The 57,037-nt window shown below is 63.0% G+C and carries 52 protein-coding genes and 1 tRNA gene (2 of these 53 only partly in view); 18 read left to right on the plus strand and 35 right to left on the minus strand.

Features of this window, described 5'->3' with window-relative positions:
- Window positions 1-638, plus strand: partial view of a LysR family transcriptional regulator gene (locus GYH29_RS17560; protein ID WP_043590942.1) — the 3' portion only. 292 nt of this gene lie to the left of the window's left edge; the window shows 638 of its 930 coding nt (coding positions 293-930); the start codon falls outside the window, past its left edge; the stop codon is at window positions 636-638.
- 95 nt (window positions 639-733) lie between these two features.
- On the opposite strand, the gene ilvD is transcribed toward GYH29_RS17560, so the two are convergent.
- Window positions 734-2,587, minus strand: a complete 1,854-nt coding sequence (gene ilvD, locus GYH29_RS17565) for a dihydroxy-acid dehydratase (protein ID WP_019099970.1) — start codon at window positions 2,585-2,587, stop codon at window positions 734-736.
- A 197-nt stretch (window positions 2,588-2,784) separates the two neighbouring features.
- On the opposite strand from ilvD, the gene lgt reads away from it, so the two are divergent.
- The 4 genes from lgt to phnE all read left to right on the plus strand — a co-directional run bounded on the left by lgt (window position 2,785) and on the right by phnE (window position 6,963).
- Window positions 2,785-3,636 (plus strand): prolipoprotein diacylglyceryl transferase, encoded by an 852-nt coding sequence (lgt, locus tag GYH29_RS17570; RefSeq protein ID WP_161524190.1) that lies wholly within the window; start codon window positions 2,785-2,787, stop codon window positions 3,634-3,636.
- 131 nt (window positions 3,637-3,767) lie between these two features.
- Window positions 3,768-4,610 carry a putative selenate ABC transporter substrate-binding protein gene (locus GYH29_RS17575; protein ID WP_161524191.1) on the plus strand — a complete coding sequence of 281 codons (843 nt, stop codon included), beginning with the start codon at window positions 3,768-3,770 and terminating at the stop codon, window positions 4,608-4,610.
- On the plus strand, window positions 4,607-5,404 hold the full coding sequence (locus GYH29_RS17580; RefSeq protein ID WP_161524192.1) for a phosphonate ABC transporter ATP-binding protein: 798 nt from the start codon (window positions 4,607-4,609) through the stop codon (window positions 5,402-5,404). Before GYH29_RS17575 ends, GYH29_RS17580 begins: the two co-directional genes overlap by 4 nt.
- Window positions 5,398-6,963: a phosphonate ABC transporter, permease protein PhnE gene (phnE, locus tag GYH29_RS17585; protein WP_043590937.1), complete on the plus strand. Its 1,566-nt coding sequence runs from the start codon at window positions 5,398-5,400 to the stop codon at window positions 6,961-6,963. Before GYH29_RS17580 ends, phnE begins: the two co-directional genes overlap by 7 nt.
- Before the next feature lie 205 nt (window positions 6,964-7,168).
- Here phnE and GYH29_RS17590 read toward each other — a convergent pair whose 3' ends face one another.
- Genes GYH29_RS17590 through GYH29_RS17620 form a run of 7 tightly spaced genes read right to left on the minus strand, consistent with a single transcriptional unit; the run spans window position 7,169 to window position 13,138 of the window.
- Entirely contained in the window at window positions 7,169-7,378 is a 210-nt protein-coding gene (locus tag GYH29_RS17590) for a hypothetical protein (protein ID WP_043590936.1), read from the minus strand.
- Between the two features lie 41 nt (window positions 7,379-7,419).
- A complete protein-coding gene (locus GYH29_RS17595) occupies window positions 7,420-7,809 on the minus strand; it encodes a hypothetical protein (protein WP_019103062.1) in 390 nt (129 codons plus the stop codon).
- Window positions 7,806-9,131 (minus strand): phosphatase PAP2/dual specificity phosphatase family protein, encoded by a 1,326-nt coding sequence (locus GYH29_RS17600; RefSeq protein ID WP_198001594.1) that lies wholly within the window; start codon window positions 9,129-9,131, stop codon window positions 7,806-7,808. The genes GYH29_RS17595 and GYH29_RS17600 overlap by 4 nt, the downstream gene beginning before the upstream one ends.
- Entirely contained in the window at window positions 9,128-10,915 is a 1,788-nt protein-coding gene (locus GYH29_RS17605; protein WP_161524194.1) for a bifunctional alpha/beta hydrolase/class I SAM-dependent methyltransferase, read from the minus strand. The genes GYH29_RS17600 and GYH29_RS17605 overlap by 4 nt, the downstream gene beginning before the upstream one ends.
- A gap of 13 nt (window positions 10,916-10,928) precedes the next feature.
- Window positions 10,929-11,582: a lysophospholipid acyltransferase family protein gene (locus GYH29_RS17610; protein WP_019102762.1), complete on the minus strand. Its 654-nt coding sequence runs from the start codon at window positions 11,580-11,582 to the stop codon at window positions 10,929-10,931.
- Window positions 11,583-11,589: 7 nt separating this feature from the next.
- Complete coding sequence (locus GYH29_RS17615) at window positions 11,590-12,537, minus strand: phosphatidate cytidylyltransferase (protein WP_174243647.1); 948 nt, start codon at window positions 12,535-12,537, stop codon at window positions 11,590-11,592.
- Window positions 12,530-13,138: a CDP-alcohol phosphatidyltransferase family protein gene (locus GYH29_RS17620; protein WP_043590935.1), complete on the minus strand. Its 609-nt coding sequence runs from the start codon at window positions 13,136-13,138 to the stop codon at window positions 12,530-12,532. The genes GYH29_RS17615 and GYH29_RS17620 overlap by 8 nt, the downstream gene beginning before the upstream one ends.
- A 450-nt stretch (window positions 13,139-13,588) precedes the next feature.
- On the opposite strand from GYH29_RS17620, the gene GYH29_RS17625 reads away from it, so the two are divergent.
- From GYH29_RS17625 to GYH29_RS17635, 3 genes are all read left to right on the plus strand, one after another.
- Window positions 13,589-14,392, plus strand: a complete 804-nt coding sequence (locus tag GYH29_RS17625; RefSeq protein ID WP_019102759.1) for an ABC transporter substrate-binding protein — start codon at window positions 13,589-13,591, stop codon at window positions 14,390-14,392.
- A 372-nt stretch (window positions 14,393-14,764) separates the two neighbouring features.
- The gene (locus GYH29_RS17630; RefSeq protein WP_161524195.1) at window positions 14,765-15,505 is read left to right on the plus strand and encodes an amino acid ABC transporter permease; all 741 of its coding nucleotides are present in this window, start codon (window positions 14,765-14,767) and stop codon (window positions 15,503-15,505) included.
- Window positions 15,487-16,191, plus strand: a complete 705-nt coding sequence (locus GYH29_RS17635; protein WP_019102757.1) for an amino acid ABC transporter permease — start codon at window positions 15,487-15,489, stop codon at window positions 16,189-16,191. Before GYH29_RS17630 ends, GYH29_RS17635 begins: the two co-directional genes overlap by 19 nt.
- 149 nt (window positions 16,192-16,340) lie before the next feature.
- Here the strand turns inward: GYH29_RS17635 and GYH29_RS17640 are convergent, their stop codons facing one another.
- On the minus strand, window positions 16,341-18,206 hold the full coding sequence (locus GYH29_RS17640; RefSeq protein ID WP_043590932.1) for a S9 family peptidase: 1,866 nt from the start codon (window positions 18,204-18,206) through the stop codon (window positions 16,341-16,343).
- Between the two features lie 203 nt (window positions 18,207-18,409).
- Here GYH29_RS17640 and GYH29_RS17645 point away from each other — a divergent pair, with 203 nt between their 5' ends.
- The 3 genes from GYH29_RS17645 to GYH29_RS17655 all read left to right on the plus strand — a co-directional run bounded on the left by GYH29_RS17645 (window position 18,410) and on the right by GYH29_RS17655 (window position 21,592).
- The gene (locus tag GYH29_RS17645; protein ID WP_161524196.1) at window positions 18,410-20,302 is read left to right on the plus strand and encodes a M14 family metallopeptidase; all 1,893 of its coding nucleotides are present in this window, start codon (window positions 18,410-18,412) and stop codon (window positions 20,300-20,302) included.
- Between the two features lie 180 nt (window positions 20,303-20,482).
- On the plus strand, window positions 20,483-21,250 hold the full coding sequence (locus GYH29_RS17650) for a 3',5'-cyclic-nucleotide phosphodiesterase (protein ID WP_043590928.1): 768 nt from the start codon (window positions 20,483-20,485) through the stop codon (window positions 21,248-21,250).
- Window positions 21,251-21,268: 18 nt separating this feature from the next.
- A complete protein-coding gene (locus tag GYH29_RS17655) occupies window positions 21,269-21,592 on the plus strand; it encodes a DUF190 domain-containing protein (RefSeq protein ID WP_019102753.1) in 324 nt (107 codons plus the stop codon).
- A 67-nt stretch (window positions 21,593-21,659) separates the two neighbouring features.
- Here the strand turns inward: GYH29_RS17655 and GYH29_RS17660 are convergent, their stop codons facing one another.
- The 4 genes from GYH29_RS17660 to GYH29_RS17675 all read right to left on the minus strand — a co-directional run bounded on the left by GYH29_RS17660 (window position 21,660) and on the right by GYH29_RS17675 (window position 25,134).
- A complete protein-coding gene (locus GYH29_RS17660) occupies window positions 21,660-21,863 on the minus strand; it encodes a hypothetical protein (protein WP_019102752.1) in 204 nt (67 codons plus the stop codon).
- A 20-nt stretch (window positions 21,864-21,883) separates the two neighbouring features.
- Window positions 21,884-22,066, minus strand: coding sequence for a type II toxin-antitoxin system HicA family toxin (locus GYH29_RS17665; protein ID WP_198001596.1), 183 nt, complete (start codon window positions 22,064-22,066; stop codon window positions 21,884-21,886).
- Window positions 22,067-22,323: 257 nt separating this feature from the next.
- Window positions 22,324-22,533 (minus strand): heavy-metal-associated domain-containing protein, encoded by a 210-nt coding sequence (locus GYH29_RS17670; RefSeq protein WP_019102750.1) that lies wholly within the window; start codon window positions 22,531-22,533, stop codon window positions 22,324-22,326.
- 243 nt (window positions 22,534-22,776) lie between these two features.
- On the minus strand, window positions 22,777-25,134 hold the full coding sequence (locus tag GYH29_RS17675; RefSeq protein ID WP_161524197.1) for a heavy metal translocating P-type ATPase: 2,358 nt from the start codon (window positions 25,132-25,134) through the stop codon (window positions 22,777-22,779).
- Between the two features lie 142 nt (window positions 25,135-25,276).
- Here GYH29_RS17675 and pncA point away from each other — a divergent pair, with 142 nt between their 5' ends.
- Window positions 25,277-25,909: a bifunctional nicotinamidase/pyrazinamidase gene (gene pncA / locus GYH29_RS17680; protein ID WP_019102748.1), complete on the plus strand. Its 633-nt coding sequence runs from the start codon at window positions 25,277-25,279 to the stop codon at window positions 25,907-25,909.
- Window positions 25,910-26,130: 221 nt separating this feature from the next.
- On the plus strand, window positions 26,131-27,036 hold the full coding sequence (locus GYH29_RS17685; protein WP_019102747.1) for an SAM hydrolase/SAM-dependent halogenase family protein: 906 nt from the start codon (window positions 26,131-26,133) through the stop codon (window positions 27,034-27,036).
- A gap of 9 nt (window positions 27,037-27,045) precedes the next feature.
- Here GYH29_RS17685 and GYH29_RS17690 read toward each other — a convergent pair whose 3' ends face one another.
- From GYH29_RS17690 to GYH29_RS17755, 14 genes are all read right to left on the minus strand, one after another.
- Complete coding sequence (locus tag GYH29_RS17690) at window positions 27,046-28,107, minus strand: fimbrial protein (protein ID WP_081950303.1); 1,062 nt, start codon at window positions 28,105-28,107, stop codon at window positions 27,046-27,048.
- Window positions 28,108-28,397: 290 nt separating this feature from the next.
- Window positions 28,398-29,195, minus strand: a complete 798-nt coding sequence (locus tag GYH29_RS17695; protein ID WP_161524198.1) for a fimbrial protein — start codon at window positions 29,193-29,195, stop codon at window positions 28,398-28,400.
- 550 nt (window positions 29,196-29,745) lie between these two features.
- Window positions 29,746-32,214: a fimbria/pilus outer membrane usher protein gene (locus tag GYH29_RS17700; protein ID WP_198001597.1), complete on the minus strand. Its 2,469-nt coding sequence runs from the start codon at window positions 32,212-32,214 to the stop codon at window positions 29,746-29,748.
- 136 nt (window positions 32,215-32,350) lie between these two features.
- On the minus strand, window positions 32,351-33,085 hold the full coding sequence (locus GYH29_RS17705) for a fimbrial biogenesis chaperone (protein WP_161524200.1): 735 nt from the start codon (window positions 33,083-33,085) through the stop codon (window positions 32,351-32,353).
- A 194-nt stretch (window positions 33,086-33,279) separates the two neighbouring features.
- Window positions 33,280-33,870 (minus strand): fimbrial protein, encoded by a 591-nt coding sequence (locus GYH29_RS17710; RefSeq protein WP_161524201.1) that lies wholly within the window; start codon window positions 33,868-33,870, stop codon window positions 33,280-33,282.
- 533 nt (window positions 33,871-34,403) lie between these two features.
- Window positions 34,404-35,483, minus strand: coding sequence for a magnesium/cobalt transporter CorA (gene corA, locus GYH29_RS17715; protein WP_019103285.1), 1,080 nt, complete (start codon window positions 35,481-35,483; stop codon window positions 34,404-34,406).
- A gap of 7 nt (window positions 35,484-35,490) precedes the next feature.
- Window positions 35,491-36,978: an exopolyphosphatase gene (ppx, locus tag GYH29_RS17720; RefSeq protein WP_408610196.1), complete on the minus strand. Its 1,488-nt coding sequence runs from the start codon at window positions 36,976-36,978 to the stop codon at window positions 35,491-35,493.
- 198 nt (window positions 36,979-37,176) lie between these two features.
- Window positions 37,177-37,878: a phosphate signaling complex protein PhoU gene (phoU, locus tag GYH29_RS17725; RefSeq protein ID WP_019103598.1), complete on the minus strand. Its 702-nt coding sequence runs from the start codon at window positions 37,876-37,878 to the stop codon at window positions 37,177-37,179.
- 142 nt (window positions 37,879-38,020) lie between these two features.
- Complete coding sequence (gene rpiA, locus GYH29_RS17730) at window positions 38,021-38,680, minus strand: ribose-5-phosphate isomerase RpiA (RefSeq protein WP_043590916.1); 660 nt, start codon at window positions 38,678-38,680, stop codon at window positions 38,021-38,023.
- 113 nt (window positions 38,681-38,793) lie between these two features.
- Window positions 38,794-39,270 (minus strand): 2-C-methyl-D-erythritol 2,4-cyclodiphosphate synthase, encoded by a 477-nt coding sequence (gene ispF, locus GYH29_RS17735; protein WP_043590913.1) that lies wholly within the window; start codon window positions 39,268-39,270, stop codon window positions 38,794-38,796.
- A gap of 1 nt (window position 39,271) precedes the next feature.
- On the minus strand, window positions 39,272-39,955 hold the full coding sequence (ispD, locus tag GYH29_RS17740; RefSeq protein WP_019103601.1) for a 2-C-methyl-D-erythritol 4-phosphate cytidylyltransferase: 684 nt from the start codon (window positions 39,953-39,955) through the stop codon (window positions 39,272-39,274).
- A complete protein-coding gene (gene dnaQ / locus GYH29_RS17745) occupies window positions 39,952-40,671 on the minus strand; it encodes a DNA polymerase III subunit epsilon (RefSeq protein ID WP_019103602.1) in 720 nt (239 codons plus the stop codon). Before dnaQ ends, ispD begins: the two co-directional genes overlap by 4 nt.
- Before the next feature lie 70 nt (window positions 40,672-40,741).
- Window positions 40,742-41,185: a ribonuclease HI gene (rnhA, locus tag GYH29_RS17750; protein WP_039756195.1), complete on the minus strand. Its 444-nt coding sequence runs from the start codon at window positions 41,183-41,185 to the stop codon at window positions 40,742-40,744.
- 46 nt (window positions 41,186-41,231) lie between these two features.
- The gene (locus tag GYH29_RS17755) at window positions 41,232-41,957 is read right to left on the minus strand and encodes a class I SAM-dependent methyltransferase (RefSeq protein WP_019103604.1); all 726 of its coding nucleotides are present in this window, start codon (window positions 41,955-41,957) and stop codon (window positions 41,232-41,234) included.
- Window positions 41,958-41,970: 13 nt separating this feature from the next.
- Between GYH29_RS17755 and gloB the strand changes: the two genes are divergently transcribed.
- Together gloB and GYH29_RS17765 are read left to right on the plus strand one after the other, a co-directional pair.
- Complete coding sequence (gloB, locus tag GYH29_RS17760; RefSeq protein WP_161524202.1) at window positions 41,971-42,735, plus strand: hydroxyacylglutathione hydrolase; 765 nt, start codon at window positions 41,971-41,973, stop codon at window positions 42,733-42,735.
- Window positions 42,736-43,049: 314 nt separating this feature from the next.
- Window positions 43,050-44,870, plus strand: coding sequence for a LysM peptidoglycan-binding domain-containing protein (locus tag GYH29_RS17765; protein WP_161524203.1), 1,821 nt, complete (start codon window positions 43,050-43,052; stop codon window positions 44,868-44,870).
- Between the two features lie 55 nt (window positions 44,871-44,925).
- On the opposite strand, the gene GYH29_RS17770 is transcribed toward GYH29_RS17765, so the two are convergent.
- A complete protein-coding gene (locus GYH29_RS17770; RefSeq protein ID WP_019103607.1) occupies window positions 44,926-46,005 on the minus strand; it encodes an FUSC family protein in 1,080 nt (359 codons plus the stop codon).
- Window positions 46,006-46,008: 3 nt separating this feature from the next.
- Window positions 46,009-46,461 carry a D-aminoacyl-tRNA deacylase gene (dtd, locus tag GYH29_RS17775; RefSeq protein WP_019103608.1) on the minus strand — a complete coding sequence of 151 codons (453 nt, stop codon included), beginning with the start codon at window positions 46,459-46,461 and terminating at the stop codon, window positions 46,009-46,011.
- Between the two features lie 135 nt (window positions 46,462-46,596).
- Here dtd and yaaA point away from each other — a divergent pair, with 135 nt between their 5' ends.
- Window positions 46,597-47,370, plus strand: coding sequence for a peroxide stress protein YaaA (yaaA, locus tag GYH29_RS17780; RefSeq protein WP_161524204.1), 774 nt, complete (start codon window positions 46,597-46,599; stop codon window positions 47,368-47,370).
- Here yaaA and GYH29_RS17785 read toward each other — a convergent pair whose 3' ends face one another.
- The 6 genes from GYH29_RS17785 to GYH29_RS17810 all read right to left on the minus strand — a co-directional run bounded on the left by GYH29_RS17785 (window position 47,371) and on the right by GYH29_RS17810 (window position 53,731).
- Window positions 47,371-48,366: a 2-hydroxyacid dehydrogenase gene (locus GYH29_RS17785; RefSeq protein ID WP_161524205.1), complete on the minus strand. Its 996-nt coding sequence runs from the start codon at window positions 48,364-48,366 to the stop codon at window positions 47,371-47,373. It abuts the gene before it with no gap.
- A 150-nt stretch (window positions 48,367-48,516) separates the two neighbouring features.
- Window positions 48,517-48,593, minus strand: a tRNA-Met gene (locus tag GYH29_RS17790).
- A 421-nt stretch (window positions 48,594-49,014) separates the two neighbouring features.
- Entirely contained in the window at window positions 49,015-49,641 is a 627-nt protein-coding gene (locus GYH29_RS17795; RefSeq protein WP_043591039.1) for a VC0807 family protein, read from the minus strand.
- Window positions 49,642-49,814: 173 nt separating this feature from the next.
- Window positions 49,815-50,000: a hypothetical protein gene (locus tag GYH29_RS17800; RefSeq protein WP_019103612.1), complete on the minus strand. Its 186-nt coding sequence runs from the start codon at window positions 49,998-50,000 to the stop codon at window positions 49,815-49,817.
- A gap of 255 nt (window positions 50,001-50,255) precedes the next feature.
- Window positions 50,256-52,316 carry a methionine--tRNA ligase gene (gene metG, locus GYH29_RS17805; RefSeq protein WP_043590898.1) on the minus strand — a complete coding sequence of 687 codons (2,061 nt, stop codon included), beginning with the start codon at window positions 52,314-52,316 and terminating at the stop codon, window positions 50,256-50,258.
- Window positions 52,317-52,468: 152 nt separating this feature from the next.
- Complete coding sequence (locus tag GYH29_RS17810; RefSeq protein ID WP_161524206.1) at window positions 52,469-53,731, minus strand: MFS transporter; 1,263 nt, start codon at window positions 53,729-53,731, stop codon at window positions 52,469-52,471.
- 563 nt (window positions 53,732-54,294) lie between these two features.
- On the opposite strand from GYH29_RS17810, the gene GYH29_RS17815 reads away from it, so the two are divergent.
- Window positions 54,295-55,689: an L-cystine transporter gene (locus tag GYH29_RS17815; RefSeq protein ID WP_161524207.1), complete on the plus strand. Its 1,395-nt coding sequence runs from the start codon at window positions 54,295-54,297 to the stop codon at window positions 55,687-55,689.
- 192 nt (window positions 55,690-55,881) lie between these two features.
- On the plus strand, window positions 55,882-57,037 hold the 5' portion of the coding sequence (locus GYH29_RS17820) for a CoA-disulfide reductase (RefSeq protein ID WP_043590893.1). 182 nt of this gene lie beyond the right edge of the window; the window shows 1,156 of its 1,338 coding nt (coding positions 1-1,156); its start codon is at window positions 55,882-55,884; its stop codon lies beyond the right edge, outside the window.

The following is a 57,037-nucleotide window of genomic DNA, read 5'->3' on the forward strand; positions in this document are numbered from 1 at the left end:
AAGCGCTTCATCTCGGCGCGGTGGACGGCCTGCTCAGCCTACCGCGCGCGCCCTTGCCAGCCGTCATCGGCCGATTCCGCCGGCAATGGCCGCAAACGCAGCTGCATCTGCACACCATGAGACCGGACGAACTGGAACAGGCTGTGCTGGAAGACCGGCTGCAACTCGGCTTGGGCGCCTTTCATCACCAGTTGTCCGGCCTGCGTTATCAGCCGCTGTTTTCCGAGGAGCAGAATCTGTATTGCTCCAGCCACCATCCACTGTTTGCCATCACCGCCCCCAGCCAGCAGCAAATTTGCGCCGCGGAATACGCCGGACGCGGTTATATGACGGAGCACCAGCGACCGCAGAACTGGCGTCTGCACCAAGTGGTCAGCGCCTATTCAATGGAGGCCATCGCCACGCTAGTGCTGTCCGGCACCTATCTTGGCTATCTGCCCACCCACTACGCCCGGCACTGGGTAAACGCTGGCCGCCTGCGCGCCTTGCTGCCGGAGCAGTTGGCCTATCACTCATGTTTTCACACCATCACCCGTCAGGGCGCACCGCTCAAACCGGGGCTGGTCCGGCTGCTCGACATGCTGATCCAGGCAGCTGAAAGCATGGAGGAAACCATGCGCTCAACAACAGCCCCTTGATCTCCGGATAAAAAAACGGCGGCCTTGGCCGCCGTTTTTCATGCTGGGCAGAACAGCCCTGCGTTTACTGCTCCGCCGTTCACTTTTGCCGCCGTTTACTTTTCTACTTGCGTCACATCGCGCACCGCGCCGGTATCTGCGCTGGTGGTCATCGCGGCGTAGGCGCGCAGCGCCGGACTGACCACGCGGTCGCGGCCCTGCGGCTTCCAGGCGTCGCGGCCCTTGGCTTCCATCGCCGCGCGCCGCGCCGCCAGCGTTTCATCGCTGACCGCCAAGCGGATGGAACGGCCCGGGATATCGATCTCGATGCGGTCGCCCTCTTCCACCAGACCGATGGCGCCGCCCTCCGCGGCCTCCGGCGACACATGGCCGATGGACAGGCCGGAGGTGCCTCCGGAGAAGCGGCCATCGGTCAGCAAAGCGCAGTCCTTGCCCAAGCCCTTGGATTTCAGATAGCTGGTGGGATATAGCATTTCCTGCATGCCAGGACCGCCCTTGGGGCCTTCGTAGCGAATCACCACCACGTCGCCGGCCACGATGCGGTCGGCCAGGATGGCCTCCACTGCCGCGTCCTGGCTTTCAAAGATGCGGGCGCGCCCGTTGAATTTGAGAATGGAGTCGTCCACGCCGGCGGTTTTAACAATGCAACCGCGTTCGGCGATATTGCCGGCCAGCACCGCCAGGCCGCCATCCTGGGAGTAAGCGTGCTCACGGTCGCGAATGCAGCCTTCGGCGCGGTCGTCGTCCACGGTCGGGTAGCGCATGGATTGCGAGAAGGCGATGGTGGTGGGCACGCCGCCCGGCGCCGCGCGGTAGAAACGCCGCGCCTCGCTGTCTTCGCCGTGGCGGCGGATATCCCAGGCTTCCAGCGCTTCGCCCAGCGTGGCGCTGTGCACGGTGGGCACCTCGCGGCGGATCAGGCCGGCGCGGTCCAGCTCAGCCAGGATGGCCACCACGCCGCCGGCGCGGTGCACGTCTTCCATATGGTATTTCTGGGTGGCCGGCGCCACCTTGGCCAGACACGGCACCGAGCGCGAGATGCGGTCGATGTCCGCCATTTTGAAGTCCACGCCGGCTTCCTGCGCCGCCGCCAGCAGGTGCAGCACGGTATTGGTGGAACCACCCATGGCCACATCCAGGCTCATCGCGTTCTCGAACGCGGCCTTGGTGGCGATGGCGCGCGGCAGCAGGCTGGCGTCGTCCTGCTCGTAATGGCGCTTGGTGATGTCCACGATCAGCCGGCCGGCGCGCAGGAACAATTCCTTGCGGTCCGCGTGCGTGGCCACCAGGCTGCCGTTGCCGGGCAGGGAGAGACCCAGCGCCTCGGTCAGGCAGTTCATGGAGTTGGCGGTGAACATGCCGGAGCAGGAGCCGCAGGTGGGACAGGCGGAGCGCTCCACGCGCTCTACATCCTCGTTGGACACCGCACTGTTGGCGGCCTCCACCATCGCGTCCACCAGATCCAGCTTGCGGATGTCGTTGCCCCACTGCACCTTGCCCGCTTCCATCGGGCCGCCGGAGACGAACACCACCGGGATGTTCAGGCGCATGGCCGCCATCAGCATGCCGGGGGTGATCTTGTCGCAGTTGGAGATGCACACCAGCGCGTCGGCGCAGTGGGCATTGACCATGTATTCCACGCTGTCGGCGATCAGGTCGCGGCTGGGCAAGCTGTAGAGCATGCCGCCGTGGCCCATGGCGATGCCGTCGTCGATGGCGATGGTGTTGAACTCCTTGGCCACGCCGCCGGCGCGTTCGATTTCCCGCGCTACCAGTTGGCCCATATTGTGCAGATGCACGTGACCGGGCACGAACTGGGTGAAGCTGTTGGCGATGGCGATGATGGGTTTGCCGAAGTCGTCGTCCTTCATGCCGGTGGCGCGCCATAGGGCGCGGGCACCCGCCATATTGCGGCCGGCGGTGGAAGTGCGGGAGCGGTATTGGGGCATTGCTGATTCCTTAATCTCTACATGGGCGGAAAGGCGCTCCAGGCCCGGTTTGGCTTAAAACCAGGCCGCCTGGCTCCGGGTGCCGGGGAGCTCAAGGCAAAAATGCGCCGGGCGGCGGGTGGGCCGCGCGACGCGTGGGAACGCTTTCCCATATAATCCGTCCACATTCTTTTACCGCAAACGCACACGGCTGACAAATGATCATTCATCCGCAGTTCGACCCCGTGGCCATCCAATTGGGCCCGCTGGCCATTCACTGGTACGGCCTGATGTATTTGCTGGGCTTCGCCAGCTTCCTGATTCTGGGCAACTACCGCATCAAGCGCGGCCACGCCTTCTTGACCTCCCAACTGCTGGACGATCTGCTGATGTACGGCGCCGTCGGCGTGGTGCTGGGCGGCCGCCTGGGCGAAGTGCTGTTCTACCAGCCCGGCTATTATCTTAGCCACCCGCTGGAGATTCTGATGGTGTGGAAGGGCGGCATGTCCTTCCACGGCGGCTTCATCGGCGTGCTGATCGGCGTGGCGCTGTTCGCGCGCAAACACGGCCGCAGCTTCTGGGAAGTCACCGACTTCATCGCGCCGCTGGTGCCGCTGGGCCTGGCCGCCGGCCGCATCGGCAACTTCATCAACGGCGAACTATGGGGCCGGGTGGCCGATCCCAAGCTGCCGTGGGCGATGCTGTTCCCGCAGGCCAAGATGGACGATCTGATCCAGGCGCAACAGTCCTCCGACCTGATGGTGACCCTGCTCCAGTACGGCGGCCTGCCGCGCCACCCGTCGCAGCTCTACGAGTTCGCGCTGGAAGGCCTGGCGCTGTTTGCCTTGCTGTGGTGCTTTAGCGCCAAGACACGCGTCCGGGGCCAGGTGTCGGCGCTGTTCCTGATCGGCTACGGCCTGGCGCGCTTCGGCAGCGAATTCTTCCGCACCCCGGACGCCGGCATCTTCGGCCAGTCCGACGTGATCAGCATGGGCCAATGGCTGAGCCTGCCTATGATCGTGATCGGCCTGGCGCTGTTCTACCTGTTCGGCAAGCGCAAGGCGGCCTGAGCCGGGCTAGGCTAGAATGCTTGCTATACGCGGCGGTTTTTAGTCCGCCGCTTCAAGGCCAGTCTTCTGACTGGCCTTTTTGAATCCCTAGCCTTTGCGGCTTTTCGTCCGCAATAGAGGAAAACACTGCCATGACCGCCATCAAACTGACGCTGGCCGGCGCGCTGCTGGCCGCCGCCACCCTGGCCAACGCCGCCCAGACCGTGCTCAAAGTCTCCGCCATTCCAGACGAATCTCCCACCGAGTTGCAGCGCAAGTTCGCGCCGCTGGGCCAATACCTGGAAAAAGAGCTGGGCATGAAGGTGCAGTTCGTGCCGGTGTCGGACTACGCCGGCGTGGTCACCGCGCTGACCTCGGACAAGCTGGACCTGGCCTGGCTGGGCGGCTTCACCTATGTGCAGGCCAGCCAACGCGGCAAGGTGGTTCCGCTGGTGCAGCGCGAGGAGGACAGCAAGTTCACCTCAACCTTCATCACCAGCGGCCCAGCCAAGAGCCTGAAGGAGCTGAAGGGCGACAGCTTCGCCTTCGGCTCGGCCTCCTCCACCTCCGGCCATCTGATGCCGCGCTATTTCATGCAGAAGGACGGCATCAAGCCGGAAAGCTTCTTCAAGAACGTCGCCTATTCCGGCGCCCACGACGCCACCGTGGCCTGGGTGGCCGCCGGCAAGGTGGAGGCCGGCGTATTGAACAGCTCCGTGTGGCAAAAGCTGGTGGAAAGCAAGAAGGTGGATAGCGCCAAAGTGCGCGTAATCGCCACCACCCCACCCTACTACGACTACAACTGGACGGTGCGCGGCAGCATGGACAAGGGTTTGCAGGACAAAATCCGCCAGGCCTTCCTCAAGCTGGACGCCAAGAATCCTGAACAGAAAGCCGTGCTGGATTTACAGCGCGCCAGCCGCTTCATTCCCACCAAGCCGGACAATTATCAGGGCATAGAAGCCGCCGCCACGGCCGCCGGGCTGCTGAAGTGAGCCTGGAGTTCCACGACGCAGGCCTGAAGCTGGACGGCGCCGTCATCCTGCGCGGTATAACGCTGCGCCTGGCCGCCGGCGAGCAAGCGGCCTTGATCGGGCCGTCCGGCGCCGGCAAGAGTTCGCTGCTGCTGCTGGCCAACACCGGCCTGCGCCCGGACGCCGGCGAGGTCCGGCTGCTGGGCGCCAACCCCTGGCGCCTGCCGCGCCGCGCCCTGCGCGCCTTGCGCGCGCGCATCGGCAGTATCTATCAGACGCCGCCGCTGCCTCCGCGCCAGCGGGTGATCCATGCGGTGGCGGCCGGCAGGCTGGGCCATAGCGGCGAACTGGCGGCCCTGCTCCGGCTGCTGTGGCCGGACGACGCCGCCGGCGTCGCCGCCGAACTGGAACGGCTGGGCCTGTCCGACAAACTGTGGCAGCGCTGCGACCAGCTGTCCGGCGGCCAGCGCCAGCGCGTCGGCATCGCCCGCGCGCTGTACCAGCGCCCGGAACTTTTGCTGGCCGACGAACCCGTGTCGGCGTTGGACCCCAGGCTGGCCGACGACACCATTCGCCTGCTGTGCGAGGACGCCCGCGCGCGCCGCGCCGCGCTTCTGGTCAGCCTGCACTCGGTGCAACTGGCCTTGGAGCACTTCCCGCGCATCATCGGCCTGCGCGACGGCGCGATCGCCTTCGACTTGCCGCGCGAACAGGTCGACTCCGCGCTGCTGACCGAACTCTACTCCGGCGACTCGCCTGACGCGGCGATGGAAGCGGCCGCGCCCGCCACCGCGCTCAGAGGCCTGCAATGCTGAAACCGCGCGACCCGGCCGCGCGCGCGCGGCTAGGCTGGCTGCTGCTGACTCTGGCGCTGCTTCTACCCACGCTGCCGCTGACTCAGTTCACGCTGGCCACCTTGCTCAACGGCGACACCTGGCTCAGCCTGGCGCGCTTCGCCACCGGCTTTCTGCCACCGGCCCACGACGGCGACTTCCTGAAAGAAGTCGTGAGGGAAACCGTCGTCACGCTGGCGGTAGCCAGCGCCGGCCTGGTCCTGGCCATGCTGCTGGGCGCGCCGTTGGCCTTCGCCACCAGCCGCGCGCTGGACGATCATCAACTCACCGCCTCCCCGCCGCGCCGCGCGGTCTTGGCCGCGCAAAGCCTGCTGCGCGGGCTGATGGTGTGGCTGCGCGGCGTGCCGGACATCGTCTGGGCGCTGCTCTTCGTCCGCGCCGCCGGCCTGGGCAGCCTGCCGGCGGTATTGGCGCTGGGCCTGGCTTACGGCGGCATGCTGGGCAAGGTCTACGCGGAAATTCTGGAATCCCAGCCGCGCGCGCCGGCGCAGGCTCTGGCGGCCGCCGGCGCCAGCCGCTGGCAACGCTTGTGCTGGGCGCTGTGGCCGCAAGCGCTGCCGGAATTGATCAGCTATAGCGTCTACCGCTGGGAATGCGCGATTCGCGCGTCGGCCGTGATGGGTTTCGTCGGCGCCGGCGGCATCGGCCAGTTGCTGGACAGCAGCCTGAAAATGCTCAACGGCGGCGAGGTAGGCACGCTGCTCTTGGTGTTCCTGCTCCTAGTGGGTTTGAGCGAAGGCGTCAGCCGCTGGTCGCGGCGCGCTTTGGAACGCGACGGCGGCGGCCGCCTGTTGCTGGCCGGCGGCGCGCTGGCCGCCTTCAGTCTTTGCTGGCTATGGCCGGACTGGCGAGCCAACGGTTTCGACTGGCGCGGCCTGCCGCGCTTCGCCATGGAATTCCTGCCGCCGGACTTCTCCCCCGCCGCTTTGAGGCAACTGGGTCAGGGCGTGGTGGAGACCTTGGCGATGTCGGCGCTGGGCACGGTGCTGGCGGCCCTTCTAGCCATGCCGCTGGCCTTGCCGGCGGCCGGCCGGCTGGGCGTCGCAGCCAAGAGCGCGACGCGTCTGTTGTTGAACATGCTGCGCGGCATACCGGACCTGCTGTGGGCGGCGCTGGCGGTGTTGGCGCTGGGCCTGGGGCCGGCCGCCGGCGTGCTGGCGCTGGCGATGCATACCGCCGGCGTGTTGGGCCGCTTGTTTGCGGAAACCCTGGAAAACGCGCCGCCGCAGGCGGAACAGGCGCTGCTCCACGCCGGAGCCGGCCGCGCGGTCGCCTTCTGCTACGGGCCCTTGCCCATGGTCGCCAGCCAATGGCTGGCGTACACCTTGTACCGCTGGGAAAACAATATCCGCATCGCCACCGTGCTCGGCATCGTCGGCGCCGGCGGCCTGGGCCAGCAGCTGTATCTGGCGCTGTCGCTGTTCCAGCAGCAGGCCGCCGCCGCCGTCATCCTGGCGATGGTGGCGCTGTCCTGGGGCGTGGAACAGCTGAGCCGCGCGCTGCGCCGGCGCCTGGGCTGAGAGCCTGTTCAAAGTCTCGCGAGCAAAGACGAGACAAGGCGAAAACAAGGGAAAATGCGGAATGTACTCGTTCTACACGAGCATTTTGAAAACTTGTACTCACCGTGCAACGCACCACGAAGCGCGGCAGACCTTGAACAGGTTCTGAGACGACGAACGGGGCGGCAGGCCTTAGCCTGCCGCCCCGTCCATTTTCATCCCATGCTTAATTGGCTTCCTTGCAGGCGACCAATCCACACACAAACATCGCGAAACCCGCGAACCCCAGCGCCTTGGCCACCAAGAACGGCCACTCCGGCGTGCCGCCATTGCTGCCGGACGCGCCAAAGCCCGCCAGCATCAAACCCAACCAGGCCAAGCCCCCGGAGGCCAGCAAAGCGCAGACCGCCCCGCCATACCATGCTCTCTTGCTCATCACGGTTCTCCTCTTCCCACGCTTTTGAATCTTCTTATTGTTCACATCCGCCCCGCCAACAGCCCTGCCAGGCACAGCAGCCAGCACAGGCCGGTCGCCAGTAAAAATCCGCGCAGCAAGCGGGCCATGCCGCGCTGCCTTGCCTCCAGCGAGCGGCCGGCCAAGTCGCGCCCAAACAGCCGTGACAAGGCCAGGTCCAGCTCCTCAAGAGTGCCAGCCGAATCCACGGCCTGCAACAAGGCCGCGTCCAATTGCAGACGCCAGCCCAGCCAGGCTTGCCATAAAGCGACAGCAGCGCACAACGGCAGCCATAAGGCCGGCGCCGGCGTCAGCGCCGACAAGGCCAGCAAGCCCCAACTAGGCCAGCACAGCCAGCGGCAGGAAGCCAGAACCGCGGCGCTCAGCCGCGCTTGCGCAAGATCAGACGTCACAAGGGCTCCAATCGCGCGCACAGGCGCGCCAGTTCCTCACATTGCGCATCGCTCAGCTCCACGCGCTGGCGGCGTTGCCTCAGCAGCGCGCGCGCCTGCTCCACCGAGCCCGCGCGTCCGCTGAGCACCATCCAAGCCAGCAACACTGCCGCGCTGCGTGTCAGGCCCAAAGCGCAATGCACCAGCAACGGCCCGCGCTGGCCGGCCCGCAATCGATCCAGGGCCTGTACCGCCAGCCGCAATTGAGCCGGCGTCGGCAGCAGCAGATCCAGCAAGGGCTGGCTATGGTATACCACGGCTCCGGCCGCCTGGCGGTCGTATTCCGCGGCCAAGTCCAGCACCGCGACGAAGCGGGCGTCGCGCGCCGCGCTGACCGGCCCCAGCCAAACGTCCTCTATCACCTCCTCCGCGCCCGGCAAGCGGCGCAGAAAATAAGCATGCGCCAGCCGCGCGGCCAGGCTGTAAGGCCACAGCAGCACACGCGCGGCGAAGCGGCGTCGGCCGGCGTGTTTTTGCAGCGCGACCGGACCCAGCCGCCAATAAGCCCACGCCAGCACGCTCAAGGCCAGCGCCGGCCAGGCCAGCAGCCAGCCCCAGCCGCCCAGCGCCGCCGCCAAAACCAGCAGCAACACGGCCCCTACCGCGTAACGCGCGCCCAAAACGCGGCTGCGGCCCGGCTCGGGCGAACGCCAGGACGGGGCCGTCGGCGCCGGCATCGGCCACAGATAGCAGACCAGCACCGCCAGCGCGAAACCGCTGGGCACATCCCAAAAATGATGCTGCCAGGTGGTCAGCACCGACACGCCGATCAAGGCGAACCAGCCATGCAGCAGCCAGAGCCAGCGCCGGGGCGTGTGCTGCCAGTAGCGCAGCCATAGCACCATCAACAGGCCGATATGCAGCGAAGGCGCCTGGTTGAACGGTTTGTCGAAACCCATCAGCAGGTCGAACAGTTGCCCGAAAACGCCGTCCAGCGGCGGGCGCTCAAAGCCGAAGCGCAGCGGGAACAGCAGAAAGCACAGGCAGGACAGCAGGGTGACCGCCAGCAGGCGCTTGGCGTGGGCGTTGAGTTCGGCGCGGCTGACGCACAGAAAGAGCGACAGGCCGTAGAGCAGGTCTATGCTCCAATACGGCACGATGGTCCACGGCCACAGCGGGATGGCCCGCTCCCAGGCCATCGCCACATTGCCCACCCGCTCCGGCGGCAGGCCGGCCGCGTATTGATTGGCCGCGCCGTAGAGCAGGAAGAAGCTGGGCCCCAACAGCAACAGCCATAGACAGGCCAGCCGCCAAGGACGGCCGGCGGCGGCCGGCGCGCTCACGCCTCGGCCTCGGCCAGCGGCTGTGGCCGCTCCGTTGCGGCGTCGGCGCGGCGTCGCGCCAGGCTGACGCTGAAGATGCCCCATTCGTCGATGCGCTGCTCCAGCTTCTCGAAGCCGGCGTCGGCCACCAGTTGGTCCATTTCCTGCTGAGTGCGCCGGCGCATGATCCAGTCCGCGCCGCCGCGATGGCTGCTCAGCGTGCGCGCGATCAGTTCCAGCTGCGGGTGCCAGGGCTGGTTGGTGTAGACCAGATAGCCGCCGGGCGGCACCGCATCGGCCAGGCCGGCCAGCGATTGGCGGATGGGTTCGTTTTCGGGAAACAGCTCATAGAGGCCGGACACCACCGCCAGCGTCGGCACCGGCTGCAGCGCGGCCAGGCTGGCGCGGTCAAAGGCGTTGCCCTGGTCGAAACGCGCCACCGCTTCCAGGCCGCGTTCAGCGATCAAGCGTCGGCCGGCGCCGACGTTGATGTCGCTGTAATCGCGCAGCTGTACATGTTCCACCGGCTGGCCGGCCACGGCGTCCAGAATGTAACGGCCATGACCGGCGGCGATGTCCAACAGGCGCAGCGGCCGGCCATCGACGCGCAGGCGGCTCATCGCCGCGGCGATCAGCTCCTCCAGGTTCAGCTTGCGCTGGCGTATCCCCTTCCAGCCCACGCTGTCCAGGTAGGCGCGGTCGCCCAAGCGGCCCAGCGGGCTGAAGCCGGACGCCTGGTTGCGGTAAACGTAATCCAGGGTGCTACCGGAATCGAAACCGGTGCGCCAGCCCAGGCGTATGCCGGCGGACAGGAGGCCCAGCGTGGCCAGGGTCAGCCGGGTCAGCGCAAACTGCCAGCGCAACGGCGACAGCCAGGAGCGCGGCTGCTGCAGTTGCTGGTATTCCAGCGCGGTATAGCCGGCGGCGTCGGCGCGGCTCAGGTCCACCGCCGGCGCGCCGGCCTCCACTCGTTGGATGAAGGCGCGAATCTTGTCCAGCGCCGACGCGCGGTCGCGCTCGCCCAAGGTGTCGTGGTAGAAGCCCGGCAGCAGGTGCATTTCCTTCAGGGGGCTGCCCAGTTTCTGGAAGAACTCGCGCTGCGGCCCCTGGTGCACGACGAAGTCAGCGCCCGACATCAACAACTGGGTCGGCAGCGTGATGGCGCCGGCGTCGGCGACGATGCGTTCGGCGGTGTCGTACAAGTCCAGCAGGATGTTGGAGGAAATCGGCCGGGTGATCAGCGGGTCGCTGTTGTAGGACGCGATGCGCTCCGGATCATGAGTCAGGAAGCGCGCCTTGACATAGGAGTTGACGAAGAAATTGCCCCTCAGCCGCTGCATCAGCCGAAGGCCGGCCCGGGCTAAGGGCACGTAGAGTTTGACCTTGAAGGCCGGCGAGGCCAGCACCAGCGCGCGCACGCGCGGCGCGTAGTCGTGCGCCCAGGCGGCCGCCAGCACCGCGCCCACGCTCTGAGCGATCACCACGATCTCCTCCGTCGCCAGGCCGTGGCGCTGGCACAGATGGCGGATGAAGCAGTCCAGGTCGCGCACCGTGGCGCCCAGGCTGGGGCTGTAGCCGCGCGGCCCCTCGTTGCGGCCGTGACCGCGCGCGTCCCAGGCGAACATCGGCGTATCCGTCAGCTGCAACTCGTCCACCAGGTGCTGCAGGCGGCCGGAATGTTCGTGGCCGCGGTGCAGCAGCACGATGGCGCGCGGCCGCGCGCCGGGAGTCAGCGCCGGCCAATGCCGATAAAACAGGGTTTGACCGTCAAAACTGACAAACTGCGATTCTTCGGCTTGGCGCATGCTCTGGCTCCTTTCAAGCCTCCTGCTCCGCCGGCGCGGCGGGCAGGGTTTTTTGCTTCAAGTACAACAGCGATTCGCGGATACGGTCGCGGAAAGCAGTTTTCTCTTCCAGCCACTGCAGCGGCCGGCCAATGGCGATGTCGACGAAGAAGGGCACCGGCAGCCATTGGCCGCGCCCCATCGCCCGGCCCAGGCCGTGCAGATAGACCGGCACCACCGGCACGTCGGGGAAATCGCGGCTCAGATACCAGATGCCGGACTTGATCTCGGACAGCACCTCGGGTTCGCCGCGAGAGCCTTCCGGAAACAGGATCAGAATCCGTCCCTGGCGCAGCGCCTCGCGGCAACCCTCCAACGGGTCCAGGCCCTTGGCCACGCCACCGCGCACCACCGGGATAATGCCCACCACCTGGGTGGCGAACCAGGCGAACAGACGGTTTTTCAGGAAGTAGTCCGCCGCCGCCGCCGGCTGCACCTCGGGGATGCGCCCCAGCGGAAACAGGCTGTACAGCGCCAGGATGTCCAGGTGGCTATTGTGGTTGGCCACCACGATGGCCGGGCCGTTCAGCGGCAGCCGCTCCTGATGACGCACCGTCACCCCCAACCACAATCGCACCACCGGCCGGGCCAGCAGCAACACAAACAGAATGCGCAGCAATCGGCTCATCATCGGCTCAGAAGTACAAGTAGTGGACATAGTGGAAGAACAGCGGCGCGGTATAGGTCAGCGAATCCAGCCGGTCCAGCACCCCGCCGTGGCCGGGCAGCAGGCGGCCGGAGTCCTTGACTCCGATGTCGCGCTTCACCGCGGAAATCACGATGTCGCCGATGAAGCCCATCACCCCGATCAACAAACCGGCCAAGGCCGCGTGCAGCGGCGAGAACGGCGTCAGCAGCGGCCCCAGCAGCCAGCCCAGCAGGCAGGTGGTCAGCGCCCCGCCCAGGAAGCCCTCCAGCGTCTTGTTGGGCGATACCTTGGGCGCCACCTTGCGCCGGCCGAAGGCCTTGCCCCACAAGTATTGCGCCACGTCGTTGAGCTGAGTCAGCGCCACCAGGTAGAACAGCAACATCGCGCCCTGGGCCGGTTCGCCGATATGGGTCAGCTGCGGCAGGGTCAACACGGCGGCCATATGGCTCAGGCAGAACACGCAAATCATCAGCCCCCATTGCAGCGAGGCGGCCGCCTTGAGGAAGCCCTGGGTCTCGCCGATCAGCACCATGCGCATCGGCAGGAACAGAAAGATGTAAACCGGGATGAAGATGATGAACATGCCGTACCAGTGAATGCCCAGCCAGTAATACTGCAGCGGGATGCTCAGATAAGCCCAGAACAGCACCACGTGATCGGCGGTGCGGGTGGCGCACAGCGTCAGGTATTCCTTCAGCGCCAGGAAGCTGATCAGCGCGAACACCACCAGCGCCAGCGGCACATTGCCCAGCAAGGTCAGCGAGAAGCAGGCGACGATCCACCACCAGGTGCGGATGCGCAGCTTCAACTCCAGCCAGTTCTTTTGCGGCGATCGGCTTTCCAGCACGCGGACGGCGACGCTGGCGATCACCAACAACGCGAATACGGCGCCCAGCGCCCAGATCAATGCTTGCGGCAACAGCGGTTTAAACATGCTCGCCCTCTTTCAAAATGGCCCGCGCCCGGTTGACGCAGGTCAGCGCCATCAAGGCGGCGCTCAATCCAAACACCCAGCCGCCCCAGGCCGCCGCCTGCGGCCACAGGCCCAGCAGCAGCGCGTAGGCGCCGTACACAAAGGCGCGGTCGCTCTTGCCCATCGGGCCGTCGTAGCGCCGCGTGCCGCCCAGGCTGGGGCCCAGCACGCCGACGAACTCGGTCAGCAAGGCCAGCACCACCGCCAGCGCCACCCAGGCCGGCTCCGCCAACAAGAAGGCGAACGGCAGGTAGAGCGCGGCGTCGGACACCACGTCGCCCACTTCGTTGAGAATGCCGCCCAGCCGGGACTTCTGACCGTGCTCGCGCGCCAGCATGCCATCGATGGCGTTCAAGGCCATGCGCAGGAACAGGAATACGGGTAACAGCAGCCACGGCAAGGCCCGCTCCGGCAGGGTGGCCAGCCAGCCGCCGTAGGCTATGGAAGCCAGCATGGCGCCGAGCGTGACGTGGTTGGCGGTGACGCCAAGGGAAACCAGGCCGCGCAGCAAGGGGCGCAGCAGGTCCTGAAAACGGGATTTGAGTTGATAGATGCTGGGCATTTCGGCTTCGGCTCGTCTGCTTCGTCCCGACGCGCTTTCGCGCCAGTCATCACAGTCGTCAAGAAAAGTTGCAAATCCGTCGACGCGTCCGCCAATGGGCAACGCACGGAAACCGCGATTATGCCGATTGCAGAAAAGCGCGGCAAAGGAAATTGTTTGGCAACCCTACCTCGAACAAAAATATCGGCCCGCCGTCGCCACGGCCTCGATTTGGACAAGGCATTGTTCCGATGAGGAAAATCACACAATCAAAACAAATTAATATATAAGACTAATTTTTAATAATTTCCAAGAATTTGCCGAATGCCTTAGCATCAGCCCATCGCATGTCATGGGCTTATCCATGGCAGGAAATTTCTCGGAATCACGATGCGCCGGCATCTTCTGAAAGCGCGCCGCCAGCCGGCGCGAACGAAACCCCCGGCGCGTCTTCAGACAAGGGGCATCATCATGAAACACGCCATCGCATTGGCCATCGCCTTGAGTACCGCCGCCACCGCCGCTTGGGCCGACCGTCTGGATGACATCAAGAAAGCCGGCGTGTTGCGCGTCGCCGCCTTCGACAGCAATCCGCCATTCGGCTTTCTCGACGCCAAGACTCGCCAGATTTCCGGCCTGGACGTGGACGTGGCCCAGCACATCGCCAAGAAGCTGGGCGTCAAACTCAGCCTGATCCCCACCAATCCGGCCAACCGCGTGCCGCTCTTGGTGTCCGGCAAGGCGGATCTGGTCGCCGCCAACTTCACCGTCACCGACGAGCGCAAGAAGCAAGTGGCGTTCAGCCTGCCCTACTTCGCCTCCGGTCAGCAGTTCATCGCCCGCAAGGGTTCGCTGCAAAAGCCGGAGCAACTGGCCGGACTGCGCGTGGGCGTGGACAAGGGCACCACTCAGGAGGTGAACCTGCGCGACAAATACCCGAAGACCACCGTGGTGGCCTATGACGACACCCCGCTGGCCTTCACCGCGCTGCGCAACGGCAACGTCCAGGCCATCAGCCAGGACGGCTCCAAGCTGGCCGCCTTGCTGGCCAACGCGCCGGACAAGGCCAAGTTCGAACTGGCGCCGTTCACCCTGACCCGCGAATACCAGGCCATCGGCCTGCCCAAGGGCGAAGCGCGTCTGCTGAAAGCGGTGAACGACAGCCTGCTGGAATTGGAAAAATCCGGCCAGGCCGCCAAGATCTACAACCAGTGGTTCGGGCCGGCCACCAAGGCGCCGCTGCCCAGGGACTTCAAGATCGGCGAAGCCAGCTAAGACCCGCTAACAAAACCCCTGATCCTGCGTTGCGCCTCCTTGTCGTACTACGGGTACTGCCTGTGTCGGCGCGCCTTGGCTCAGGTTCTCCGCGAGGTTTTCTTAGCGGCTCTAAGAACCGGTTTACGATCTGCTGCGTGTCGGCGATACGGCGTTGAAAACGGCTTCATCATGCTCACGTACCACTCGTACATTCCGCTTTTTCGCTCGTTTTCGCCTTGTCTCGCCTTAGCTCGCGAGATCGTAAACAGACTCTAAGACGGCGCGTTTTCCCATCCGTATCCCAAGCCGCCGGGCGCGCCCGGCGGTTTCGCCATTTGAAGCGCCGCCGGCGCCGAATGGCGGCCTTATCGAAATACAGGACAGCAAGCAATGAATCCCCCCTCCTGGCTTGGCCACCACTGGCTGGAACCCCACTACCTGGGCTGGCTGCTCAAGGGCGCGCTGCTCACCGGCTGGCTGGCTCTGCTGGTCTGCGTCGCCGCCACCGCGCTAGGCATGCTGCTGACCGCGGCGCTGGAATCGCGCTGGCGCGCCTTGAGCCACGCCGCCGGCCTCTGGGTCAGTCTGCATCGCAACACGCCGCTGATGGTGCAGCTGCTGCTGTGGTATTTCGGCGTGGCCGGCCTGCTGCCGGAAACCGCCATGCTGTGGCTGAATACGCCGCGCAGCCTGCCCTTGCCGGGCGGCTTGACGCTGCCATGGCCGTCCTTCGAATTCCTGGCCGCGCTGGTGGGGCTAACCCTTTATAGCGCCAGCTTCATCTGCGGCGAACTACAAGCCGGGCTGCGCGGCGTCGCCGCCGGCCAGCGCCAGGCGGCGCGCGCGCTGGGCATGAACGGCTGGCAGGAATTCCGCTGGGTGGTCCTGCCGCAAGCCTGGGCGCTGGCGCGCAGTCCCTTGGTCGGCCAATACACCGCGGTGGTGAAGAACACTTCCTTGGCGATGGCCATAGGCGTGGCGGAGTTGTCCTATACCTCGCGCCAGGTGGAAACCGAAACCCTGCTCGCCTTCCAGGCCTTCGCCGTGGCCACCGCCGCCTATCTGCTGCTGGTGCTGTTGACTCAGGCGCTGAGCCAGCGCGGCGAGCCGGCATGGAGGGCGCCGCAATGATGCCGCCGGTGATTCAGGACAATCTCGATTATCTGCTGTGGGGTAACCTGACCAACGGCGAGCCCGGCGGCCTGCTGCTGACCCTGGCCATCAGCGCCGCCGCGGGCGTGCTGGCCAGCCTGCTGGGCCTGGCCGGCGGCATCGCCCTGGTCATGTGCGGGCCCGGCCCGCGCCGCACGCTGGCCACGCTGGTGGCGCTGCTGCGCGCCATCCCGGTGCTGATGCTGATCTTCTGGTGCTATTTCCTGCTACCCATCCTGTTTGGGGTGGACATCCCCGGCGTACTCACCGTGGTGTTGGCGCTGGCGCTGATCAACGCGGCCTATCTGAGCCAGTCGGTGCAGGCCGGCATCGCCGCCATCGGCCCCGGGCAATGGGCGGCAGGGCTGTCGCTGGGACTGGACCGCTGGCAGACGCTGCGGCTGATCGTGCTGCCGCAAGCGCTGCGCATGATGCTGCCCTCCTTCGTCAATCAGTGGATCACCCTGATCAAGGACAGCTCGCTCGCCTATGTGGTGGGCGTGGCCGAATTCACCTTCGTCGCCACTCAGGTCAACAACCGCGAGCAGGTCTACCCTTTGGAGATCTTCGCCTTCATCGCGCTGGCTTACTTTGTGGTCTGCGGCGGCCTGCAACTGCTGGGCCGCTGGAGCGACAGGCGCTGGAGTCTGCCGGCCAGGGCCTGAGAACCTGTTTACGATCTGCTGCGCGTCGGCGATACGGCGTTGAAACCGAGCTCAAAATGCTCATGTACCACGGTACATTCCGCTTTTTCGCTCGTTTTCGCCTTGTCTCGCCTTGGCTCGCGAGATCGTAAACACGTTCTTAGCGGGTCTTAATTCAAATGCTGACGGAAGAAACGCTCCATCGCGCCATAGGCGTCAAAGCGGTTTTCCTCGTTGCGGAAACCATGGCCCTCATTGTCCTTGACCATGTATTCCACTTCCACGCCGCGCTTCTGCAGCGCCTTGACGATCTGATTGGATTCGTCGATGTTGACGCGCGGGTCCTTGGCCCCCTGCAACACCAGCAGCGGAGTCTTGATGCGGTCCACCTGGAACACCGGCGAGCGTTCGCGCATCATCGCCTTGTCCTTGACCGGATCGCCCACCATCTCGTGCATCATGTCCAGCATCGGCTTCCAGTACGGCGGTATGGTGTTCATGAAGGTGAATAGATTGGACACCCCCACGTAATCCACCGCGCAGCGATACAAATCCGGCGTCTTAGTGATGCCCGCCAGCGTGGCGTAACCGCCGTAGCTGCCGCCGTAGATGCAGACGCGCTTCGGATCCGCCACGCCCTGCTTGACCAGCCAGTCCACGCCGTCGCTGACGTCGTCCTGCATGGTGCCGCCCCATTGTTTGAACGAGGCCTGCCAGAAATCACGGCCATAGCCGGTGGAGCCGCGGAAGTTCATCTGTAGCACCGCCCAGCCGCGATTGGCGAAGAACTGCACCTCGGGGTTGAAGCGCCAGCTGTCGCGCGCCCATGGCCCGCCGTGCGGATTAATGATTACCGGCAGCCCCTTGGCGTCCTCCTTGCCCTTGGGCAGGGTCAGGTAGCCGTTGATAGTCAAACCGTCGCGGCTGCGGTACTGCACCGGCCGCATCGTAGCCATCTCGCTTTCCTTCAGCCAGGGCGTGATCTCGGCCAGCAGCTCCAGTTTGTCTCCGGCCTCGTCGTACAGATAGCGCTTGCCCTGGGTACGGTCGTTCCAGGCCGCCACGATGAAACGGTTCTCCGCGCGGTTGGCGGACTGGATATCCACCTGGTAGCCGGGCAGCCGCGCCTCCAGCCTAGCAAGCAGGGCCTCGCTCTTCTCATCTAGGCATTGCCGGCCCGGCTTGTCGGTTTCGAAGCGGGCGCAGGTGATCACTTTGCGCTTGCGGGAAAAGCCCAGGCCGTCGACGTCCACGTCGTCGCGGTGATAGATCTGCTTCACTTCCTTGCCGGTCTTGGGATCGAATTCGACGATGGCACTCTTATCGCGGCCCAGATTGCTGGCGGCGTAGAAACGCTGGTTGTCGAAAGTGAAGAACAAGGGATTGAAGCTGTCACGGAAGGAAGTGGTCATCAGCTTGCGGAAGGCGCCGCCCGGCTGGTCGCGATACAGCAGGGTGCTGTTGACGCCGTCCGTGGTGGTGGCGATGCGGATGCGGCCATTGTGATCAGTGCTCCAACTGGTGACATTGCCGGGGTTCTTCGCCTCCAGCGTCAACTTGCCGGTTTTCAGGTTCACCCGGTAAACGTCGAACACTTCCGGCTTGCGCTTGTTCAGGCCCACCAGCAATTCGTCATCCCGCTCAGTCAGTTCGTCGACGATCTCCGCGCGCACGCCGGGAAACGGCGTCAGATCGCGGCTCTTGCCGCTGACCAGGTCCACCGCGTATAGGTGGAAATTCTCATCCCCGCCATTATCCTTGCTGTAAACCAGCCGCTGATTGCCCTTCCAGAAATAACCCGACAGGTCGCGGTCCTTCACTTCGGTGACGCGCCGGTCCGGCTGCCCCGGCATGCGCACCACAATATTGCGCCGCGCCTCCCAAGGCGCCAGGAAAGCCACGCTCTTGCCATCCGGCGACAAGGTGAAATTGCTCTGCTCCGGATTACGGAAAAAGTCACGCAGCGGAATGTCCGCGGCGTAGGCCGCGCTGGACAACGCGGCGGCCAAGGCCAGGCTCGATACCCAAGTTTTCACGAGAACCCCTTGTCTGAAATGATCCCGATCCGGCGCGGCCGCGCTGGACCCCTGCGACAATATGCCACAAAAAATATCGATTCTCGAACCACTCCCCCCGTTGGCACCGCTTGATCCCGGTCAAGCCGCCGTGCAACAGCCCGTGCGTCCGCCGGGCCGGCGGGCGTAGCCTGTTTCGGTCTTGGACAATCAGGATAATCATCATGCACTTGCCGCTGCGCCTCGCCATCGTTTCCGCCTTCGCCGCCCTGCACCTCGGTCCGCACGCACACGCCATGCCGGCCGCGCCGGACTACGTCGACGACAGCCAATACCTATCCGCCGCGCGCCAACGCGTGCTGCCCCCGGACATCCCCTGGCAGGGGGACAGCCAGCGCTTCGCCGCCAAGGCGGACGACCCGTGGGCCACGCCGCTGGAGGCCAGCGGCTTCAAGCACACGCCCGCCTATCCGGAAACCATCGCCTACCTGAACAAGCTGGCCGCGGCCAAACCGGCGCTGCTCAAGCTGGGCCCGATGGCGGAAAAAACAGATCAAGGCCACGAGATGATGATGGCGGTGGTGTCCGCCGCCGCCGACAAATCGCCGCAAGGCCTGCGCGCCAGCGGCAAGCCGCTGATCTACGTGCAAGCCGGCATCCACCCAGGCGAAGCCAACGGCAAGGACGCCGGGCTGATGCTGATCCGTGATCTACTCATCCGCAACGACGCACTGCTGTCAAAGGTCAACCTGCTGTTCATCCCCACCGTCAACGTGGACGGCGACATGCGCTACGGCAAATACGGCCGCATCAACCAGAACGGGCCGGAACAGACCGGCTGGCGGGTCAACGGCCGCAACCTCAACCTGAACCGGGATTTCACCAAGCTGGACAGCCCGGAAATCCGCAACGTGGCGCGCGCGCTCAACGATTACCAGCCGGACTTCTTCATCGACACCCACAGCACGGACGGCGTCAACTACCAATACGACGTCACCTACTGCAACAACGGCCAAGGCTGGTCGCCCGAGTCCAGCCGCTGGATGGACCAGGTGATGACGCCCGAGGTCTATCGCGAACTGCGCCGCTACGGCCATGAGCCCAATGTCTGCATCTCGATGAACGACAACGAGAACCCCGACAAGGGCTATTACCCGTATTACAGCGATCTGGCGCGCTTCTCCAATCAGTACGCCGACGCCCGCGGCATCCCCGCCATCCTGGTGGAACTGCACGCGCTCAAGCCCTACAAGCAGCAAGTGCTGGGCAACTACGTGCTCTATCGCGCCATCTTCGACAGCGTGTCCCGCCATTACGACAGCCTGCGCGCCGCCATCGCCAAGGACCGCGCCGCGCGGCCGGACCCGGTGACGCTGACCTGGAAGGAAGCCGAGGGCAAACCCAAGCTGGTGGACTTCAAGGGCGTCAAGTTCGACAAGGTGCAATCTCCGATCACCGGCGACAAGATCGTGCGCTGGAGCAATCAGCCGCGCGACTACCGCCTGCCCATCACCCCGCTGACCGTGCCGGACCTCACCGCCGCGCGGCCCAAGGCCTATGTGGTGCCGACACAGTGGCACGAGGTGATCGCCCGGCTACGCGCTCACGGCATCCAGCTGCGCGAACTGAGCCGGCCGGAAACGCTGGACGTTACCGTCTACCGGCTGGACGATATCAAGCTGGGCACGCCGTTTGAGCCGGACCGCGAATCCGCCGACAAGATTCCCGGCTACGAAGGCCGCCTGCTGATAGACGGCAAGCCCAACCCCTTGCAGCGCAAAGTCACCTATCCGGCCGGCTCCGTGGTGGTGGACCCGCAACAACCCTTGGGCACGCTGGCGATGCTGCTGCTGGAACCGGCCAGCCCGGACTCCTTCCTGCACTGGGGCTTCTTCAACGCCAACCTCACCTCGGCGGAAGCGCCGGAAGCCTATGTGATGGAACCGATGGCGCGGCGCATGCTGGCGGAAAGCCCGGCCTTGCGTCAGGCCTTCCAGGCCAGGCTCAAGGACCCCAAGTTCGCCAAGGACCGCAACGCCCGGCTCAACTGGTTCTATGAGCAGACGCCGTTCGCCGACAGCAACCGCTTCCTCTATCCGGTGGGCATCGTGCGCTAAGCCCAGACCGCGCAAGCGGCCGCCGGCTTGTCTACACTAGAAAGATTCAAGCCGGCGGTCTCTTGGGCGGCGGCGCGACAATAACTCGCATCGGGCGGGGCGGGCAGCAGATCGTTTCCATGTTTGCAGCGGCGGACCGGCCAAGCCCGGCCGGTCAACGGCCGCAACCAGGAGAAACCCATGCACATCAAGGTTCTCGGCGCCGCCGCCTGCATTGGCCACCCCGGCCACACCACCAGTTTTCTGATTGACGAAGACACCCTGATAGATTGCGGCACCGGCGTGACCAGCTTGCGCGCGGACGAGATGCTGTCCATCCGCCAGGTGCTGCTCACCCACAGCCACGCCGACCACTGCGGCTGCCTGCCGCTGCTGGCCGACGTTCACGCCAGCCGCCGCGGCCCCGGCCTCACTGTCTACAGCCAGCAAGAAACCCTGGACGCGCTGCGCGCCCATCTGTTCAACGGCGAACTCTGGCCGGACTACACCCGCCAACCCAGCGTCGAACAGCCCTGGCTGCGGCTGCAAGCGGTGGAGCCCGGCTACGCGCTGCCGATAGGCGAAGGCCTGGCCACCGCGCTGCCGGCCAATCACAGCGTGCCGGCGCTGGGCTGGTTGATAGAAGGCAGCTGGCGCGCTCTCGCTTTCAGCGGCGACAGCGGCCCTTGCCCGGCTTTCTGGCAATGGGTGTCCAATGTGCCCTCGCTGACCGACGTGATCTGCGAATTGACCTACACCGACGAGCGCCAGGCCGAGGCCGCGCGCCAGGGCCATATGACGCCCTTGCTATTGCTACCCTTCCTGCCGCTGCTGCCGGCCAACACCCATCTTTGGATCAGCCACATCGACCCCGGCTGCCGCGAACACCTGCTGGAACAGCTGCGCTCCGAATACGCCAACGGCCTGCGCGTCTGCCCGCTGCGCGAAGGCATGCTGATCGAACTGTAGCCGCCGGAGGCCAAGACCATGCAAGGCTATCAACTCTCCTTCTTCACCCAGCAAGACCACTGCCACGACGGCCTGCCGCTGGCGGAGTGGATCGTACAACAGGCGCGGCGGATGGACATCCGCGGCGCCACGTTGTTCACCGCCAGTGAAGGCTACGGCCGCCACCGCCGGCTGCACTCCGTCCATTTCTTCGATCTGGCGGATCAGCCCGAGGAAGTCACGCTGGTGATCAGCGCCGACGAGGCCGAGCGGCTGCTGGCCGCGCTCGCCGCCGCCGGGGTCAAGGTGTTTTACGTGAAGACGCCGGTGGAGTTCGGCGTGTTGGGGGAGGAGGAATCGTAAAAACGATGCGCCAAGGGACAACGGATAAAACCAACCAGCCAGCGGGCGAGGGAGAAGCTGCGTCGATTCAAGCGCTCAAACGCTCCGGTAGAGGCTGGCGCTCTTCCTTCATCTGCTCGTATACGTCCTTTACCAATAAGACGATACCGTGCAAGGCCTTTTCCTGAGACCTGTCCAGATGCGACAGCAAGGGAAACTCGTCGCAGAGCCCAACATACTCCTCGTCTTCCGGCGACCAGAGCACTCGGTACGAGTAGTGTCTATAGTCCATCTTCTGCTCCTTTAACCTTCTCAAATAGCCTTCAGCACCTGCTTCACCTGGTACGCTTTCGCTTTGCCGTGGCCATTGTCTTGAATATTAACGCCTCCCGGAATCCCGGGAATCTTGTAGATATGATGGCTACCCTTGATTCGGCCCTTGCCAAACATGGCGTCGCACACGGCCACGAGTTCATCGAAGCTGAGGTTGCCCACCGACTACCTCATTTTCTCTATGGTTCTCTCGACGCTCATCGTTGACCTCTGCCAGCCAAGTATAGCTTGATGCTGGCACCCTCTCTCTAAGCCGTCAACCCGCCAAGATCATTGGAAAACAATACATTGCCGTCAGCTTGCCGACGTCCACGCCTCTGAAAATCACAGGAACTCGGTCAACGCCCAGCCAAGGAGCACAATGAAACAGGGCATGGCCCGCAAGCCATGCCCTGTTCCGCTTCGCCGCCGTTGAACACTCAGCGCGTCACGTCGAAGCCCGCGTCCTCCACCGCCGCCGCCAGTTCCTCCGGCGACACGATCTCCGCGTCGTACACCACCTTAGCCTGCTTAGCCTCCAGGCTGACTTCGGCCTCGCTGACGCCGGCCATGCCGCTAAGCACGCCGCTGACGCTTTTCACGCACCCCTGGCAGGTCATGCCATCCACTTTCATGATCAATTCGGACATTGCTTTCTCCTGAAAAAATTCAAAATTTCCCCACCCCGTGCTGCTGTGGTTTTAGAGCTTGTTCAATGTCTCGGAAGCGCAGCGGACATTGAACAGGCTCTTAGAACGTGTTTACGATCTCGCGAGCTCAGGCGAGACAAGGCGAAAACGGCTGAGAAAGCGGAATGTACAAGTGGTACATGAGCATTTCGAAGCGGTTTTTAACGCCGTATCGCCAACGCGCAGCAGATCGTAAACAGGTTCTTATTTCCAGCGCCGCAACAGCAGCGAGTTACTCACCACCGATACCGAACTCATCGCCATCGCCGCGCCGGCGATCACCGGGTTCAACATGCCCAGCGCCGCCAGCGGAATCCCCATCACGTTATAAATGAAGGCGAACAGCAGATTCTGCCGGATTTTGCGCAGGCTGGCGCGCGACAGCCGGATCGCGTCCACCGCGTGCATCAAGTCGCCGTGCATCAGGGTGATGTCGGCGGCTTCTATCGCCACGTCCGAGCCGGCGCCCATCGCCAGGCTGACGTCGGCGGCGGCCAGCGCCGGCGCATCGTTGACGCCGTCGCCCATCATCGCCACCTTGAAGCCCTGCGCCTGCCAACGCCGCACTTCCGCCGCCTTGTCCTGCGGCTTCACCTCGGCGCGGTAATCACGGATGCCCGCCTCCGCGGCGATGCCGGCGGCGGTGGCCGGGTTGTCGCCGGTCAGCATCGCCACCCGTATGCCCATCCGCTGCAACTGCGCCACCGCGTGGGCCGAGCTGGGACGGATGCGGTCGGCGATGGCCAGCAGGCCCAACAGCTCCTCGCCGCGCGCCACCGCCACCACGGTGTTTCCCGCCTGTTGCAAGGGCAAGGCGGCATTCAAGGCCTGCTCGCCCAGCCAGCCGGGCCCCCCCGCTCGCACCAAGCCATGGCCGGCCACGTCCGCCTGTACCCCCTGCCCCACCTGAGCGGCGAAGCCGCTGACCGGCAGCAAGCCCAAGCCCTGTCCTTGCGCCTGTTGCAGAATGGCGCGCGCCAGCGGGTGTTCCGATCCAGCCTCCACGCTGGCGGCCAGTTGCAGCACCAAGTCCGCGTCCGCCGCCAGCGGCAACACTTGTTTGACTTGTGGCTTGCCTTCGGTCAGGGTGCCGGTCTTGTCCACCAACAGCACCCCTACCTGGCTGGCCAGCTCCAGCGCGGTGGCGTTGCGGAACAAGATGCCGCGCCGCGCGCCGTTGCCCACGCCCACCATCACCGCCGTCGGCGTGGCCAGGCCCAGCGCGCACGGGCAGGCGATCACCAGCACCGCCACCGCGTGGATCAGCGCCGCCGGCCAATCCTGCAGCCACAGGCCGGTAATGATGAAGGTCAACAGGCTGATGCCCACCACCACCGGCACGAACACGCCGGAAATCACGTCCGCCAATTGCTGAATCGGCGCCTTGGAGCCCTGGGCCGCGCTCACCAGGCGCACAATCTCGGCCAACTGGGTATCCCCGCCCACGCCGGTGGCGCGCACCTTCAGCATGCCGTCCTGATTGCGGGTGGCGGCGTAGACGCTGTCGCCGACGCGCTTGGCCACCGGCAGGCTTTCGCCGGTCAACATGCTTTCATCCAGCGCCGCCTCGCCGTCCACCACCTCGCCGTCCACCGGCAAGGTTTCGCCGTGGCGCACCACAATCAGATCTCCCTGGCGCAGCGCGGTCACCGCCACCTCCTCCACCCGGCCGTCCTCACGCTCCACGCGGGCGGTCTTGGGCGCCAGCCGGATCAGTTCTTCGATCGCGGCCGAAGTTTTGCCCTTGGCGCGCGCCTCCAGCAGCTTGCCCAACAGCACCAGGGTGATCACCGAGGCGCTGGCTTCGAAATAAACATGCTGGTCTTCCAGGCCCAGCAAGGTCACAGCCGCCGACAACAACCAGGCCATGCTGGTGCCCAGGGCCACCAGCACGTCCATATTGGCGCCGCCGCCGCGCAGCGCCGCCCAAGCGCCCTTGTAGAAACGCCAACCGACGACAAATTGCACTGGCGTGGCCAAGGCCAACTGCCAGTAACGCGGCAGCCAGCCATGGTGGCCGCCGCTGAACATCGCCGCCATTTCAATAAGGAAGGGCAAGGTCAGCAAGGCTGAGAACGCGAACCACAACCGCTCGCGCCGGTAGCGGCTCGCATGCTCGGCGGCCAGCGAGTCGTCGCCCGGCCCGGCCTTGGCCGCGGCCTGATAACCGGCGCGGCTCACCGCGGCGATCAGCGCCGCCTCGTCGGCCAGGCCGGCCACATAATCGACGCGGGCGCTTTCGCTGGCGAAGTTGACCTGAGCGGACACGCCCGGCAGCCGGTTCAGCACCTTCTCGATGCGGCCGGCGCAGGCGGCGCAAGTCATGCCCTGGATGTCCAGCTCTGCCTGCCGGCGCGGTACGGCGAAACCGGTCTTGGCGATGGTGTCCACCAGCGTCTGCGGCGGGGTTTTGACCGGGTCGAACGAGACCTTGGCCGATTCGCTGGCGAAATTGACCGCCGCCTCCACCCCGTCCAGCCGGTTCAACTGTTTTTCAATCCTGGCGGCGCAGGCCGCGCAACTCATGCCCTCAATCGGCAAATCCACGGTGCTTGCTGTCATGATGACCTCCTGGGCTGAATTATATACCCCCATAGGGTATCAATGGCAAACCATTTTTTCGCGATTGTCACGGCGCCGGGCTTTACCGCGCCGGCGGCCGCGTGGTAACAAGAAAGGCTGAGAACCCTTGCAGGAAAACGCTATGCCCCTGAAACGCTACGGCGACGATTGCGCCTTGATCGTGGTGGACGTGCAAAACAGTTTTTGTCCCGGCGGCGAGCTGGCCGTGGCCGACGGCGATCAGATCGTGCCGCTGATCAACCACATGATGCAGTTCTTCAACCGGGTGATCCTGACCCAGGACTGGCACCCGGCCAAACATGTTTCCTTCGCCAGCCAACATCCCGGCAAACAGCCTTTCGACAGTATCCAGCTGCCTTATGGCGAGCAGACGCTGTGGCCGGACCATTGCGTGGCCGGCAGCCGCGGCGCCGAATTCCACCCGGAGCTGGACACCCATCTCGCGCAGTTGATCATTCGCAAGGGCTGCAACCCAGCACTGGACAGTTATTCCGCCTTCGTGGAAGCGGACCGCCAAACTCCCACCGGCCTGGCCGGCTATCTGGCCGAACGCGGCGTCAAGCGCGTGTGGCTGGCCGGGCTCGCCACGGACTACTGCGTAGCCTGGAGCGCGCTGGACGCGCGCGCCGCCGGCTTGGAAACCACGGTGGTGGACGATGCCTGCCGCGGCATCAATCTGAACGGGTCGCTCAGCAGCGCCTGGGCGCATATGCTGGCCGCCGGCGTACGGAGGCTGCGTTCGGACGAGGTGTAAGCAAGTCCAGCGCTGGCAGGCGTCGCAAGACCGCAAACCACCTTTTTGAACACAAGAAAACACTTAGAACGTATTTACAATCTCGCGAGCTAAGGCGAGACAAGGCGAAAACGACTGAGAAAGCGGAATGTACACACGGTACATAAGCATTTCGAAGCCGGTTTCAACGCCGTATCGCTGACGCGCAGCAGATCGTAAACAGGTTCTTTAGGAGAAGAAGTATGAAGCTATTCCAACACGCCCGCCTCTGGCTCGCCGCCGGCCTGCTGCTGGCCGGCTTGGCGCGCGCGGACGCGCCTCTGGTGCTGATGACGGACTTTGGCCTCAAGGATGGCGCGGTATCGGCGATGCGCGGCGTCGCCTACTCGGTGGACCCCAAACTGACCTTGTCCGACCTCACCCATGAAATCCCCGATTACGACATCTGGAGCGGCGCCTACCGGCTGTACCAGACCGCCAACTACTGGCCCAAGGGCACGGTGTTCGTGTCGGTGGTGGATCCGGGCGTCGGCACCGAACGCCAGTCCGTGGTACTGAAAACCCGGGACGGCCGCTATTTCGTCAACCCCAACAACGGCCTGCTGACCTTGATCGCCGAGCGCGACGGCGTGGCCGAGCTGCGCCGCATCGACGAGAAGACCAACCGCCTGCAAGGCTCGGCGGACTCCTACACCTTCCACGGCCGCGATGTTTACGCCTACACCGGCGCGCGGCTGGCCGCCGGCAAGATCCGCTTCGAGGAAGTGGGTCCGCCGCTGCCGGCCGCCGCCGTGGTCAAACTGCCGTATCAGCGCGCCGAAATCGCCGGCGAGCGGATCAAGGGCATGATCCCGGTACTGGACCCGCAATATGGCAATGTGTGGACCAATATCCCCAAAGCGCTGTTCGAAGCCCAGGGCTTCCGCCCCGGCGACACGGTAAAAGTGCGCATTTTCAAACAGGGCAAGCCGGTGGACGAAGTGGTGGCGCCCTACCGCCGCACCTTCGGCGAGGTGGCCAACGGCCAGCCGCTGGTCTATCTGAACAGCCTGCTGGACGTGTCGCTGGCGCTGAACATGGACAGCTACGCCGCCAAGCGCGGCATCGGTTCTGGACCAGACTGGTCGGTGGAGCTGAGCCGGCCCTAAGCTCCGCCGCTATTCAAAGTCAAACTTCAAGGTGGCGCTGCCCTGGAAGCCGCCCGGGGCCGGGCGTTCCGACATTTTCACCGGCCAGGCGGTCAAGTCGAACAAGGCACGCAAGTTGTCGTAGTCCAGCGCGATCGGAATCAGCTGATTGCCGGCCGGCAACGCGCCTGGCGCGCTGGGTGGCACTAACTTGCCGCTGCTCTCCATCGCCACCGCCACGTTTGGATGCGTGGTTTCCAGATAGCGCGCATCCGTGCCGTGCGGCCGTCCCTCCAAAGCCAGATTGATCTTGACCCCAGCGGAAATATTGGTGCACTTGATATGGAAAGTGCGCTGAACCGGTTTTTGACCTACCGCACCTGGGTTGGCCAGCGACGCAGGAATCAGCGCGCCAAAATCGATCGTGGTCAGTTGGCCGGCTGCCAGCCTGCAGTTTTGCGGTACCGTCACATTCATGCTCATAAACAGGCCCACCAAGGGCTTGGCCGGCACCGTGGTTGCATCATTCATTGATCCCAAAACCTCCAGCACCTTGAATTCCGGCACACGGATAGTTCCAACAAATGGACGGCGAATCAGCAAGTGCAAACGGCCCCGCGATCCGCTCTCAAACATGATATCGCCTACCGTAAAACCATTCTGGCACGTTAATTTTCCAATACCCTCGTTGTATAGCTTGGTCCATGGCGTCGGGCGGAATTTTTTGACTTCCCCCGCCAGATAAACCTCCGTCCCCAGCTGTAGATTGCGATTAATTTCATAAAACTGAATATTCACGCCATTGACTACCCTGCCGACGCCATTGGGTAACGAGGTTCGGGTCGAAAAATAAGTACCTCTGGCTATCGATGAGCCGGGACAGGCGCAGCGTCCAATATATGACTGCCCCAGATTCCATTCATAGGCGTTGGGATATAAAGCATCCTCCGCGTTTTCGTCCGGGGAACTGAATGTCCGGTCAAATGCAAAGCTGAACTTCGACATATTTCCCACTGGCTCGCACGACCCGGCGTCGGCCGTACCCCCATTTAGCTGCGCCAACAAGGCGGCAAGCACACTCCAATAGCGCATGGCAAATTCCTTCCGCTCTTCCGAAAAACAACAAAGATATTGCTGCGCGACTTGCTCACTCAGAGCGTTTGCCTCGCCAGCCCATCAACCGGTACGCCGCCCGCAGCAACACCGTGCCAGCGACTGCCGGATAGTCATCATCTCGGTTAAATCCAGTGTCTTGGGGGGGGATTTTTATGATGCATTCACAAAGTCTTGAAAAACACCTGAGGTACAGGACATAAAAATCGCGCTACAAATCCGCGTACGCGACATTCGGGATGTTTAGCCAACGGCTCTAACACTGACGCTCACGGATAAGACAACACAAAGGTGGTTGTTGCCGAAAAACTCCCCGGTTTGATAGCTTCGTCCGTAGTGCGCACGTAGTGGGCGTTCAGCTCCAGAGTCAGCACCGGCGTATCGCTGCTGGCCGTGCCCAGCGGAATGCGGCGGCGGCTGTCGCTGCTATCGGGCAGGCCAAAGTACAGATCGGTTTGGCCATTGCGGCGCAGCCGCACCCCCAGCCCCTTGGCGCTACCGCTAGCGTGATTGGCCAGCAAGGTATGGCTGGTGTTGGAAGGGGTGCCGGCATCGGTGAAATTGATTGATGGCCTGGCATTGATCGCACACTCTTCCAGCCGGATACTGAACGGTACGCTGTCTTGGGACACCTCGTCCTTGCGGTTCAGCCTGAAAGCGTTGATCGAATTCAAAGCGATGCTCAGCTTTTGCGAAGCCAGCGATACCTTGCAGCTGGGGGCGGGTAGTGAGGGCGGTCCACCACTGCCACCCCAAGCATCAGTAGGCGAAAAAGTGTAAACCGTTTTAGCATCTTCTCGGTTACCACTTGGGGCTCCCCCACTAGCATTGCAGCCTCTGGACACATTCTGACTGTTACCCGTGCCGGTGCCATGAGCATGAATCGTAAAGCCCGCGGAAGTTAGAATAGTCCCTCCCCCTTGATAAAGTTTGGGATCGGTCAGAACAAACTCTTGAACCAAACTCATCTCTTTCTGATAGTTTCCCGCAGCCTTGGGGTAATCATCCGGCACACTCCATCGGCTCTCGCCCTCCCTGATGATTCGACCAAGCGAATCATTATCCATATGACGCCAACGTACACCCACCCCAGGTATGCCAGAACCCACGGTTCCAAACTGGGACTCCGTAGCAATCGTCCAGTGCGCCCCCAAACGCATCCTGTCATTGTTAATTGTGCCTTCCACCATGTAGCCAATGGAGAATCTATAAAAGCGCCGATGCAGCACATCCCCAGCGAGCGAGGCGCTGCTGGGAGGCGTGCCAGGGATATCCACCGTGTGTAAGAGGGCAGCGCGACTGTCGCAACTGGTAATCCGAGCCTGAACGGGCAGACTGACAAGCAGTAACAGCAGCAAAACGCATTGACCCAAGTTCAGACCTGACAGGCTAGCGCCTTGTATTGCGACGGCATGCCAGACAGGGGGTGGCCCACCTAGGCCATGGTGCCGCTCCGGTAACACCGCCATATCATCCTCCCTTCGCATATACTGGTTTTGAAGACAAAACCGATTGAGCGCTTGCGCCATTGCCTTAAAAAGATAGGGGCCGGTTCCGTGTCGCAATATCCCCTCCTGACCATCTCGTCCTTTCTGCTCATTTCGCTTCCCAGTCTCTTCAATTGCAGCTTATCGTCCGTCGTTGGTAATACCGCCCCGCCTTGGCCGGCGGCAGCCGGTAATCGGCCACGCACTCGCCGCCGCGCCATGTCACAGTCAGCCGGCCTGTTTCCTGCTTCAGCAACGCCAGTACCTTGCCATTGGGATCGACGATGCCCAACGGCTTGCCATCGTCGCCGCTGACGCTGGCGCCAAACTGCACGGCGCCACCATCCGGCCGCAATAGGGTGAACTGCGCGCGCAAGCCGCGCCTAGCCTTGAACACGCCCTTGACCACGGCGCCGCGCCGCGGCACCACCAGCTTGACCGTATCCTCCAGTTCCACATCCGCGCCCAGTTGGCGAGTGTCCAGGCTCAAGGTGTTGACACGATAAGGCTGCGCATACGGCTGCACCGCATAACCATTGCGCCCCAGCGCTCCGCCGTGGCCGGTGCGCAGCGCCTGTCCGGACACGCCGTCCACTTGCAGGAGAGCAAAGGTATCTCCCACCGAGCGGCTCAAGTTGACCCCTCCGCCGTGGACGACAACGGCGCCGGATACGCCGATGCTGCCCGATTGATAATTGCGCGCCGCGTTGTATGCCGCGCTCAGTTGAACAAAGTCCGCGCGGTGGTTGACACTCACCCCAACCGTGCTGTGGCCGTCCCGGCTGGCGTACCCCGCCTGCACGGAATAAGAAGTGGCTTCGCTCAAATAACCGCTGACCCCGCTTTGCAGCGAGGCGCCACCGCCCGTGGTATGACTCAGATTGCTATACAGCCGCGGCGAGCGCGGCTTGTCGCCCAGCGGCAACGTGAAAGTGAGCATCGCCTGGGTGCTGCTGACGCCGCCGGGACGGCTGTCGCGGCTCTGACTCAGCGTGAAGTTGTAGCCCAGGCGTTTCCAGTTATTGCCATAACCCAGCCCCACGCTGCTGGTCGTTCCGCTTTGGCCCCAGAAGCTTTGTTGGCTCAAGTTCAGATACAGGCTGCCAAAGCGCCGTTCTCGTCCCAAATCCTGCTGGGTGGTCAAATCAATGCGTGAACGGCTGCGGCCGAACTGCCCCTGGCTATTGCCCGCGAGATCGTTGGCGTGATCATTGAAACTACGGTAGCCGGAGGTGGAGTAGCGATAGGCCGCCAACGTCAGGTTGGTATAAGTGCGGGTAAAGGTTTTGGCATAAAGCAGCCGCACGCTCTGCCCCCGTTGCCGCTCGCCCTGGGCGCGGCTGATGGACTGGGTCATGTCCAACGACAGCGCGCCCACCGGCGTGTTGGTGCCCACGCCCAGATTGATCGCCTGAAAGTCCGGAGTGAACTGGAAGCCCGCCGCCACAGTGCTATCGTCGCCCACGCCATACGTCAGGGTGCCGGCGGCGAAACCGGGACGAACAGCCTGGCTGCCCTGGTACTCGCCCACGGCGGCGCTGTACTGCCAGCGCCCCTTGCGCAGCATCAGTGGCAGGCTGGAGAAAGCCTGATGTGTGACTCGCTTGCTGCCGTCGGCCTCGGTCACGGTGATTTCCAGATCGCCGTTGGAACCGGACGGGAAGATGTCCGTCAGCTCGAACGGCCCCGGCGGCACGTTAGCGCGATACAGTGTGTAGCCGTTCTGGCGCACCTCCACCACCGCGTTGCTCTGCGCCTGACCACGCACCACCGGCGCGTAGCCGCGTTCGCCGTCCGGCAGCATCGCGTCGTCGCTGGCCAACTGGAAACCGCGAAAACGCACGCTGTCGAACAGCGTGGAGTCGGAGTATTGCTCGCCCACGGCCAACTGGCTTTTCCAGGCGATCAGGTCCCGCTGCAACACGGTGCGGTTGCTGCGCGCGCTCATCGATTGACCGTCGACCCAGTTGAGCGAGGCGTCGTTGCGCAACCGCCATGCGCCCAGATTGACGCCGTTTTGCAGACCAAGAAAAGCGCTGCGGCTGTCTATCCCGCCCGGTTCGCTACTGCGGCTTTCGCTGCCGCTGAACTGGTAATTGAGATAGGCGGCGGCCACCCCGGCGTCCCATAGCTCCGGATCGATATAGCCGCGCACGCCGCGGTTCAGAAAAGCTTGCGGAATGCTGAGCTTCAATTGCAGCCGGGTGGAGTCGTAATCCACCGTCGCCTGCTCCATCAGCGCGGACAGGTCCTGGCAGGCGGGATCGTCCTCCGCCAGCGGCGGCGTCAAACGCGGCAGCAAAACGCCGGCGGCTTGCAACAAGGCGGCGTCCACGCAGGGAACCACCTTGCCGCTGGCGCCGTCTTGCACGAACACTACGTCGCGGCGCCCAACCAGACTATCATTGACCAGCACATCCACCCGATAACTGCCGGGCGGCAAGGCGTTGCCGGCGCCGAGCACCGCGCTCAGATCCGCTGGCCGGCCGGCGCCATTGATGAAGTTGGTATTGAAAGCCAACAGCGTGGACGGGGCGGCGGTTCCCCCCCGCGCCTGCGTCGCCTCCGCTCTGGACAACTCCGCCAATGCCAGCAACAAGGCCAGGCAACTAGGTTTCAGCGCAGAACGGCAACGAGGTGGGGTGTGGCTCCTTGGCAATGGGTCTGAACGTATACGCATGGCTGGACTTTATGCAAACAGACGGCTGCCCATGCTCAAATCGGCATAAGCAGCGTCACTGAACGCGGGGTTCACGCGGGCGAGGACGAGCCTCCTTGCCCGCGTCAAGCGAAACTTCGTATTCCACATGGCCGCCAAAGTCGTTGATGATGCCGTATTGCAGTTGTACGGCCTCAGCGGCGGACGGTTTCAGCGGCCATTGCCCACTGCTGCCGGGCGCCACCATGTAAGCGCTGGCCAGTTCCTGCCCGCTTTTGCCGGCTTGCCGCTTCAAATCCACCACCGTCACGTGGTAACGGCTGGGGTTGTCCACACGCACCGCCGGCTTGCCGTCGGCCTGGAGCAGGCTCCAGCGCAAACCTTCCGGCGCTTGCAAGGCCGAGTCGCTGCCCAGGCCCCGAGGCCGGAAAAAGACCTTGATGCGCTGGCGCACCGCCAGTTGCAACACGTTGTCGCCGCGCGCCGCCTGGGGGATTTCCTGCACGTTCAGCCAGAACACGGTTTCCCGGTCCTCCGCCACGCCATCGCCGGCGTAAAGCAGACGCAACAGTTGCTGCTGCTTGGCCGGCAGCCGCACCAAAGGCGGCGTCACCGCGAACGGTAGCTCGTCCGGCTGGCCTGCCGCAGGCTCCAGCCAGGACTGGACCAGGATTTCCTCGTCCAGATTGCTGACAATGACGGAAGCTTCCTTGTCATTGCCATCAAAGATGACGCGGGTGCCGTTAAGGGCGATGCCGGCCCGGGCCGAACTGACGGCCAGGGCCAGGATCAGGAACAGGATGGTTTTCATGGAAAGAAGGCCACGGAATGTCCAAACTAATGGTTCCAAGGCGGCTGACGCCGCCAAGGATGCAATGAGAATGGCGGAGAGCGACGAAGCGCCCTCCGCTTGAACCCTTCCAAGCCAAGCGCGTGGAACCCCGCAAGGCGCACACGTTCAACATGGAACAGGTTCTTGGCGCCTGACGGCGCCGCCTGGACGACTTACTCGTAAGTCAGGGTAAACGGCAGGCTGGCATTGGCGATGCCCGGCACTTGTGTGTCGCCGGTGGTGACATAGGCGGCGGCAAAGCTGACGTGGCGAACTTCATCAATGGCTCCGGCCGCTTCCTCTTTCAGCAAAGCCCCATTGGTCAGGTCGAAGGCCTTGGGACTGGCCACGGCGGCGCTGTCGAACACCGCGATGCCGACGCCCCTGGCGAAGCCCGCCGACGAGGTGCCGTTGTTGACACGCAGGATGTTGTTGCCGCTCAACACCTCAGGTGCCGCGCCGGCCAAGTGCATCGACACCTTGCTGGCGGTTTTGCAGATGATGTTGAAATCCACCTGTCGGCTGCCCGAGCCGGTGAACTTGGGACTGGCCACTGTGCCGATATCCTCCACCGACACCGTGCCCATATCCACTTTGATGCTGGTGGCGTCGCCATTGGGCGAGCTGAGGCGGCAAGAGTCCGCAATCACTTTGCCGGTGAAATCAATTTGGCCGGACAGGCTTTCGGCGAACGCCGGGCTAACGACAAAGGCGGCCAACGCGGCCAGAACAAACTTCCCTAGCTTGCTGTTGAATAATTTCATGCAAAATCTCCCTCGGATTGAAAAACCCGCAGACAATTGCACCAGCATTTTTGCAACGTAAACGTCTGCGAAATATTGTGGAAACAACGAGGAAGATACTATTGTTTTCAAGCATTTATAAACATAGGATTTTTCCTAACATTCCCAGCTTTTCCAAAATTAGTTTTTAAATTAAATTCATGGCTATTTTTTATTAAAAGTATGCTGTTAAGTTAAATAGCCAAAAACAACATTGCCATGACCCATGCCCACCTAAAGAACACACGCTATCCAAAATCAAGCGCCAGCACATGACATCGTGGACACGGTCTCCCGCGCCGAATGCAACAATGGACCCTGGCCCCGAGGGGCAATGGTCCATTATGGTTTTGCCGCGAGGCGGCCGGCGTTTACGGCCCGTTCAAGAACGAGGGGCCAGAGTGAGACAAAGTGAAAACGGCTGTGGGCGCGAAATGTACCAGGGGTACATGAGCATTTTGAGCTGATTTTTTTACGCCGTATCTTCGAAGCGCAGCAGACTTTGAACAGGTTTCTTACAGCCAGCGCCGCTTCCAGAACAGCCACCCCAACCCGCTGGCGATGCCCAGCATCGCCACCAGCACCAGGTGGTAGCCGTAGTGCCATTTCAGCTCCGGCATGTATTCGAAATTCATGCCGTAGATGCCGGCGATCAGCGTCAGCGGCATGAAGATCATGGTCAACACGGTGAGCACCCGCATTTGCAGGTTGAGGCGATGGGATTGAGTGGACAGGTAGAGGTCCAGCATATCGCCCACCATTTCCCGCGACATTTCCAGGGACTCGATTACGTGCATGGTGTGATCGTAGGCGTCGCGCAGATAGACCAGCGTTTCCGGCTTGAAGAAGCCGTGTTCGCCGCGGTTCAGCGAGATCAGCATTTCCCGCATCGGCATCAGCGCGCGGCGCAGCTTCAGGCAATCCCGCTTCAGCCGTTGGATCTGCATCAACACGCCCTGATCGCGGCCGCGCAGCAGGGTGCTGTCCATGCGCTCCACCCTTTCGTTGAACTCGGTGAGTACGCCGAAGTAGTCGTCTATCATCGCGTCCAGCAAGGAATAGCCCAGGTAGTCGGCGTCCTTGTGACGCAGCAGGCCGCGTCCGCGGCGCAGCCGTTCCCGCACTTCTTCGAACACACCGGTGGGGCGCTCCTGGAAGGTGAGCACGAAGCGGCGGCCGATGACCAGATAGATCTGGTCGGACAGCAGCCTCCCCGCCCCGTTTTCACCGTGCTGGTGATAGTCGAACACCCGGCTGGCGACGAACAAGTAATCGCCGTAGTCCTCCACCTTGGGCCGCTGACGCGCGTTCATGATGTCTTCCAACACCAAGGAGTGCAGGCCGAAGCGCTGACCGATGGCGCGCATCACCTCGGGTTGGTGCAGGCCATAGACATTGAGCCACAGCACGCCGCCGCCGGGCTGGTGGGCCAGGCCTTCCGCCACGGTCTGGAACACGGTTTCCTGCAATTGCTCCGGGCTGTATTCGAACAGAGAGATCGAGGCTTCCGGCAACTTCGCCTCGCCCACCGACAACAAGGTGCCGGGCGCTTCGCCCAGCGTGGGAATGCGTTTTTTCAGAGTGGCGTGGCGCATGGGCGGATCACACTTGCACGATGTCTAGCACGAAGCCGACGTTCTTCCACTGGCCGATCTCCTGTTTGAAGCCGCTGGCGGTCAGCGGACTGCCTTTCAGCCAGACTTTGTTCAGGGTCAGCGCGAAGCCGGTAGCGTGCTGACGCAGGTCCAGCATTTCCGGCAGCGCAATATTGTTGCGGCTGCGGTGGAACAACACAGCCAGCCGCAGCGATACTACCGCCTGCCACAGGCTGGAATCTTCCATGTATTGCCGCATCTTGCCCATGTCGCCGCGGTGGCCCAGCACGATGGCGGCCAGCGTGGCCTGCTCGCGCTTGGAGAAACCGGGCATGTCGGCGTGCTGCAAGATGTAGGAAGAATGCTTGTGATAAGCGGTGTGCGAGATGGTCAGTCCGATTTCGTGCAACTTGGCCGCCCACAGCAGGCGCTTGAGCATGGCCTGGTCCACGTCCTCGCCGGCCACCATCCGATACAGACGCTCGGCCAGGGTGGTGACGCGTTCGGCCTGGCCGGTGTCCACATGGTAGCGGCGTTTGAATTGGGTGACGGTGGTGTCGCGCATGTCCTTTTCACGCTGGCGGCCTAATAAATCGTATAGCACGCCGTCGCGCAGAGCGCCTTCGGCCACCGTCATCTTGTCGATGGCCAGTTCCTGAAACACCGCGATCATGATGGCGAGGCCGCCTGCCAGCACCGGCGCGCGGTCGGCCTTGAGGCCGTTGACGTCGATGGCGTCTATGCTGCCCTGCCGGATCAGCAGCGCCTTGAGCTTTTCCATCCCGGACAGGGTGATGTCCGCAGTGCTCCAGTCGTTGATTTCCAGCACGTCGCGCAAGGAACGCGCGGTGCCGGAGGTGCCCACCGCCAGCTGCCATTCCTCGCGCTGGTATTGATGGGCGATGCGCTGGATCTCATTGCGCGCGGCCAGAATCGCATCCTGGAAATTGGCCTGAGTCAGCTTGCCGTTGCCGAAATAACGCAATGTGTAACTAACGCAGCCCAAAGGCAGGCTTTCCGTGACCAAAGCCTTGTAATGGCTGCCGATGATGAACTCGGTGGATCCGCCGCCGATGTCCACCACCATGCGCCGCTCCTTGGTGTCCGGCAGAGAGTGGGCGGCGCCCAGATAGATCAGCCGCGCTTCTTCGCGACCGGCGATCACTTCAATGGGAAAACCCAGCAGCGGCTCGGCCTTGGCGATGAAATCCGCCGCGTTCTTGGCTACGCGCAGGGTGTTGGTGCCCACCGCGCGCACTTGGGCCGGGGTGAAGCCGCGCAGACGCTCGCCAAAGCGGGCGAGACAGGCCAGCGCCTTGTCCTGGGTTTCCTGGTCCAGCTGTTTGTCGGCGGTCAGGCCCGCGCCCAGTCGCACGGTTTCCTTCATCACGTCCAGCGCGTACAGCTGGTCGTCCACCACCCGCGACACTTGCAGGCGGAAGCTGTTGGAGCCCATATCGATGGTGGCGAGCACGTTGTTTGGGGGCGTGGTCAGTGTCAAAGACACCCCTTCTCTCTTTATCAAGGCCCGCGCCCGCGCGGCTGCGCCGGCGGAAACGGGGGGATTCATCATCAGGTTGGATCGCCGGGGGACTGGCACGGACGCCGGACGCAACAATGGCGGCAACACCGAATGTTACCGCCATTTTAGGCAAACCGTCATGTCAAGTCGCCGTGACCGGCGCGGTCAGGCTCAGCCCAGGGTTTCTCGCTTCTTGGTTTCCAGCGTGGTGTGACGGATATCCTTGCCCTTGACCAGGTAGACCACGTATTCGGAAATATTGGTGGCGTGATCGCCGATGCGCTCTATCGCCTTGGAGATGAACAAGGTGTCGATGGACATGCTGATGGTGCGCGGGTCTTCCATCATAAAGGTGATCAGCTGACGCAGTTCGGCGGCGAAGTCCTCGTCCAGCTCCTGGTCGGCCTCGGCCAATTCCAAGGCGGCGCTGGTATCCAGGCGGGCGAAGGCGTCCAACGCGCGGCGCAACATGCTCAGCGCCGAGTCCGCCATTTTCTCGATTTCGCGGAAGCGCGGCATCTGGTAGCGCTCCGACTGATAGATGGTCTTGCCCATGCGAGCGATCTTCTTGGCTTCGTCGCCTATGCGCTCCAGATCCGTGATCACCTTGATCACGGTGAACACGATGCGCAGGTCGCTGGCGGCCGGCTGACGGCGGGCGATGATGTGCAGGCAGTCGTCGTCGATGGTGACTTCCATCGCGTTGACCAGCGCGTCTTCGGCAATCACCTTGTCCAGCTTGTCAATGTCGCCTGCCAACAGGGCTTCCACCGCGGACAAAATCTGCTGCTCCACCAGTCCGCCCATCTGCAGGACGCGGGTGCGGATGGTTTCCAGCTCCATATCGAACTGTTTGGAAATATGCTCTGCCATGTCTGCCCCAAACCAAAACCTGTCAAAAAACGCTATGTTAATGCGGACAGATGACGACGATGTGACAATTCATCTGCCCGCTTACGGGCGGCGCAAGCCTGTTCAGAGGCAGGTGCGCGCCGTCAGGACTTTGAGCTGGCCGTTAACGGATTTCTTCGACGCCGCTCTGACGGCCCAACACCAGCACATCGGCGCGACGGCGAGCGAACAGGCCGCAGGTAACCACGCCGGCCAGGTGGTTGATGATTTCTTCCAGTTCCACCGGCTTCTGAATCTTCAAGCCGTGCACGTCCAGGATCACATTGCCGTTGTCCGTGGTCACGCCCTGGCGCAGCTCCGGGTGGCCGCCCAGCTTGACCAGTTCGCGCGCCACATAGCTGCGCGCCATCGGGATGACTTCGATGGGCAGCGGGAAGCCGCCCAACATGGCGACGTATTTGGTTTCGTCGGCAATGCAGATGAATTGCTCGGCCACGCTGGCGACGATCTTCTCGCGGGTCAACGCGGCGCCGCCTCCCTTGATCATGTGCAGGTGGTGGTTGATTTCGTCGGCGCCGTCGATGTACACCGGCAACGCATCCACTTCGTTCAGGTCGAACACCGGGATGTGATGGGCCTTGAGGCGGGCGGTGGAGGCGTCGGAGCTGGACACCGCGCCGCGGATGCGGCCCTTGATCGCGGCCAGTTCTTCGATGAACAGATTGACGGTGCTGCCGGTGCCCACGCCGACGATGCTGTCGTCCGGCACGAATTCAATGGCCTTCTTGGCCACGGCAAGCTTCAGTTGGTCCTGAGTCAACATGGTAATGCCTCCTGTGTTTGGATGGTGTTGCGCCGGGCGGATTATGGCACGGGGCGATCCGCCAGACACCTGTCATCAATTGAGAGCCGCAAACCGCGAATCGCGGCGCGGTTTTACACGGACGTCAGCAGGCAGACGGCTTGCGCCTCTATCGCCTCGCAACGCCCCAGATAGCCCAGCTTCTCATTGGTTTTACCCTTGACGTTGACCGCGTCGAGGTCCAGGCCGAGATCTTCGGCGATGGCGGCGCGCATTGCGTCGATGTGCGGCGCCAGCTTGGGCTGCTGCGCAATCAGCGTGCTGTCCACATTCACCGGTTTCCAGCCGGCGGCGCGCACGCGCTTGGCCGCTTCGCGCAGCAGCGCGCGGCTGTCCGCGCCCTTGAATTCGGGATCGGTGTCCGGAAAGTGACGGCCGATATCGCCCAGCGCCGCCGCGCCCAGCAGCGCGTCGGTAATCGCGTGCAACAAGGCGTCGGCGTCGGAGTGGCCCAACAAGCCCTTGTCGTGCGGAATGTTCACGCCGCCCAGGATCAACGGCCGGCCGGCCACCAGTTGGTGCACATCGTAGCCCTGTCCCACTCGAAACATATCAATCCTTTCTTGCCGCCAGCACCGCGCGCGCCAAGGCCAAATCGCGCGGATAAGTCACTTTGAAATTCTGGGCGTCGCCTTCCACCAGGCGCGGCTTGCCGCCGCAGCGCTCTATCGCGGAGGCCTCGTCGGTCACGTCCGCCAGATCGCCGCCTTGCAGCGCCTCCCGCAATTTGCCGTGGCGGAACATCTGCGGGGTTTGCGCCAGCCACAGGCCGGCGCGCGAAACGGTGACCGCCACGCGTTGATCCGCGTCGGCGCGCTTCACGGTGTCGGGCACCGGCAGCGCCAGCAGGCCGCCCACCGGGTCCTCGCCCACCTCGGCTAGCAGCCGTTCCACCGCGTCCGCGGTCAGACAGCAACGCGCGGCATCGTGCACCAATATCCAGTCGTCGGCATCGCAGTCCAGCGCCGCCAGGCCGTTGCGCACGCTCTCGGCGCGGCTGACGCCGCCCACGCGCAACACTTGCAGCTTGGGAATGTCCCAGTCGAAATCGTCAAACCACTCGTCGCAGGGAGAAATCACCACCGCCACCGCCTCAACGGCGGTCACAGAGGCCAACGCCTGCAGGGTATGCCACATCAGCGGCTTGCCGTTCAGTTGCAGGTATTGCTTGGGACTGGGCGCGCCAAAGCGGCTGCCATGGCCAGCGGCCGGCACCAGCGCCAGGTAGCGGCTCACGCGCCCTCTCCGGCCGGCGTCTCCAGGCTGCGCCACAGGCAGGTGCCCTTCACCGATTTGTCCAGATCGTTCAAATAAGCTTGATGATCGGCCAGCTCCCGCTCGTTGGCGCGCTTGACGATCAACGGCTTGCGCTCGAAATCCATCGCGCCGTGCTGGCCATTGGGCAAGTCGACGTCAATGTCCATCACCAGGCTTTCCTGGCCGCGGGTCATCCATAGATAGACTTCGGACAGCAATTCGCAGTCCACCAGCGCGCCGTGCAAGGTGCGGTTGGAGCGGTCGATCTCGAAGCGGTCGCACAAGGCGTCCAGGCTGTTGCGCTTGCCGGGGAACAGATCGCGCGCTTCGCGCAGCGTATCCACCACGTTGGCGCACAGGTTCTTGATGGACGGCAGACCCACTCTTTCGAACTCGGCGTTGAGGAAGCCGACGTCAAACGGCGCATTGTGGATGATCAGCTCCGCGTCGCGCAGGAAGTCGGCCACTTCCTCGGCCACCTCGCGGAACTTGGGTTTGCCTTCCAGAAATTCCAGCGAGATGCCGTGCACGCGCTGGGCATCCGGATCGATATCGCGTTCCGGATGGATGTAAAGATGCAGATGCTTGCCGGTGAGCTTGCGGTTGATCATTTCCAGACCGGCGAATTCGATGATGCGATGGCCTTGGGCGTGTTCGAGACCGGTGGTTTCGGTATCGAGAATGATTTGTCTCATGCGCTATCCTGGCGGCGGCCGCCGCCGGCGGCACCGCTCTGAACTCTGAAGAAAGGCAGGCTCGGCCGGATCAGGCCAGCTCCACGCCTCGGTTGGCCAGTTGATCGGCCCGTTCGTTGAACTCATGGCCGGCGTGGCCTTTGACCCAGCGCCACTCCACGTGCAGGTGGCGGTTACGTTCGGCGTCCAATTGCTGCCACAGATCGGCGTTCTTCACCGGCTCCTTGGCCGCGGTCTTCCAGCCCCGGGCCTTCCAGCCGTGAATCCACTCGGAAATGCCTTTTTGCACATATTGGGAGTCGGTGTACACCACCACCCGGCAGGGCCGGTTCAAAGTGGCCAGGCCCTTGATCACGGCCAGCAACTCCATGCGGTTGTTGGTGGTATTGGCCTCGCCGCCGCACAATTCCTTTTCCTTGCCTTTGAAGCGCAGCAAAGCGCCCCATCCGCCCGGCCCCGGATTGCCCTTGCAGGCGCCGTCGGTATACATCTCTACCTTGTCTTCAGTCGTCATGCTGTCTCGTCATTGCCGGGGCTTGCGTCCCGCTTGCTGTGTTGTCTCATGGTTCTCTGTGGCTGTGATGACGCTCGTTGCCGGCGGCCACCGCCAGACCGGTTTTGGCCTTGGCCTGCTTCCAATTGGGCAGGATCAAGCGCATGCCGCGCTGACGTTTGATCGCCTCAATGCCGTACACGCCGGCGGCCAATGGCCACCAGCGGTCCCCGGCCCGCTCCATGAAGCGGAAGCGTTGCACCCAGTCGCAGCGGGAAAACGGCGGCGCGTAGCCCATGAAGCCCCCGCTCGCGGGCTCCAGTTCCAGCAGGGTCAGCCAGTCCTTGATGCGCACCAAAGACAGAAAGTTGCCGCTCCACGGCGCGTTTTCGCGCCCCTGGACCAGCCGGCGCACGCCCCATAGCGACACCGGATTGAAGCCGGTGAGGATCAGCCGGCCCTCCGGCATCAGCACGCGCTCGGCTTCCCGCAGTACCTGATGCGGCACGGTGGTAAAATCCAGCACATGCGGCATCACCAACAGGTCCAGGCTGCGGCTCTCGAACGGCAGTTGCTCCGGATCGCACAGGATCTGAGCCGGTCCGGAATCGGCGACGCGGCACTGCCAGGGAATGCGGTTGGCGCGCAGGAAGTCGACTTCCGGCAATCCCAACTGCACCGCATGGAAGCCGAACACGTCGGCGACGGCGCGATCGAAATAAGCCTGCTCCCGCTCCAGCAGATAACATCCCAATTCGCTGGAGCTCAACCAGTCGCTAAACGAATTCTTCATTGAGAGAAGCCTTATGCCAGCCAAATTCACCGTCAGCCCGGTAGGGGCCTTCACTGACAATTATATCTGGGTTTTGCATCACAGCGGCCGCGCTGTCGTGGTGGACCCGGGCGAGGCCGCGCCGGTCTTCTCCTTCCTTGAGCGGGAAGGGCTTCAGCTGGAAGCCGTTCTGCTCACCCACCACCACGCCGACCATATCGGCGGCGTGGCCGAGCTGTCCGCGCGCTGGCCGGACGCCCCCGTCTACGGCCCCGCCGACATCGCCTTGGTCTCTCGCCCGGTGATGGACGGAGCCCGCGTCGAGCTCTCCTTCGGCGCGGCCTTGGTGCTGGAAGTTCCGGGCCACACGCTGAACCACCTGGCCTATGTGATCGACGACGCGCTGTTTTGCGGCGATACCCTGTTCGGCGCCGGCTGTGGCCGACTGTTCGAAGGCACGCCGCGGCAAATGCATGATTCGCTGGCCAAGCTGGCCGCGCTGCCGAACGCCACCAAGGTCTACCCGGCTCATGAGTACACCTTGGCCAATCTACGCTTCGCGCTGACGGTGGAGCCTGGCAACCCTGTGCTAGCCATCCGCATGAGCCGGGACCTGAAGCTGCGCGAACAGAATCTGCCCACCCTGCCCTCCACCATCAGTCTGGAGCGAGCCAGCAACCCTTTCCTGCGCGCGCATGAGCCTGCGGTGCGCCAGTCCGCCGCGCACTGGAGCGGCCAAGCTCTTGATGAGGTTGTCGAAGTCTTTGCCGCGTTGCGCGAGTGGAAAAATCGCTTCTGAGGAATTTGTTCATGAGCTCGCAAGTTACAGCGAAACAAGGCGAAAAAGACGGGAAAAACGGAAGACCCATCTCCGTTCCTCGGCCCTTCAAAGGCGTTTTCAAGGCCGTATCGCCGGCGCGCTGAGGTCCGTGAGCAAACGCTGAAACCATGACAAGAAACTATATCCTGATCGCCACTGTTAAAAATAACTGGCACAGGACAGTCTGTATGGCCTATATGTCAGCAAAGCACATGAAGTTATTTGGTTTTTTGGTTGACACCCCTATGTTGGCTGTTTAGCATCAGCCGAAATCAGAATTCCGGGCCCGCCAAATGAATCGCTTCACCCCGTTGGCACTTTCGCTGTCATTTGTTTTTTTATTTGCCTCCGCCGCGCACGCGGATGGGGCGTTTCGCCAATCCGTCGGCGTGGACGAGGGCCTGGCCGCCGGCCTGGACATGATGCTGCTGAACTCCAGCCTGCTTCGCAACGGCGACAACGTTTGGGAACGCGCGCGCGAAGGCTTCCAACTGCCGGAAGTGAACGCGGAGATCGTGCGCCGCCAGGAACGCTTTTATGCCAGCAAGCCGGAATACTTCCGCCGCACGCTGGACCGCAGTAGAAAATATCTGTTTCACATCATGAACGAAGTGGAGCGCCGCGGCATGCCCACCGAGCTGGCGCTGTTGCCGCTGGTGGAAAGCGCCTTCGTTCCCACCGCGAAATCCCATGTCGGCGCCTCCGGCCTGTGGCAGTTCATGCCGGCCACCGGTCGCCACTACGGACTGGAACAGACTTGGTGGTACGACGGCCGCCGCGACGTGGTGGAAGCCACCCGCGCAGCGCTGGACTATCTGGAAAACCTGTATGGACAGTTCGGCGACTGGAACATCGCGCTGGCCGCCTACAACTGGGGCGAGGGCAACGTCTCCCGCGCCATCGCCCGGCTGCAGGCCAGCGGCCAGGAAGTGACTTACGAAAATATCCGCATGCCCAACGAAACGCGCAACTACGCGCCCAAGTTGCTGGCGGTGCGCAACATCCTCAACGATCCGGCCAAGTTCGGCGTGCGCCTGGACAAATTCCCCAACAAGCCTTACTTCGTTGCGGTTTCCACCGGCAAGCACATGAACATCGACATCGCCGCCAAGCTGGCCGGCATGTCCATCAGCGAATTCAAAGAACTGAATCCAGCCTTCAACCTGCCGGTATACGCGCACAAAAACGGCCGTCAGATGCTGATCCCGGCTGCCAAGGCCGACAAGTTCCAGGCCAACCTGGCCAAGTGGGACAAGCCACTGCTCACCTGGGAAGTCTACACTCCGCCCGCGGACGCCAACGTCAGCCTGATCGCCAGCGAGCACGGCATGAGCGCCGGCCAGTTGATGAGCGCGAACAATCTGAGCAGCACCTCGCTCAAGGCCGGTCAACCGGTGCTGGTGGCGATGAGCAAGGATCAGCGCGACATCCGTCCGCTGGACGCCACCGATACCGCCTTGCCGGAAAGCGGCGACAGCGCCACCCTGTTGGCGCAGGCGGAAACGCCGCCGCGCGCGGCGCCGGCGGTGATGGTCGCCTCGGCCCAAGCCGTCCAGCCAAGCACACCGGTTGCGCAGGCCCAGGCGCCGCAAGCGAGCGCCCAGCCCACTCCCGCCCTGGCCGCCGCGCCGGAAACGACGCCGACGCAGGCAAAAGCCGTCCTCGTAGCGACGGCGCCCCCGGCAACGGCTGCTGCCGTGGCGGACGCCGACGGCAATTACACCGTGGCCGCAGGCGACACCCTGTACAGCATCGCCCGTCGCTTCAACCTCGGCCTGGACGATTTGAAAGCGGCCAACCAGCTGGACTCCAACACCGTTCTGGTGGGCCAGGTGTTGAACGTCAACAAGACCATGGACAAGAGCGTAACGCTGCTGGCGGACAACCGAGCCAGCCAGGCGCAGCAAGACGGCTTGCTCAAAGTCAGCAGCCTGCAGATCAACCAGCGCGCCACTGGCAGCGTGCCGGCCGAATACGTGGTGCAGCGCGGCGACACCCTGTTCAGCATCGCCCGCCGCTTTGGCGTCAACCACAACGATATCCAGCGCTGGAACGATTCCCGCCAGTTGACCCGGCTGCAACCAGGTCAGAAAGTGCGCATTCAGGGCTTATAAGCGCGTGGACACATGATAAAAGCCAGGGAAACCCTGGCTTTTATCATGTCCGCCGCTATCGGTCGCGTCCTTGACTGGCGCTGCTCAGCCAGCGCCATACCATCAGCAGCACCCCGCGACTGGGCGGCGGCACCTGCATCAAGCTGGGCAGCAGCAGCGCCAAGTCTTCGCGCAAATGCTCGGCGACCAGATTGAACTCCGCGGTCAGCCAATGGCAATACGAAGGCTTGTCCAGCGCCAGCGGACTCACGGCCTCCTCCAGCGTCTCCGCCAGCATTCCCGGCTGGCTGAAACGCATCCCGTGAGCAGCGCGCATCAGCGTGCGAACAATGGCGCGGCGCGACTCCGCGCCGTCGGTCAAGGCCGGCGTATCCTGGGCGACCTCGCTCATCCGGTCCAGCAGGCTGCACAGGGCGCGTTGCCGCCGCTGGATGGCGTCAAAACGGCCGCCGGACAGGCCGGACTCCTGCACCGCCGCCGCGACCAGCGCGCGCATGCGGATCAAACGGCTATTAAAACGCTCCAGCGCTAGCCCGGCGTCCACCTCGCGCCGCCGTGCGATTTTGCTGTACAGGGTGGCCGCTTCGCGCAAATTGTCCGCCAGCAAGAAACGCCAGCTGTCTATCGCCCGCAATGGAAACAGCCCAGCGGCCACCAAGCCCAGCACAGAGCCGGCCAGCACATTGAAGCTGCGCCACAGCGCGGCCTCCACTGGCTCGTTGCCTAAACCGGCGACAATCACCATGGTCAGCCCCACCAGCAGCGCCAAATACTCGCCCTTGCCCAGCGCGAACCAGGCGCTGAGCATGACCAGCGCCGTCATCCACGCATAGCAAGACAGTGGAGAGTGGCGGTACAGAGCCATCGCCACCAGGCCCGCCGCCGCGCCCAGCAAAGAACCGCCCATGCGCTGCAAAGCCTTGCGCCTCACCCCGCCCCAATGCGGCACGCTGCCCAGCACGATCAGGATGGTCACCAGCATCCAGCTGCCGTGGGGTATCTCGAACAACAGGTTCAAGCCGAGCCCAACCAGAAACGCCGCGGCCACTCGCAGCACATGTGCCTGCCGGGCATACAGGTTCAGATAATACGGCGTCAACAGAATGCGCCATGACCGCCAGCGGCTGCCTTCCATCTCTCACTCCATCGTCTTGCTGTCCAGCCAGATCGTCACCGGACCATCATTGACCAACGCCACCTGCATGTCCGCGCCAAATACGCCTGTGGGCACCGGCTTGCCCAGAGTCTCCGCCATCGCGGCGACAAACTGATCAAACAAGGGCCTAGACCGCTCCGGCCGCGCCGCGCGCGAATACGATGGCCGGTTCCCCTTCTTGGTGCTGGCAAACAAGGTGAACTGGCTGACCGCCAATACCTCGCCGCCGCAATCCAGTACCGAGCGGTTCATCACCCCGGCCTCGTCGTTGAAAATCCGCAGTTGGCTGAGCTTGCGCGTCAGCCAGGTAATATCCTCCGCCCCGTCCTCTTCTTCTATGCCCACCAGCAGCAGCAGTCCTGAACCGATCTCGCCGGTCACGCGCCCCTCCACCGTCACCGACGCCTGCCTCACCCGCTGCACCAATACCCGCATGTCTTCTCCTTGCCTGACCATCATAGATTCAAATCCTGGCCTGCATTTTAGAGCCAAGCGCGCCGCCGGTCACGACGGCGGGCCAAGCCCGGCGCAGTCCAGTACAATGGCGGTTGCTCAATAAGGATTCGTCTCATGCTGATGGTCATCTCACCAGCCAAAACGCTGGACTTCGACACCCCCGCCGCCACCGATCAATACACCCAGCCAGACTTCCTGCACCACAGCGCCGAGCTGATCGAGGAGCTGCGCGCCAAGAGCCCGCTGGAAATCGGCAAGCTGATGAGCATCAGCGATGCGCTGGCGCAATTGAACGTGGGCCGCTACCACGACTGGCAAGCGCCGTTCAGCCCGGCCAACGCCAAACAAGCCGTGCTGGCGTTCAAGGGCGACGTCTACGAAGGCCTGAACGCCGCCAACCTGGAGCCAAGCCAGATGAGCTATCTGCAAAACCATTTGCGCATTCTGTCCGGGCTCTACGGCGCGCTGCGGCCGCTGGACCTGATGCAGCCCTACCGGCTGGAGATGGGCACCCGCCTGAGCAACCAGCGCGGCAAAAACCTGTACGAGTTCTGGGGCGACACCGTCACCCACGCCTTGAACGCGGTGCTGGAGCAAAGAAAAGACCCGGTGTTGGTGAATCTGGCCTCGGAGGAATACTTCAAGGCGGTGAAACCCGCCAAGCTCAACGGCAGCCTGATCACCCCGGTGTTCCAGGACCGCAAGAACGGCCAGTACAAAATCATCAGCTTCTACGCCAAGCGCGCCCGCGGCATGATGGTGCGCTGGGCCGCGCTGCATCAGGTCAGCCAGCCGGAACAACTCAAGCACTTTGACAGCGCCGGTTACGCCTTCGATGCGACGGCCTCCAGCGAACTCACCTGGGTATTCCGCCGAGATCTTCCCTGACTAAACGGAGATGGCGTTAACCAGCGCCTCTCCCCGCTCGAAAGCGCCGGCGTTGCCTAAGGTGGTGTCGGCGATATTCATCAGCGCCTCCCGCGTCAGAAAGCCCTGGTGGGAAGTTACCAGCACATTGGGGAAAGTCAGCAAACGCGCCAGTTGATCGTCCTGCAGTCCGCTTTCCGACAGGTTCTCGAAAAACACGCCTTCTTCCATCTCGTACACATCCAGGCCCACGCCGGACAAGCGCCCGGCCTTCAGCGCCTCCAGCAAGGCGGCGGTGTCGACCAGGCCGCCGCGACTGGTATTGATCAACACCGCGCCCGGCTTCATCCGTCCCAGCGTCTCGCGATTGATCAAGTGCCGGCTTTCCGCCGTCAACGGCAAATGCAGGCTGATCACATCCGCCTGCCGCCAGATTTCCTCCAAAGATACGAACTCGCAACCCAGACTGGCCGCCAGTTCGGCATTGGGATACAGATCATAGGCCAGCACCCGCATGCCAAAGCCGCGGGCGATGGACATCGTGGCCTGACCGATTCGGCCGGCGCCAAAGACGCCCATGGTCTTGCCGTGAAGATCGAAACCCACCAACCCATCCAGCGAAAAATCCATCTCCCGCACCCGGGTATAGGACTTGTGAATGCGACGCACCACCGCCAGCAATAAAGCGAAGGCGTGCTCGGCCACCGCGTGCGGCGAATAGGCCGGCACCCGGGTCACCGCGATGCCTTGCTGGCGGCAAGCCGCCAGATCCACGCCGTTGTAGCCGGCGCAGCGCAAAGTCACCAGCTTCACACCCGCCGCCGCCAGCTTCGCCACCACCGCAGCGTCCAGCCTGTCGTTGACGAAAGGACACACCGCATCCACCCCCTGAACCAGCCCCACGGTGCCCTGGTTCAAACGCGGCTCGAAAAAATGCAGTTGATGGCGGTGATTTTGATTGGCGGCCTCCAGCGCGTGGCGGTCGTAATTCTTAGCGTCAAATACGGCAATGCGCATGCCTGGGCTCCCGAATGCAAATAGATAAAACCACTATAAAGCAGCTCTTCTCTCAACTAAAAGCCTGGCGCGCAGCCAACTCCGGCCCTCCCGGGCGAGAATGAAAAAGCAAAAAAGCCCGAAGCTGTTTTAGCTTCAGGCTTCTTTAACTGGTTGCGGGGGCAGGATTTGAACCTACGACCTTCGGGTTATGAGCCCGACGAGCTACCAGACTGCTCCACCCCGCGTCTGATTTGTCTGCTGTGTTTCGTGCAGAGGAGTGAACTATACCCCGCCACGTTTCCTTGGTCAAGCCTTTTGACAAAAAGATTACAGACGCGCAGAAAGTTCGCCCCCAGATGATTCATACTTGTTAACAGTTGATCTTTGCTGCCACACACCTGATCAACAAAGACCGTCTAAAGTGAACTCAAGGTCAGCGCAGTCGTTCTCCCCGAGCGATTGCGGCCCGAGAAGTCAGCCGCCTGTCTGCCAACAGGCACTGCCGATGCGGGCGCGATCTTTGTGCATTTTGGAAGACATTGCCGCTGCGGTTTCGACTGCCAGCGAAGCCGCAAACCAAGCAGCCGTGTCTTTCCTCCTAAGTGTTCATCACGGAACTTCAGGGCCGCTTATGCGGCCCTTTTTTTATTCTCCCTACCCAACACGTCAGGACGCAGCCATCGCCATGGCGGCTTCGCGCCGCATCCGCCGACGATACAGCAAGGTCATCAGACACAACCCGCCCATCACGCCATAGCTGATGAACGGCGCAACCAGCAGAAAACGCTCTACCGGCCAGGTCCAGGCCAGATAAGCGCGCCCGCCGGCCTCCAGGCTCAGGCCCAAACCCCACCACAGGGTCATCCGCTGAATAGCGCGTCTAAAACCGTCAAAGCGCCACAGCTGCTCAAATCGCTCCCGTCCCTGCTCGGACTCTCGCGCCAAGGTCGCACGCGCCAGATAAAACACCAGCGGCCGACGCAGCGCCAAAGACAACAAGAAACCGCAGCCTATCAAGCCGGTGATCAAGGACTCGCGTAGCAACAGCAGCCGCGCGTCGCCGCCCAGCAGCATGGCCAGCAAGGACAGGCCTATCCCCAGCAACACCAACAGGCTCAAGGCGTCCACTCGCCGGAAGCGCAGCAGTTCGACCACGCTCCACAATACCGGCGGCAAGGCGGAGAACATTAGAGCGCCGGCCTCGCCCCAGCGTGGCTCGCCATAGCGGTAACACAACCAGGGCAGTAGGAAATTAACAATGATTTCCAATATCAGTTTTGCACGTTGCGGCACGGAACCTCCGCCATCAAATGCAAAAAGCATGAACAATTTGCATCGAAACGTCAACTGCCTGGCTTGAGTTTTTCACACGGGAAGAAACCGACCGGCCAAAAACAAAGCCCCGCGTTTCGCGGGGCTTCATCTGTAATCTGCGCAATGGAATGGACAAACGCAGGGGAGTGGCATCAGGCGGCCGCCTGAATGAAGGCATTGGCGGGATACAAGGCGCTGGCCAAGCCCAAGGCGGACTTGAAAGTCACTTCAAACATCTTGCCAACCTGTCGAATGCTGACCACTTCGTAATGCATGGTAGAGCCGCTGTCCTTGTGCTCAAGGATTTTGTAGCCGGGTTTCAGTTGAGAAATTTTCATGATGGTTCATTCCTTTTTCTTTTTTTTGGGTTGTTCAAAATTCATTTCATCTAGAGACATACCATATTTTCAAAAGTTCCGCCAGCCGGACGAGAATGTTTCGCATTTGGCTTACAGTGAATGTAACAGCCTCAGATGACAGCCTGGTGAAGATTTCAGGGCCGCGAAATGACGCGGCCCCTGCATGCCAATATGACAGCAGGGGCCGCGGGACCCAACTAGCAAAAAGAACAGTCAGGATTAGGAACTACCGGCTTAGCCGATGCGCATGCCCGGTTTGGCGCCTTGATCGGCGTCCAGCAGGAACAGGCCTTCGCTATCGTCCTGGCCGGAAGCGCAGACGATCATGCCTTGCGATACACCGAAGCGCATCTTGCGTTCAGCCAAGTTGGCCACCACCACCACATTGCGGCCCACCAGTTTCTCAGGCTCCTGATAAGCCTTGCGGATGCCGGAGAAGATATTGCGCTTCTCGAAGCCCAGATCCACGGTGAACTGCAGCAGTTTGTCCGAGCCTTCGACGAAGTTGCATTTCAGCACCTTGCCGATGCGCAGATCCAGCTTGGCGAAGTCGTCGATCTTGATGGTTTCGGCCAGCGGCTCGTATTGAGCGGCGGCCGGGGCGTCTGCGGTAGCTTGCATATTCTGTTTGTTCGCTTCTATCAGTTTGTCGATCAGTGCAGGGTCTATGCGCTGCATCAGGTGCTGGTAGGCATTGATCTTCTTGCCCAGCAGCAGGTTTGCGGCGTCGCTCCAGGCAAGCGGCGCCACGTCGAGGAAGGCTTCCACGCCTTCGGCCAGCTTGGGCAGCACCGGCTTCAGGTAAATGGTGAGCAGACGGAAGGCGTTGATCAACACGGTGCAGACTTCCTGCAAGCGCGCGTCCTGCCCTTCCTGCTTAGCCAGTTCCCACGGCTTGTTGGCGTCCACGTAGGCGTTGACCACGTCGGCCAGCGCCATCACGTCGCGCAGCGCCTTGGCGTATTCGCGCGCTTCGAAGGCGGCTGCCAGTTCGTCGGCGGCGGCCTGCAGCTTGGCGAGGATATCGCCGTCGCTAACCTGGCTGGCCAGCATGCCGTCAAAGCGTTTGGCGATGAAGCCGGCGGAGCGGCTGGCGATGTTGACGAACTTGCCCACCAGATCGGAATTCACCCGCGCGACGAAGTCGTTCAGGTTGAGGTCGATGTCTTCGATGCGGCCATTGAGCTTGGCGGCGATGTAATAGCGCATCCACTCCGGGTTCAGACCACAATCCAGGTAGCTCTTGGCCTGGATGAAGGTGCCGCGAGACTTGGACATCTTCTGCCCATCCACGGTCAGGAAGCCGTGGGCGAACACGCCGGTGGGCGCGCGCAGGCCGGAGTAGTTCAGCATCGCAGGCCAGAACAAGGCGTGGAAGTACAGGATGTCCTTACCGATGAAATGGTACATCTCGGTCCGGCTATCCTTGCCGAACCATTCGTCGAAGTTCAGGCCGCTGCGATCGCACAGGTTCTTGAAGCTGGCCATGTAACCGATAGGCGCGTCCAGCCATACATAGAAGTACTTACCCGGCGCGCCGGGGATTTCGAAGCCGAAATACGGCGCGTCGCGGCTGATGTCCCAGTCCTGCAAGCCGCCGGAAATCCACTCGTTCATCTTGTTCAACGACTCCGGCTGCAGATGCGGCTGAGTCGCGCCGTCTGCGCGCACGCTGCCGCCGCCGGTCCACTGCTTGAGGAAGTCGGCGCATTCGCCCAGGCGGAAGAAGTAGTGCTCGGAAGTTTTCAGCACCGGCTTGGCGCCGGACACGGCCGAATACGGGTTCTTCAGCTCGGTGGGGTTGTAGGTGGCGCCACAGACTTCACAGTTGTCGCCGTACTGATCCTTGGCGCTGCACTTAGGGCATTCGCCCTTGACGAAGCGGTCCGGCAGGAACATTTGCTTTTCCGGATCGAACAGTTGTTCGATGGTGCGGCAGGCAATTTTGTCGTCGGCCTTCAAAGCCAGATAAACCTGCTCCGCCAGCGCCTTGTTTTCCGGGCTGTTGGTGCTGTAGTAGTTGTCGTGGCCGATCAGGAAGCCCTGGGAATCCGCCAGGTGCAGTTCGCGCACGCTGTCCACCAGCTGCTCAGGGGTAATGCCCTGCTTTTCCGCGGCCAGCATGATGGGCGCGCCGTGGGTATCGTCGGCGCAGACGTAATAGCATTCGTGGCCGCGCATCTTCTGGAAGCGCACCCAGATGTCGGTCTGAATCTGTTCCAGCATGTGACCCAGATGCAGCCCCGCGTTGGCGTAAGGCAATGCGCTGGTCACCAGAATCTTGCGTTTGGTCATTAGGATTGTTCCAAAGGTGCGATCTCAAACGATCGATTATAGAGGCAGTCGCCCCCGGCGGTCACGATGGATATCCGGGATGCTGCCGCTGATAAAACAAAGCCCGGCCGCGCATGCGGGCCGGGCTTTAGTTTGCGGAATCAGACGCCGGCTCAAGAAACCTGGCTGGCCAGTTCCGGCTGTTTGGCTTCGGCTTGCTGCGCTCGCTCCAGCATCGCCCAGCGCACAGTACTGCGCGCTACCCGCACATAGCCCAGCGAGAAGGCCAGCGACAGGCAGGCGAAGCCCAACATGCCCGCCTGCTGATAAGCGAGGCGGAATAGCTCCACGCCCAACGCGTAGCCGGCCATGGACAGCATGCTCATGCTGGCGGACACCGTGCCCTTGCCGGCGGCGTCGCAAGACATCAAGGCGAAACGATACAGCACGCCAAAGGCCAAGCCTTCGCCGAAGGCCATCAACATCATGCCCGCCACCATGAAGTACTGCGGGTGCGCGGACCAGAGCACGCCGGACAGCATCAGGCTGAGGCCGATCACAATGGGCCACATGCCGATCAACGCGGAACGGCCCAGCGGCCAGCGGCCGGCCACCAGCACCAGCGCCAGATTGCCGGCGATCAGGCCGCCGAACACCGGCAACTGCATCAGGCCGTATTCCAGCGCGCTCATGTGCAGATCATGGATCAACAGCACCGGCGACATGGCAATCCAGCCCATCAGCGGCAGCGCCAGCAAGGGAATGCACAGCGCGGACAATACGAAACGGCCGTTGCTGAATACTTTCAGGTAATCCCGCCCCATCTGCGCCAGCGGCAGCTTTTCATGGCTGGGCTGGGTGGTTTCCGGCATTTTCCACAGCAGGCCCAACAAGGCCAGGAAAGACAGCGCGGCAATCAGCAGGAAGCTGGTGCGCCACGGCGCCAGCTCCATCAAGGCGGCGCCGGCCAGCGGGCCGGCCAAGGGAGCGATCAGCGCCACATTGGCCATCAGCGCGGTGACCTTGACCGCGGCCTTTTCTTCAAAGGCTTCCTGCACCGCGGCGTAGCCGACGGCGTTAATGAAGCACAGACCGATGCCCTGCAGCAGGCGCAGCGCGATGAAGGCTTCGATGGAACTGATCAGATAGGTGGCCAGGCAGGTCACGGTGAAGTAGGCGACGCCGAACAGCAGCACCGGCCGGCGGCCGATGCGATCGGACAAGGGGCCGGTCAGCCAGGACAGCAGCGCGCCGCCCAGCAAAAAGGCAGTCATCGACGCCGGCACCCAAGAGGCATCGACCAGGAATTCCCGGGTCACGGCCAACATCGCCGGCTGCACCATGTCGTTGCAGATGTAGACGGCGAATTCGAACAGAACCAGAGCCAGCGGGAACAATAGATTGGAACGGCTAAGCTTTGCGTGTAGAGCGGACATTACGGAGGTGCAGCCTTTCTGAGACCGGCAAGCGGCGGCGCGCTTGCCCATGCGGCCGGACGGACAAGGGCCAATAAAGCGAAAAAAGGGCGCAATTGTACCTGCAGAACTCCCTCCGCGCAAAGCAATTTTTGCCACAAACACAATAAAAACAGCTATTTGCGGTCAAGACAATCAATCTTACCCAAGCAAGAGGGGCAATACGCCGCGCCATTGCGGCCCTCCGCTTTATCGCCCCGACCCAAGATCGCCGCGCGGCTGATAGAAAAACAATCAATAAGCTTATACTTATTAATATAAGTAAAAAGAATGGAACCTCGGTAAAATACTACCTTTATCACCGTATCTACCGGCTTGGCCGCGCGTGTTCACTCGCGCATCGCCCGGCCTGGATGAAGCTTTTTATCAGGATTCCACGCTCGTCTGACCTCGCTCAACAAACCGGCGCCCTGCCGTCGCTACCCTGAGCCCAGCTCGCCGCCCCACCCCAAACCTCCTACACCCAACCGGCCCGGGCGGCCAGTGAAACCTGACGACAAAACCAATAGATTAAGGGGTTTCCCATGACCTTGACCGTCATCGCCACGCTAGCCGTCACGCTGGCCTTGCTGGCGCTGCTGTGGCAGCAGCAACGCACCCACGTTTCTTTCACCAAACGGGTCTTCACCGGCCTGGCGCTGGGCGTCGCCTTCGGCGCCGCTCTGCAATGGCTCGCCCAACCCGGCTCGCCGGCGCTAGCCGCCTGCCTGGAACTATGTGAAATCATCGGCTCCGGCTATGTGAAGCTGCTGCAGATGATCGTGATCCCGCTGATCATGGTGTCCATCATCGCCGCGCTGCTCAAGCTGGAAGGCGGCTCGTCTCTGGGCAAAATCAGCGCCGCCACCCTGGGCGTGCTCTTGTTCACCACGATGCTCGCCGCCGGCGCCGGCATTCTGATGGCCAATCTGTTCGGCCTCAGCGCCGAGGGCCTGACCGCTGGCGCCGCCGAAGTGGCGCGCGGCGAATCGCTGGTGAAGAACCTGAGTACGGTCGAAGACCTGTCCTTCAGCAAGCTGGTGCTGGACTTCCTGCCGGCCAACCCCTTCCTGGACATGACCGGCGCGCGCAAGACCTCCACCATCGCAGTGGTGATCTTCTCCGTGCTGATCGGCCTATCCGCCACCGGCATCGCCCGCAAAAAGCCCGAGCTGTTCGCCAGCTTCAGCCACTTCATCGCCGTGACCCAGGCCATCGTGATGCGCATGGTGACCCTGGTGCTGCGCTTGACGCCCTATGGCGTGTTCGCGTTGATGACCAAGGTGGTGTCCGGCTCCAGCTGGACCGACATCGTCAACCTGATCAATTTCGTGCTGGCCTCTTACGGCGCGATGCTGCTGATGTTTGCCGTGCATCTGCTTCTGGTGGGCCTGGCCGGCGTCAACCCGCTGCGCTGGACTAAAAAGGTGATTCCGGTGCTGACCTTCGCCTTCACCTCGCGCACCAGCGCCGGTTCTATTCCAATGAACGTGGCCACGCAGAACAAGCTGTTGGGCATTCCGGACGGCATCGCCAACTTCGCGGCCTCCTTTGGCGCCACTATCGGCCAGAACGGCTGCGCCGGCATCTACCCGGCCATGCTGGCGGTGATGATCGCCCCCACCGTGGGCGTCAATCCGATGGACCTACACTTCATCGTGCCGCTGATCGCCATCATCACCATCAGTTCCTTCGGCGTGGCGGGCGTTGGCGGCGGCGCCACCTTCGCCGCCCTGATCGTACTGTCCGCGCTGGACTTCCCGGTAGCGCTGGCCGGCCTGCTGATCTCGATCGAGCCGTTGATCGACATGGGCCGCACCGCGCTCAACGTCAGCGGCTCCATCACCGCCGGCACGGTAACCAGCCGCTTGCTGGGCCAGACCGATATGCAGGTGTTCAATAGCGATCGCGAAATCAATTTGGACGAAGAGATGGCTTAACGCTCTGCGCGCGAAGCAGCCTTGAAAACCGCCTGGGAATGCCGATTTACAGCCTGTAAACTAAGCATCCACGGCGGTTTTACCATTAAAGCGGGCAAGAAAACCCCGCAGGCCGCCTGAGAGCGCGGACAGAGGCCGCCGCACGGCGAAACGATACAGTGCGGCGCTGCAAAACCCGTACGGAAACACTATATGAAAATCGTCATCATCGGCGGCGAAGCCGCCGGCATGAGCGCGGCGGCCAAGGCGCGCCGCAGCGCGCCGCAAGCTGAAATCGACGTCTACGAGATGTCCGACATCATCTCTTTCGGCGCTTGCGGCCTCCCCTATTTCGTCGGCGGCGAGTTCGACGATCCCGGCTATATGGCCGAATTCAGCGTGGAAGACTTCGCCAAGCGCAATATCCGCGTGCACACCGGCCACCAGGCGCTGAGCATAGACCCCGCCGCCAAGCGGGTGCGCGTGCGCAGGCTGGCGGACGGAGAAGCCTTCGACGTCGCTTACGACAAACTGATGATCGCCACCGGCGCCAGCGAGATCCGGCCGCCGCTGCCGGGCCTGGACTTGCACGGCGTACACACGCTGCGGGTAATGGAGGACGGCCTGGCGCTGCGCGCCGCCGCGGCCCGCGACGAGGTGCGCGAGGTTGTCATCATCGGCGCCGGCTTCATCGGCCTGGAGCTGGCAGAAGCCATGGTTCGCCTGGGCAAGCGAGTGCGGCTGATCCAACTGGCCGAGCGGGTAATGCCGGACGCCTTCGACGCCGAAATCACCAGCCTGATGGAGCAGGAATTGCGCGAACACGGCGTGGCGCTGCACCTGTCCGAGGCCGTCACCGCGCTGAGCGGCGACGGCGCGGTGCAAAGCGTGGTCACCGAACGGGGCGAATACCCGGCCGATCTGGTGGTGCTGAGCATAGGCATCCGCCCCAATACCGCCTTCGCCGCCGACGCCGGCCTCACGCGACTGGGCAACGGCGCCATCGTGGTCAACGCCTACGGCGAAACCAGCCTGCCGGACATCTACTCCGCCGGAGACTGCGCGGCCGCTCCGCATCAGTTGACCGGCCAACCGGTCTACGTGGCGCTGGCCACCGGGGCCAACAAGCTGGGCCGCCTGGTGGGCGAGAACCTGGCCGGCGGCCACCAGGCCTATCCCGGCACCCTGGGTTCCGCCGCGGTGCGCGTCCTATCCCTGGACGCCGCGCGCACCGGCCTGTCCGAAACACAGGCGCGCGCCGCCGGCTTTGATTGCCAAAGCGTGCTGGTCAAAGACAAAAACCACACCAACTACGTGCCCGGCCAGGCGGAAGTCCACGTCAAACTCTGCTATGAAACCGGCAGCCAGC

Origin of the sequence: Chromobacterium haemolyticum (assembly GCF_009936155.1) — a bacterium.
Taxonomy (GTDB): Bacteria; Pseudomonadota; Gammaproteobacteria; order Burkholderiales; family Chromobacteriaceae; genus Chromobacterium; species Chromobacterium haemolyticum.

Coding starts and splice junctions, on each gene's coding strand:
- GYH29_RS17630 (WP_161524195.1), top strand. CDS start 14,765: ATGAATCCCCCCTCCTGGCTTGGCCACCACTGGCTGGAACCCCACTAC.
- GYH29_RS17705 (WP_161524200.1), bottom strand. CDS start 33,085: ATGAAAACCATCCTGTTCCTGATCCTGGCCCTGGCCGTCAGTTCGGCC.
- lgt (WP_161524190.1), top strand. CDS start 2,785: ATGATCATTCATCCGCAGTTCGACCCCGTGGCCATCCAATTGGGCCCG.
- GYH29_RS17800 (WP_019103612.1), bottom strand. CDS start 50,000: ATGAAAATTTCTCAACTGAAACCCGGCTACAAAATCCTTGAGCACAAG.
- GYH29_RS17695 (WP_161524198.1), bottom strand. CDS start 29,195: ATGGATAATGATTCGCTTGGTCGAATCATCAGGGAGGGCGAGAGCCGA.
- metG (WP_043590898.1), bottom strand. CDS start 52,316: ATGACCAAACGCAAGATTCTGGTGACCAGCGCATTGCCTTACGCCAAC.
- GYH29_RS17645 (WP_161524196.1), top strand. CDS start 18,410: ATGCACTTGCCGCTGCGCCTCGCCATCGTTTCCGCCTTCGCCGCCCTG.
- phoU (WP_019103598.1), bottom strand. CDS start 37,878: ATGGCAGAGCATATTTCCAAACAGTTCGATATGGAGCTGGAAACCATC.
- ilvD (WP_019099970.1), bottom strand. CDS start 2,587: ATGCCCCAATACCGCTCCCGCACTTCCACCGCCGGCCGCAATATGGCG.
- GYH29_RS17635 (WP_019102757.1), top strand. CDS start 15,487: ATGGAGGGCGCCGCAATGATGCCGCCGGTGATTCAGGACAATCTCGAT.
- GYH29_RS17755 (WP_019103604.1), bottom strand. CDS start 41,957: ATGAAGAATTCGTTTAGCGACTGGTTGAGCTCCAGCGAATTGGGATGT.
- GYH29_RS17575 (WP_161524191.1), top strand. CDS start 3,768: ATGACCGCCATCAAACTGACGCTGGCCGGCGCGCTGCTGGCCGCCGCC.
- rnhA (WP_039756195.1), bottom strand. CDS start 41,185: ATGACGACTGAAGACAAGGTAGAGATGTATACCGACGGCGCCTGCAAG.
- GYH29_RS17670 (WP_019102750.1), bottom strand. CDS start 22,533: ATGTCCGAATTGATCATGAAAGTGGATGGCATGACCTGCCAGGGGTGC.
- pncA (WP_019102748.1), top strand. CDS start 25,277: ATGCCCCTGAAACGCTACGGCGACGATTGCGCCTTGATCGTGGTGGAC.
- GYH29_RS17655 (WP_019102753.1), top strand. CDS start 21,269: ATGCAAGGCTATCAACTCTCCTTCTTCACCCAGCAAGACCACTGCCAC.
- GYH29_RS17605 (WP_161524194.1), bottom strand. CDS start 10,915: ATGCGCCAAGCCGAAGAATCGCAGTTTGTCAGTTTTGACGGTCAAACC.
- GYH29_RS17610 (WP_019102762.1), bottom strand. CDS start 11,582: ATGAGCCGATTGCTGCGCATTCTGTTTGTGTTGCTGCTGGCCCGGCCG.
- GYH29_RS17650 (WP_043590928.1), top strand. CDS start 20,483: ATGCACATCAAGGTTCTCGGCGCCGCCGCCTGCATTGGCCACCCCGGC.
- yaaA (WP_161524204.1), top strand. CDS start 46,597: ATGCTGATGGTCATCTCACCAGCCAAAACGCTGGACTTCGACACCCCC.
- GYH29_RS17810 (WP_161524206.1), bottom strand. CDS start 53,731: ATGTCCGCTCTACACGCAAAGCTTAGCCGTTCCAATCTATTGTTCCCG.
- GYH29_RS17615 (WP_174243647.1), bottom strand. CDS start 12,537: ATGTTTAAACCGCTGTTGCCGCAAGCATTGATCTGGGCGCTGGGCGCC.
- dnaQ (WP_019103602.1), bottom strand. CDS start 40,671: ATGAGACAAATCATTCTCGATACCGAAACCACCGGTCTCGAACACGCC.
- phnE (WP_043590937.1), top strand. CDS start 5,398: ATGCTGAAACCGCGCGACCCGGCCGCGCGCGCGCGGCTAGGCTGGCTG.
- GYH29_RS17590 (WP_043590936.1), bottom strand. CDS start 7,378: ATGAGCAAGAGAGCATGGTATGGCGGGGCGGTCTGCGCTTTGCTGGCC.
- GYH29_RS17675 (WP_161524197.1), bottom strand. CDS start 25,134: ATGACAGCAAGCACCGTGGATTTGCCGATTGAGGGCATGAGTTGCGCG.
- gloB (WP_161524202.1), top strand. CDS start 41,971: ATGCCAGCCAAATTCACCGTCAGCCCGGTAGGGGCCTTCACTGACAAT.
- corA (WP_019103285.1), bottom strand. CDS start 35,483: ATGCGCCACGCCACTCTGAAAAAACGCATTCCCACGCTGGGCGAAGCG.
- GYH29_RS17620 (WP_043590935.1), bottom strand. CDS start 13,138: ATGCCCAGCATCTATCAACTCAAATCCCGTTTTCAGGACCTGCTGCGC.
- GYH29_RS17765 (WP_161524203.1), top strand. CDS start 43,050: ATGAATCGCTTCACCCCGTTGGCACTTTCGCTGTCATTTGTTTTTTTA.
- GYH29_RS17685 (WP_019102747.1), top strand. CDS start 26,131: ATGAAGCTATTCCAACACGCCCGCCTCTGGCTCGCCGCCGGCCTGCTG.
- rpiA (WP_043590916.1), bottom strand. CDS start 38,680: ATGTTGACTCAGGACCAACTGAAGCTTGCCGTGGCCAAGAAGGCCATT.
- GYH29_RS17710 (WP_161524201.1), bottom strand. CDS start 33,870: ATGAAATTATTCAACAGCAAGCTAGGGAAGTTTGTTCTGGCCGCGTTG.
- GYH29_RS17660 (WP_019102752.1), bottom strand. CDS start 21,863: ATGGACTATAGACACTACTCGTACCGAGTGCTCTGGTCGCCGGAAGAC.
- ispF (WP_043590913.1), bottom strand. CDS start 39,270: ATGTTTCGAGTGGGACAGGGCTACGATGTGCACCAACTGGTGGCCGGC.
- GYH29_RS17785 (WP_161524205.1), bottom strand. CDS start 48,366: ATGCGCATTGCCGTATTTGACGCTAAGAATTACGACCGCCACGCGCTG.
- GYH29_RS17625 (WP_019102759.1), top strand. CDS start 13,589: ATGAAACACGCCATCGCATTGGCCATCGCCTTGAGTACCGCCGCCACC.
- dtd (WP_019103608.1), bottom strand. CDS start 46,461: ATGCGGGTATTGGTGCAGCGGGTGAGGCAGGCGTCGGTGACGGTGGAG.
- GYH29_RS17690 (WP_081950303.1), bottom strand. CDS start 28,107: ATGCGCTATTGGAGTGTGCTTGCCGCCTTGTTGGCGCAGCTAAATGGG.
- GYH29_RS17815 (WP_161524207.1), top strand. CDS start 54,295: ATGACCTTGACCGTCATCGCCACGCTAGCCGTCACGCTGGCCTTGCTG.
- GYH29_RS17770 (WP_019103607.1), bottom strand. CDS start 46,005: ATGGAAGGCAGCCGCTGGCGGTCATGGCGCATTCTGTTGACGCCGTAT.